Consider the following 57,671-nt stretch of genomic DNA (forward strand, 5'->3'; position numbering starts at 1 on the left):
CGTATCAGCGAGGCCGCCACCGGGATCTTCAAGCTGGTCGATCGCATCGACGAGCTGATGGACCTGTGACCCGGCCTCGCCGGGAGCGGTAAGCTATAAGCCGTAAGCTGTAAGTGAAACCTCCAATGCCTTGAGCCTTGGGGGTTTCTTATGGCTTACAGCTTAAAGCTTATGGCTTACACGTCGTCTTCCGCCTCGCGCCGCTGTTTCTTGCGCCTCGCCAGGCGGCCGAACAGCAGGCCCACCTCATAGAGCAGGTACATGGGGACGGCGAGCAGGCTTTGGGAGATCACGTCCGGCGGGGTCAGCAGCATGCCCACCACGAAGCAGCCGAGGATGATGTAGGGACGCTTCTTCGCCAGACTCTCCACCGTGGTCGCGCCGGAGGCGATCAGCAGGAAGGTGGCGATGGGAATCTCGAAGGCCACGCCGAAGGCGAAGAACAGTTTGAGAACGAAGTTGAGGTAGGCGTTGATGTCGGTCATCACCGCCACGTCCTCCGGCCCGGTCTGGGTGAAGAAGAGAACAGCAGCGGGAAGACCGCGTAGTAGGCGAAGGCCGCGCCGGCGTAGAACAGTGCCACGCTGGAGGCGAGGATCGGCATCGCCAGCGCCTTCTCGTTGTCGTAGAGTCCTGGCGCCACAAAGGCCCAGGCCTGGTGCAGCACATAGGGGATGGCCACGAACAGCGCCACCACCAGGGTCAGCTTGAAGGGCGCCAGGAACGGCGAGGCCACCTCGGTGGCGATCATCTGCGCCCCCTCGGGCAGCAGCGCCATCAGCGGCTGGGCCACGAAGGTGTAGATGTCATTGGCGAAGGGATAGAGCGCGAGGAAGATCACCAGGATCGCCACGACGCTTCGCAGCAGGCGCGAGCGCAGTTCGATGAGGTGTTCGATCAGCGGCGCCTGCTCCATTTCCTGCTTGTCACCGGAGTCGCTCATCGGGACGCGGCATCCTTGTTGTCATCGTCGGAAGAGGCCTCTTCGGCCGCGCGGTCGGGCACCTCAGGAGGCGTTTCGGGGATACGGGCGCTGCTCAGGGCGTCGTCCAGCCGCTCGGCCGCCGGCTTGGAGGGCGGCGGGGGCTCGGACGCCGTCGCTGGCTCGCGTTTCCTCCTGGCGGGGCTCACGCCGGGGCGATGCCGGGGGCTCGGCGATGCTCTCCACGTCGCGCTTGGCCTTGTTGAGGCTCTCGTCGAGCTTCTCCTGCTGCTCCTTGAGCTTCTGACGCAGCTCCTCCGCCTCCAGCTGGGCGTTGATCTCCCGCTGCATCCCCGAGACGGTGCGCTTGATCTTGCCGACCCACAGGCCCAGGGTGCGCGCCGCCTTGGGCAGGCGCTCCGGGCCGAGCACCAGCAGCCCCACGATCCCGAGGATCAGCAGTTCGAGAAAGCCGATATCGAACATGGCGGCTTACTTGCGCTCTTCTCGATCCTCGACGTTTTCCTCGGCCTTCTTCTCCTCGGCCCGGACGTCATAGGTATTGGCCGGCTCTTCGTGAGAGACCTTGGCCTGGGGCTTGTCCTTGTCGTCCTTGTCGTCTTCGTTCACGGCCTGCTTGAAGCCCTTGACCGCGCCGCCTAGGTCGCTACCCACGTTGCGCAGCTTCTTGGTGCCGAAGATCAGGATGATGATGCCGAGCACGATCAGCAGTTGCCAGATACTGATACCACCTAACATGAAGGATTCCTCTGATTCGATGTTCCGGAGTTTCCGGAGGTCGGGTTCACTTGGACCTTGCGGCCTTCTCTTCGTGCCCGGAAATGCCGAAGCGGCGGGCCAGTTCGTCGAGCACGTCGCGGTGGTCGAGCCCCAGGTGCGAGAGCATTACCAGACTATGAAACCACAGGTCGGCGGTTTCGGCGACCACTGCCCGGCGCTGGCTATCGTCGCCGTTCTCGGCGTCCTTGGCCGCTAGCAGGGTCTCGGTGGCTTCCTCGCCGACTTTCTCGAGGATCTTGTTCAGCCCCCGGTGATGCAAGGCGGCCACGTAGGAGTCCTCGGGATCGGCGCTGCGGCGCTGCTCCAGTACCTTGAAGAGTTCGTCGAGAGTATCACGCATGACAGGCCTTCCAGTTGCGATGGATCAAGATCATTGCCAGGCCAGCAGCGCCAGGCCGATGGCGGCCGCCGCGAGCACCGGCCAGGGCTGGTCGCCGGCCCACTGGGTCAGCGGCTGCCAGGCCAGCGCCAGGGCCACCAGCAGCAGGCCCAGGCGCAGGCGCCGCCCGCTGCGCCGGGTCTGGGCCAGCTGATGGCGGATGCCGGCCACGGCAACTGCCTGGCGGCTGCGCTGGCGATGCTCGTGCTCGACCCGGCTGAGCGCCTGGTGGGCCAGGGTCGGCAGCTCCGGCAGCTGGCGCGACAGCTCGGGCGCCTGGCGCTTGAGGGATTCCCATAGCCCGCTGGCCCCGGCGCGCTCCTTCATCCAGCGCTCCAGATAGGGCTTGGCGGTGGTCCACAGGTCCAGGTCGGGGTAGAGCTGGCGGCCCAGCCCCTCGATATTGAGCAGGGTCTTCTGCAGCAGCACCAGCTGCGGCTGCACTTCCATGTTGAAGCGCCGAGCGGTCTGGAACAGCCCCAGCAGCACCTGGCCGAAGGAGATGTCCTTGAGGGGCTTCTCGAGGATCGGCTCGCAGACGGTGCGGATCGCTGCGGCGAACTCGTTGGCGCGGGTATCCTCGCCCACCCAGCCCGACTCGATGTGCAGGGCGGCTACCTCATAGTAGTCCTGATGGAAGAAGGCCAGCAGGTTGCGCGCCAGGTAGTCCTGGTCCTCGCGGGTCAGGCTGCCGACGATGCCGCAGTCGATGGCGATGTACTGAGGGTCGTGGGGGTGCTCGCGGGTGACGAAGATATTGCCCGGGTGCATGTCGGCGTGGAAGAAGTTGTCGCGAAACACCTGGGTGAAGAAGATTTCCACGCCGCGCTCGGCGAGCTTCTTGAGGTCGGTGCCCTGGGCGACCAGGGCTGCGGTGTCGGCCACGGGAATGCCGTAGATGCGCTCCTGGACCATCACTCGGCGACGGGTGTGGGACCAGTGGATGGCCGGCACGAAGAGCAGCGGCGAGTCCTTGAAGTTGCGCTTGAGCTGGGAGGTGTTGGCGGCCTCCTTGTGCAGGTCGAGCTCATCGAACAGGGTCGCCTCATAGTCGCGTACCACCTCGACGGGGCGCAGTCGCCGCGCCTCGGGAATCCGTGCCAGCACCCCGGCGACCCGATACATCAGCGCCATGTCCTGGCGCATCACCCGCTCGATGCCGGGGCGAGTGATCTTTGCCACCACCTCCTCGCCGCTGTGCAGGCGGGCGGCGTGCACCTGGGCGATGGAGGCAGAGGCCAGCGGTTCGGGGTCGAAGTGGGCGAAGGCCGTCGCCAGGGGCATCCCCAGCTCCTCTTTCACCAGGGCGCTGGCCTCTTGGCCGGGGAAGGGGGGCACCTGGTCCTGCAGGCGCCGGAGTTCGTCGGCGATGTCCTCGGGCAGCAGGTCGCGGCGGGTGGAGAGCAGCTGGCCGAACTTGACGAAGATCGGGCCGAGGGCCTCCAGGGCGAGGCGCAGGCGCTCGCCGCGGCTGCGTTCGCCGACCGGTATCATGCGCAGCGGCGAGAGGGTGAACATCAGGCGCAGCGGCCAGGGCAACCGCTCCAGGGGCAGCAGGGTGTCGAGGCGAAAGCGGGTGATCACCCACAGGATGCGCAGCAGTCGCAGGTTCATCTCGTTGAGGCCTCGCCTTCCAGTCGACGCCGCAGGCGCGCGAGGCGCGCCTCGAGGCGGTCGGTGGCCACCTCCAGCTCGGTGAGATGGTCGCGCAGGTCTTCGAGCTGATGGCGGCCGGGCAGCCAGCGCGCCTCCTCGAAGACGTACTCGGCCACGTCGGCGGTCAGCTCGTCGTGGGCACGCAGCCCCCAGCGGGCGATCCGGCGCAGGCCCTCGGCCAGCGAGTGGGCCGGGACGTCGCCAAGCCAGCGGGCCAGTTCGGCCTCCCAGTCGAGTTCGAGGTCGAACAGCAGGTCGCGCACCTCCTCCAGCAGGTGCGTGCGTCCGCGTACCGCCAGCCGGCCCCGGAACATCAGCCGCTCCATGGACTGGCCGCCGAGCAGCTCGCCGAGGGTCTCGGCGTCGAGCTCGACCACGGCGTCGGCGGCGGTTTCGTCGGCGTGGTCCTGGCGCAGCAGGTCGAGACCGTGAGCGTGGAAGCTGACCAGCAGTGTCAGGGCAGGCTGTTCCAGGCGCAGCAGCAGGCGGCTGCCCGCAAGGCGCGCCAGCCGGCCGGGGGCCGCCGGGTCGCGGGCAAGCAGGGCGTTGAGCGTACGCTCGATGCCGGCCAGCAGCAGGGTCGGTGTCAACGTCATGACGGTCTCAGAGCTTGATGCCGCGGTGCAGGGCGACGATGCCCCCGGTGAGGTTGGTGTATTCGACCCGCTCCAGTCCTGCGGCTTCCATCATCGCCTTGAGCCGCTCCTGATCGGGGTGGACGCGGATCGACTCGGCCAGGTAGCGATAGCTCTCGGCGTCGCCGGCCACCATCTCGCCCATGCGCGGCAGCAGGCGGAAGGAGTATTCGTCGTAGGCCTTGGAGAGCAGCGGGTTGGTGGGGTGGGAGAACTCCAGGACCAGCAGGCGGCCGCCGGGCTTGAGCACCCGGGCCATCGAGCGCAGGGCAGCGTCCTTGTCGGTGACGTTGCGCAGGCCGAAGGCGATGGTGATGCAGTCGAAGCTGTTGTCCGGAAAGGGCAGACATTCGGCGTTGGCCTGGACGTATTCGACGTTGCCGCCCACGCCGTTGTCGAGCAGCTTGTCGCGGCCGACCCGCAGCATCGACTCGTTGATGTCCGCCAGCACCACCCGGCCGCGGAGGCCCACCAGGCGCGAGAACTTGAGCGTCAGGTCGCCGGTGCCACCGGCGATATCGAGCACGCTGTGGCCGGGTCGCACCCCGGCGCGCTCCAGGGTCAGGCGCTTCCACAGGCGATGGATGCCGAACGACATCAGGTCGTTCATGACGTCATAGCGAGCCGCAACGGAGTGGAAGACGTCGGCCACGCGCGAGGCCTTCTCCTCGACGGGGACTTCCTGATAGCCGAAGTGGGTGGTGCGCTTGTCCATGGGCGGTGGGACTCCCGAGTCGCTGCAGGGGGAGAGGCGGGCGGCCTCGAATTGCGCGCCATCGTAGCCTTCCCCGGCGGCGATTGTCTTGACGAAGGCCCTTTGCAAAGAACTCTTGCGACCGGCAGGGCGAGGGGCGCCGGGGACAGGCCGAAGAGGAGGTCCGATTCCAGGGAAGGAATCGGTAGCGCCCAGGGAGGGGTTTACAGCGCCTCCTCGCAGGCCTGTTGCCGGATCAGCCCCGAGCAGCCGAGTTGGTTCTGGGCCGGGGTATTCGTATTACAGCTGCTTGATCTCGATGCCCAGGGGCTCGCGGCTGGCGCCGGCTTCCTCCAGGCGCTTGAGGTAGTCCGCCCAGTTGGCCTCGCGATGCTCGATCAGCCACCACAGGTAGTCCCAGCTGTAGAGACCGCTGTCGTGGCCGTCGTCGAAGTGCAGCTTGAGCGCGTAGCGCCCGGCCGGGGTGATGTCCTTGAGGCCGACGAACTTCTTGCCCACCTGCAGGGTTTCCTGGCCGCGGCCGTGGCCGCGCACCTCGGCGGAGGGGAGAAGACCCGCAGGTACTCGATGGCGAGCCGGTGGCTCTCGCCATCGCCGTAGCCAAGCTCCAGCTCCTGGGCCTTGCGGTGGTAGTGCACTCGGGTTGGGGTGGGGGCTGTCATGGGCACCTCCGGTGAGCCGTAAGCTGTAAGCCTGAAGCCGTAAGCCCGCTACCGTCTGGCATGGCGGGCCATGGCCGGGACGGCTAAGGGTTAGGCTTGCAAGAATCGGCGAGCCAGACGCAGGTTCGCTGCTCAAGGTCTGCGAACACTGCGCCTGTGGGGTTCACTTACAGCTTATAGCTTACGGCTTAAAGCTGGGGGTTAGAGGATATACCGCGAGAGATCCTCGTCCATGGCCAGCTCGCCGAGCTGAGAGTCCACGTAGGCGGCGTCGATGGCCAGCGGCGAGCCGATGTCGGCGCCCTTGAACGAGGCCTCCTCGAGTAGGCGCTCCATCACCGTGTGGAGGCGCCGCGCGCCGATGTTCTCGGTGCCCTCGTTGACCTTCCAGGCGATCTCGGCGATGCGCGCGATGCCGTCGGCGGTGAACTCCACGTCGAGCCCCTCAGTGGCCAGCAGCGCCTTGTACTGCTTGGTCAGCGATGCCGAGGGCTCGGTAAGGATGCGCTTGAAGTCGTCCGGGGTCAGCGCATTGAGCTCGACGCGGATCGGCAGGCGGCCCTGCAGCTCGGGGATCAGGTCCGAGGGGCGCGACAGGTGGAAGGCGCCGGAGGCGATGAACAGGATATGGTCGGTCTTGACCATGCCGTACTTGGTGGAGACCGTGGAGCCCTCGATCAGGGGCAGCAGGTCGCGCTGGACGCCCTCCCGGGAGACTTCGCCACCGCTGGACTGGCCGCTGCCCTTGGCCACCTTGTCGATCTCGTCGAGAAAGACGATGCCGTGCTGCTCCACCGCCTCGATGGCGCGGTGCTTGATCTCCTCCTCGTTGACCAGCTTGGCGGCCTCCTCGTCGCGCAGCAGGGCAAAGGCGTCCTTCACTGCCACCCGGCGGGTCTCCGTCTTCTGTTTGCCCATGCCGGCGAACAGGCTCTGCAGCTGGTTGGTCATCTCCTCCATGCCCGGCGGGGTCATGATATCGATGCCCGGCGCCTGCTGGGAGACCTCGATGTCGATCTCCTTGTCGTCGAGCTGACCCTCGCGCAGCTTCTTGCGAAAGATCTGGCGCGTGGAGCTGTCGGCGCGGGCGCTCTCCTCCTGGCCCCGGGGCGGGGCAGCAGGGCGTCGAGGATACGGTCCTCGGCGGCGTCCTCGGCGCGGTGGCTCACCTCCTCCTTGGCCTGCTCGCGCACCAGCTTGATGGCCGCCTCGGTCAGGTCGCGGATGATCGAGTCCACGTCGCGACCCACATAGCCCACTTCGGTGAACTTGGTGGCCTCGACCTTGATGAAGGGCGCGCGGGCCAGCTTGGCCAGGCGACGGGCGATCTCGGTCTTGCCCACCCCGGTGGGGCCGATCATCAGGATGTTCTTGGGGGTGACCTCGGGGCGCAGGCTGTCGTCGAGCTGCATGCGCCGCCAGCGGTTGCGCAGGGCGATGGCCACGGCGCGCTTGGCGTCCTGCTGGCCGATGATGAACTGGTCCAGGGCGTGGACGATTTCGCGGGGAGTCATCTGGGTCATGGTGGTCGCCTTAGCGCTGCGCGGAGGGCAGCTCCTCGAGGGTGACGTGGTGGTTGGTGAACACGCAGATATCGCCAGCGATGGCCAACGACTTCTCGGTGATCTCGCGGGCCGAGAGCTCGGTGTTCTCGAGCAGCGCCCGGGCCGCGGCCAGGGCGTAGTTGCCGCCGGAGCCGATGGCGATGATGCCGCGCTCGGGCTCCACCACGTCGCCGTTGCCGGTGATGATCAGCGAGGCGTCCTTGTTGGCCACGGCGAGCAGCGCCTCGAGCCGGCGCAGGGCGCGGTCGGTGCGCCAGTCCTTGGCCAGCTCCACGGCGGCCTTGACCAGGTTGCCCTGATACTTCTCCAGCTGCGCCTCGAAGCGCTCGAACAGGGTGAAGGCGTCGGCGGTGCCGCCGGCGAAGCCCGCCAGCACCTCGCCGCGATAGAGGCGGCGTACCTTGCTGGCGTTGCCCTTCATCACGGTGTTGCCCAGGGACACCTGGCCGTCGCCGGCCAGTGCGACCTGGTCACCGCGGCGCACGGAAACGATCGTGGTCATGGAGAAAGACTCCGTAACGGGGAGCCGGGGCTCCCGATGACTTTCGGCGCCGCGGATCGCCGGGCGCCGTGACTGAGCTTTCAGGGGAGGTGTGGGCGCAGCGCCCGGAATTCAAGCGCGGCCAGGCAGTGGGTCAGTTTTGCAGGCGAATCAACAGCGGCTCAATCCCCTGGGTGATCATCAGGTCCTGGGCGCGGTTGAGCTCCCGGGTGTCGTCGTAGGGGCCCACCTGGACGCGATGCCAGGTCTCGCCGCCGGACGCCTGGACCTGGCTGACCTGGGCCACCAGGCTGAGATTGCGCAGCCGCTGCTTGAGCTGCTCGGCGTCCCCGGATTCGCGGAAGGAGGCGGCTTGCAGCATGTAGCGCGACGCGGCGCCGGTGGGTGCCGGCCTGGTCCCGTCGCCGCCGTTGGCAGTTTCGCTGGCGTCGTCCTGGAGGTTGGCGGCGATCACCTGGGCAATGGGGTCGTCGTCCGGTGTCTCCGGGGCGGCAGCCGTTGGTGGTGGCGGTGGCGGCGCCGCGGCGACCTCACCACGCGGAGCGACCACCTCGGACTCCGGCAACAGGGTGTAGAACTCGAAGGTGGGCATGCGCGGCTCGCTGGCAGCCGGCGGCGCCTCGTCCTGGGGAGTGTCGGCGGGCGGTTTGGGCAGCACCGTGGCCAGGGGCGAGTCATGGCCTTCCTGCCAGGGGCGGTCCCGTGCTGATGCTGAGCCAGCAGGAAGCCGGCGGCGAGGCCCGCCAGCCCCCACAGCCAGCCGGGCAGCCGGAAGCCCTCGCGACGACGGGCGGGTCGACGGCGGCTGGTGGTTGCGCCACGCTTCTTCGGGGCGGGTCGGCGGGCCATGGGTTACATCTCCTCGGGTGCGCTCACACCCATGAGGTCGAGACCGTTGCGCAGTACCTGGCGGGTGGCCAGGCCCAGCGCCAGGCGGGCGTTGCGCAGCTCGTCGTCCTCGACCATGACTTTTACCGCGTTGTAGCAGGAGTGGAAGTCGGCGGCCAGGTCGAGCAGGTACTGGGCGACCTGCTGCGGCTCGCGGGCGGCGGCGGCATGCTCGACCACCTCGGGGAAGCGGGCCAGGCGGTTCATCAGCGCCTTTTCCTGGTCGGCGTCGAGGCGTGCCAGGCTGACCATGGCCAGGTCGTGGTCGAAGGGCAGGCCGTCGGCCTCGGCGCGACGCAGCATGCTGCAGACCCGGGCGTGGCCGTACTGGACGTAGTAGACCGGGTTGTCGTTCGACTGGGAGCGGGCCAGGTCGATGTCGAAGGTGAGCTGGGAGTCCGCCCGGCGTGCGGCGAGGAAGAAGCGAGTGGCGTCGCGGCCCACCTCGTCGATCAGGTCGCGAACGGTGACGTAGCTGCCGGCGCGCTTGGAGAGCTTCACCTCCACGCCGGAGCGGGTCACCATCACCATCTGGTGCAGCACATAGTCCGGCCAGCCCTGGGGATGCCGGCCTCCAGCGCCTGCAGGCCGGCGCGAACCCGGGTCACGGTGGAGTGGTGGTCGGCGCCCTGCTCGTTGATCACGGTGGTAAAGCCGCGCTGCCACTTGTCCAGGTGGTAGGCCACGTCGGGCAGGAAGTAGGTGTAGCCGCCGTCGGACTTGCGCATCACTCGGTCCTTGTCGTCGCCGAATCGGGTGGTGCGCAGCCACAGGGCGCCTTCGCGCTCGTAGGTGTGGCCGTTGGCCATGAGCCGGTCCACCACCGCCTCGACCTTGCCCTGCTCGTAGAGCGACGACTCCAGGAAGTAGACGTCGAACTCGACGCCGAAGGCCTTGAGGTCCAGGTCCTGCTCCCGGCGCAGCCAGGCCACCGCGAACTCGCGGATGGCGTCGAGGTCCTCGGGGTCGCCCTTGGCGGTGACGTGGCGGTCGTCGGCGCGTACCGTTTCGCCGGCCAGGTAGTCCTTGGCCACCTCGATGATGTAGTCGCCGCGATAGCCGTCGGCGGGCCAGGCGCTGCTGCTCGGCTCGATGCCCTTGGCCCGGGCCTGAACGGAGAGTGCCAGGTTGCTGATCTGGGCGCCGGCATCGTTGTAGTAGAACTCGCGAGTGACATCGAAGCCGGTGGCCTCGAGCAGGCGGCAGAGGCAGTCGCCGATGGCCGCGCCGCGGCCGTGGCCGACGTGCAGCGGGCCGGTGGGGTTGGCGGAGACGAACTCTACCTGCACCTTCTGCCCCTTGCCCTTGAGGCTGCGGCCGAAGGTGTCGCCGGCATCGAGCACCTGGCGCACGACCTGGGCGGCGGCGTCGGTGGCGGCGAAGAAATTGATGAACCCGGGGCCGGCGATCTCCACCTTCTCCACGGCATCGCTCTCGGGAAGGGCGGCCACCAGGGCCTCGGCCAGTTCGCGGGGCTTCTTGCCCGCCGGCTTGGCCAGTGCGAGCGCCAAGTTGGTGGCGTAGTCGCCGTGGGCCTTGTCCTTGGTGGGATCGATCTTCAGGGGCGGCGCGGCCTCGGCGGGCAGCACGCCCTGCTGCCGGAGCGTGTCGAGGGCGGCCTCGAGCAGGGAAGCGATGGTGTCTTTCATGAAACGATAATGTCCTGTTGCGGCGGGCGCACGAGATAGTGACGGTGACAAGGCACTCGCGAAGGGCGCGGCCACGAAAGTTGGGCTGGTCGGCCATTATCGGCAATTGTGGCGCGGCTTTAAAGCCCAGCCCCGTCTCGGCTTCGCCGAGACGGGGAGTTGTAAGCTTTAAGCTATAAGACAAAAACATTGCCATCAGAAGCGCTGGTAGCAGCCTCTGGGCTTACGGCTTACGGCTTACGGCTTTCAGCTCAGCGTCTGGGGGTCGATATCCAGCGACCAGCGTACCCGTCGCGCCTCGGGCGTGGCCTCCAGCCAGGCGCTCAGCCGGGCGCAGGCTTCGTGCAGCCCGCTGCGTCGGTCGGCGGCCAACATCAGCTGCAGGTGATAGCGGCCCTGGCGGCGCTCCATGGGGGCCGGCACCGGGCCCAGACAGTCCACCGCCAGCTGCCGCTCGGCGAGCCAGCGGCGTAGCGCGGCGGCGGCCTCGCGCCCCAGTTCCGTGGCGGCGGCTTCCCGGGGCTCTCCAGGCGCAGCAGGGCGAGGAAGCGAAACGGCGGTAGCCGAGCCGCCCGGCGCTCTTCCAGCAGGCGCTCGGCCAGGGCATCGTAGCCCCGCTCGGCCAGCAGTCGCAGGTGCGGGTCGTCGTCGTGGAGTGTCTGCACCAGTACCCGCCCCGGGTGGGCGGCGCGACCCGCGCGGCCGGCCACCTGCTCCAGCAGCTGGGCACTGTGCTCCAGGGCGCGAAAATCGCTGGCGTACAGGCCGGCATCGGCGTTGACCACCACCACCAGGGTGACATGGGGCAGGCGGTGCCCCTTGGCCAGCATCTGGGTGCCCACCAGCAGGCAGGGCTCGCCGCGTCGTACCTCGGTCAGCACCGCCTCGAGGGCGTCGCGGCGCCGCGTGCTGTCGCGGTCGATGCGGTGCACGGCCACCTCGGGGAACAGCGCCGCCAGGGTCTCCTCGGTGCGTTCGGTGCCGCTGCCCAGCGGGCGCAGGTCGGCGCTGCCGCACTCGGGGCAGGCGTCGGGAATCGGACGCCGCTTGTCGCAGTGGTGGCAGGCCAGCATGGGCGGCTGGCGGTGCAGGGTCATGCGTGCGTCGCAGGCCTCGCACTCGGCGAGCCAGCCGCAGGTGTGGCAGGCCAGCGTCGGCGCGAAGCCGCGGCGGTTGATGAACACCAGTACCTGGTGGCCGGCGGTCAGCGTCTCGCGAATCGCCTCGATGGCAGGCGGTATCAGGCCGCCCTGGCGGGGGCGGCCGCGCAGGTCGAGGAGCTCCAGTCGGGCCGGGGCGTGGCGGCTGGCGCGCTGGGTCAGGCGCAGGTGGCGGTAGTCGCCCAGTCGGGCGCGCTGCAGGCTCTCCAGCGACGGCGTGGCGCTGCCTAGCACCAGCGGAATGGCGTGGCGGTGGGCGCGGGCCACGGCCAGGTCGCGGGCGTGGTAGCGCAGCCCCTCCTGCTGCTTGAAGGAGCCGTCGTGCTCTTCATCGACGATGATCACCCGGGGCGCGCCAGGGGGTGAAGATCGCCGAGCGGGTGCCGATGACGATGGGCGCGCGGCCGCTGGCAGCGGCTTCCCAGGCATCCAGGCGCTCATGGTCGGTGAGCCCCGAGTGCAGGGCCACCACCGGGACCTGGAAACGGTGGCGAAAGCGCGCCAGGGTCTGGGGCGTCAGGCCGATCTCCGGCACCAGCAGCAGCGCCTGTCGGCCGCGTTCCACCACCGCCTCGATCAGCTGCAGATAGACCTCGGTCTTGCCGCTGCCGGTGACGCCGTGGAGCAGACAGGGGTGATAGGCTTCCAGCCGCTCATGAATGGCCGCCAGCGCCGCCGCCTGCTCGCGGTTCAGGGACAGGGGCGGCTGCGCCAGCAGGTGGCCGGAGCGGGGGCTCTCAGCGGCGGTTCGCGGGATCTCGTGGCGCTCCACCAGGCCCTTGGCCGCGAGCGCCTTGAGCTGATTGCGGGAAAACCCCTGGGCGAGAATCGCCTGACTGGCGAGCCCGCGCGGGTGCTGGGCGAGCATCGCCAGTAGCTCGGCCTGACGCGGCGCTCGTTTGAGCGGCTCGCCATCCGCCGCGCGCCCCGCCGCGGTCGCCTGCCACTGCTCGCGCATGCGACTCGCCAGCGCCCGTCCCTGGCGCAGCAGCACGGGCATGGCCTGGTGCAGGGTATCGCCCAGCGGGTGCTGGTAGTAGCGGGCGGTAAAGCGACACAGCCACAGCCAGTCGTCGGGCAGCGGGTCGGCATCCAGCCAGCCGTCGACGCGCTTCAGCTGGGCCAGCGGCAGGTCGCTGTCATGACCGCAGCCGACCACTACCCCTACCACCTGGCGCCGGCCGAAAGGCACCTGCACGCGCAGCCCGGGCCGCCAGCCTCGAGGGGCGGCTCGCTACACGGGCGATAGTCGAACAGCCGGCGCAGCGGTGTGGGCACGGCCACGCGCAGTACGCGGGGCTGGAGTGGGCGGGGAGAATCGGGCAATCGGCCTCCGGCGTTGGCTCTGCTAGAATGCGCGGCCGCCGTGGCGCCTGGCGTCCGCCGGCGGCAACCGGTTAGTATGTATCGACAGACAACCCGTATGCGGTGCCTGGCAATGGATCAGGTGGCGGCATACCGCTTCATGAGGCTCAAGATGAAACAAGGTATCCACCCGGATTACAAGACGGTCACCGCCACCTGCTCCTGTGGCGCGACCTTCGAGGTCGGCTCCACGGCCGGCCATGACCTGTCGCTGGACGTGTGCTCCCAGTGCCATCCCTTCTATACCGGCAAGCAGAAGCAGGCGACCACCGGCGGTCGCGTCGAACGCTTCAACAAGCGCTTCGGTGCCGCCATCAAGCGCGGCTGAGCCTTCGCTTCCGGCCGAGCATCCGGACAGAAAGAAACCCGCCCATCGGCGGGTTTCTTTTGTCGCGACGATGGTTTTCCCGTCAGCGATAAGTAATGGCTTATGGCTGGGTGTTGTTGCATAAGTTTCAGTAAATGGCCGTCATCATCCCTGAACAAGCGATCAAAATCCGCGAAACGGTCCGGCGTTGAGGTGTGGAAAGTTTTTCTATATTCTGTATACACTTGTTATCACATTGACATCGGACGACCGCATGACAGACGCCAAGAAGCAGGCCGCGCTGGACTATCACGCCAAGCCCATTCCCGGAAAGCTCTCGGTGGAGCTGACCAAGCCCACCGCCACCGCTCGCGACCTTTCCCTGGCTTATAGCCCGGGCGTTGCCGAGCCGGTCCGCGAGATCGCCCGCGACCCGGAAAACGCCTACCGCTACACCGGCAAGGGCAATCTGGTAGCGGTGGTGTCCGATGGCAGCGCCATTCTGGGGCTCGGCAACCTGGGGCCGCTGGCCAGTAAGCCGGTCATGGAAGGCAAGGGCGTGCTGTTCAAGTGCTTCGCCGGCATCAACTCGGTGGATCTCGAGGTCAACGCCGAGAGCCCTCAGGCCTTCATCGATACCGTGGCACGCATCGCCGACAGCTGGGGCGGCATCAACCTCGAGGATATCAAGGCGCCGGAGTGCTTCGAGATCGAAGAGGCGCTGATCGAACAGTGCAGCATCCCGGTCTTCCATGACGACCAGCACGGTACCGCCATCGTCACCGCGGCCGGCATGCTCAACGCTCTGGAGATTGCCGGCAAGCGCCTCGAGGATGCCAAGATCGTCTGTCTGGGCGCCGGCGCGGCGGCGATTGCCTGCATGAAACTGCTGGTCTCCTGCGGTGCGCGCTCCGAGAACCTGGTGATGCTCGACCGTCGTGGTGTGATTCATGCCGGGCGCGAAGGCCTCAACCCTTACAAGGCGATGTTTGCCGTGGAGACCGACAAGCGCACCCTGGACGATGCCATCGACGGGGCCGATGTTTTCATCGGGCTCTCCGGGCCGAACCTGATGACCGCCGATCACATTCGCAAGATGGCGTCCAATCCGGTGGTCTTCGCCTGCACCAATCCAGACCCGGAGATCCACCCCGACGTGGCCCGCGATGCCCGGCCTGACGTGATCATGGCCACCGGTCGCTCGGACTTTCCCAATCAGGTCAACAACGTGCTGGGCTTCCCCTTCATCTTCCGCGGGGCGCTGGACGTGCGCGCCACGCGCATCAACGAGGAGATGAAGGTCGCTGCGGTGCATGCCCTCAAGGACCTGGCCCGCGAGCCGGTGCCCCAGCATGTACTCGATGCCTATGAGCGCGAGCGCATGGAGTTCGGCCCCGACTATATCATTCCCACGCCGGTGGACGTGCGGCTGCTCGACCGCGTCACCTCGGCAGTGGCGCAGGCGGCCGTAGATTCCGGGGTGGCTCGGCGTCCCTATCCGGCCCACTATCCGCTCAAGACCATCGAGGATGTCTACGGCGGCTGATTCGACGCTGCCGTCCCGTGACTGTGCGACGCCGGCCCCCTGTGGGGTCGGCGTCGTGCGTTATGGGGCTACCAGCTGAAGAGTAGTGCGGCGCTGACGGTGCGGTCGGTGCGCGACTCGGCGCCCTGCGGCGGCTGGGAGTTGCGCTTGACCTCGTGGGAGAGGCGCAGGGAGAGGCGCGAGTTGAGCTGGGCAGTGAGCGCGGTCAGCGAGCGGGAGGTGGTGTTGTCGCTGGTGCCCTCCACCGAGACTTCCTGGCGCAGGCTGGCGTTGCCAGAGAAGCTCCAGCGGTAGTCCAGGGCGCTGTAGGCCACGCTGAGCCCCTCGCTCTCCTCTTCCTCGATGCGGTCGTGACGATGCCCGGGGCCGGCTTCCAGGGAGAGGCGGTGGCGTGGCGTATCGAGGACCTGGCGTCCATAGCCGGCGATCACGGTAGTCTGCTGATCGTAGCCGCTGAAGCGGTCCTTTTCCCAGCGAGCGAAACCGAACAGGTAGTGGGGACCCTCGATATCGTAGCGCTCGCGGCCAGCCAGCTGGTACTGTTCGGCGCTGGTGTTACCGTTGCGGGTAACGTTGCGCACCTCCCCGCGCAGGCTGTGGGTCCAGTCGCCGGTCAGCCAGGTCAGGCGGCTCTTGCCGATCAGCGTCTGGCTGTCGGTGTTGCCCGAGAGATGGGTGTAGCCCAGCTCGGCTTCACCGCTGAAGGTGGGCGCATCCTCGGCCGGCGGCGGGGGCGCGTAGAAGGGGCCGGCCAGGGCGCTGGCCGGCAGCGCCAGCAGGGCAATGGCGAACCATGGCGATGCAGGGCGGCGGGGCATAGACAGACACCGGGATGTTGTCGGTGGAGGGCGCCGCGAGTGCGACGCTGACGACGGTCCAGCGGGTTGGGGCGGCGTCCGTGCCGCCCTCGCTACGGCTAGAAGATCGCTTCGTAGGAGCCGGTGCCCTGGGCGCCGCTGCGCCGCTCGACCTCTTCCTCGATGCGCCGCGACTCCTGGTCCGGCAGGAAGTCGGGGTGGAACAGCTCGCTGATCCCGCCGGACTGGCCATCGGCCAGGCGTCGGCCGGTTCGGCTGTCGACTCGGGCGCGGACCAGCAGGTTCGGCTCCTCGAGCTTGGCTTCCGGGCGCCCCTCCAGGGCGTGCTGCATGAAATCGATCCAGATCGGCAGGGCGGCGTTGCCGCCATACTCGGCAATGGTCGTGTTGTCGTCCTTGCCTACCCAGACCGTGGTTACCAGCTCGCTGTTATAGCCGGCGAACCAGCCGTCACGCTGGTTGTTGGTGGTGCCTGTCTTGCCGACCACGTCGCTGCGGTTCAGCGCCAGGGCGGCTCGGCCGGTACCGCTTTCGATCACGTCGCGCAGCATGTCGGAAAGGATGTAGGTGGCGGTGGGGTCGGCGACGCGAGGGGCGACGCCGTAGCGCTTGCCGTCGATCTCCACCTCGGTCTGACCGTCGCTGCACTCCCGGCACACGATGGTAGGACGAGCCTCCTCGATGACCTGGTCGTCGCTGCCGCGGGTGACGCGCTCGATGAACCAGGGGGTGACCTGGTAGCCGCCGTTGGCCAACACCGCGTAGGCGTTGGTCATCTCCAGCGGGGTCAGGTCGGCGCTGCCCAGGGCCAGCGACAGCCCGCGGGGCAGGCGGCCGGGGGCGAAGCCGAAGCCCTCGAGATAGTCGAGGGTGGCATCGAGCCCCAGGGTCTGCAGCACGCGAATCGTCACCAGGTTGCGTGAGCGGGCCAGCGCCACGCGCAGCCGGGTCGGGCCCAGGAAGTCGCGGCTGGCGTTGACCGGACGCCACAGCTCGTTGCTGCCGTCCTGGACCACCACCGGCGCATCGTTGACCACGCTGGAGGCGGTCATCATGCCGCTGTCCAGGGCGGCCAGGAAGATGAAGGGCTTGAAGATGGAGCCCGACTGGCGCTGCGCCTGGACGGCGCGGTTGAACTTGCTGGCGTTGAAGCTGAAGCCGCCCTGCAGGGCGAGGATGGCGCCGGTGTCGGGCTCCATCACCACCACCGAGCCCTCGGCGTCGGGGCGCTGAGAGAGCCGCCAGCTGCCGTCCTCGCGCTGCAGGATGCGCACCAGGTCGCCGGCGCTGGCGATCTCCGCGGCGGAGCCGGGCTCGGGTCCGCGGGCGCGCGGGCTGCGGTACTCGCGGGCCCAGGAAAGGCCGTCCCAGGCCAGCGTATGCAGCTCGCCACCGCGGGTCATCACGCGCATCTCGCGGCCTTCGCTCTCGACCACGATGGCCGGCTGCAGCGGGCCGAACCCGGGGGTGCGCTCCAGCACCCCCAGCCAGTTGCTGACGTCGCCCTCGATGCCCTCGACCTCGGTCTGGCTGCGCTCTGCCGCCTGCTGGGCGGTCTGCAGGATCTCGGGGGATTCGTCGAGCTCCTCCTCCAGGCCGCGACGCTCGGTGCGCGCCTGGGCCTCGGCGAGGCCGGAGGGGATGTCGCGCTGCTCCGGGCCGCGCCAGCCGTGGCGAGTGTCGTAGTCGATCAGCCCGTTGGCCAGGGCGTTGCGGGCATGGGGCTGCAGTTCGCTATCCAGGGTGGTGTGGATCCGGTAGCCGCCGGTGTAGGCGTCATCGCCAAAGCGCTCCACCGCGTACTGGCGCGCCATCTCGGCCACATAGTCGGCATCGACTTCCGCCTGGGTGATGTGGCGACGGGCGGTGATCGGCTCCTGTACCGCCGCTTCGTAGGTGGCCTGGTCGATGTTGCCCAGCTGACGCATGCGATAGAGGATCCAGTTGCGGCGGATCAGCGAGCGCTCGGGGTTGGCCAGCGGGTTGAACGACGAGGGCGCCTTGGGCAGGCCGGCGATCATGGCCGTCTGGGCCAGGCTCAGTTCGTTCAGCGGCTTGTCGTAGTAGACCTCCGCCGCGGCCGCAATGCCGTAGGCGCGGTGCCCGAGGAAGATCTTGTTGACGTAGAGCTCGAAGATCTCCTCCTTGGTGAGAATGCGCTCCATCTGCAGCGCCAGCAGGATCTCGCGGATTTTGCGAGTGAAGGTGCGATCCAGGGTCAGTAGATAGTTGCGCGCCACCTGCATGGTGATGGTGGAGCCCCCGGACTGGATGTCACCGCCGCTGGAGACCAGTTCCAGGCCGGCGCGCGCCAGGCCGCGGGGGTCGACGCCGCGGTGGTCGAAGAAGGCGGCATCCTCGGCGGCCAGCAGGGCCTGGATGAACTCCTCGGGAATCTCGTCGAAGTCCACGGCCATCCGCCGTTCCTCACCGAATTCGCCGATCAGCTTGCCGTCGCGGGTAAAGATGCGCAGCGGGGTGTGCAGCTCGAAGTCCTGAAGCTGGCGGACATCGGGCAGCCCCGGCGTGAAGTAGAGCGCGGCACCGGCCACGCCCAGCAGCGATACGGTGAACAGCGATACCAGCAGCCAGAAGACCGAAAAAATCAGGGTTTTGATCCACTTCATGTAATGTCGGTGTCCGTCGTGAAAACAGGGAGGGCGGTGGCGATGGAGGAGCCTTCACTGGCGCTGGCTATTATAGGAAGCCGGGCGATGGGTCACCAGCGTTGAGGAGGCGTACTGTCCAACTTTATGTGCTTGGCGGCAATATCATGTAACCTCGACCTTACAAAGCAGGGTATGATTTCGCTGAGACATTTGACTGAGTTGGATGTACGGCGCAACCACAACAAGCGGGTTACCGCAGTGAATCAAGGCAGGGGCATGGATAGATGCGACTCAGGGCCTCCGGCAAGGGACTGATCGGCGTCGATATCACATCGGCAACCGTGAAATTGATCGAGCTCCGGCGGGCGGGCTCCCACCATCAGATCGAAAGCTATGCGGTCAGGCCGCTGCGCGAAGGCGCCGTGGTTGAGCGGCGCATTCGCGACATGGGCGAAGTCGCCGACGCCCTCCAGCGCGCGGTGGAGAGCGCTCGGCCCTCTTCGCGGCAGGCGGTGGCCGCGGTGCCGGCCAGCGCGGCCATCACCAAGACCCTGACCCTGCCCGCCTCGCTCAACGATGATGAGATCGAGGCACGCATTCAACTCGAGTCGGACAAGCATATCCCTTTTCCGTTCAGTGAGGTCGCCTTCGATTTTCAGCGCCTGGGGCTCAACGCCCGCTACGGCGACCAGCAGGACGTGCTGCTGGTCGCCTGCCGCCAGCAGGATGTCAACCAGCTTACCGATGCGCTGCTGCAGGCCGGCCTGACCCCGGCGGCGGTGGATGTGGAGACCTTCGCCATGGAGCGTGCCTTCGGCGAGCTGCGTCATCAGCTGCCGCCGGGCGGGGGCGAAGAGGAGTGCGTGGCGCTGGTGGACATCGGTGCCACCATGAACGCCTTTCATGTGATACGTGGCGGTCGCATCACCTACAGCCGCGACACGGTGTTCGGTGGGCGCCAGCTGACCGAGGAGATCCGGGCCCGCTATGGCCTGACGCTGGAAGAGGCGGGCCTGGCCAAGAAGCGGGGTGGCCTACCCGAAGACTACCAAACCAGCGTGCTGGCCCCCTTCCTGGACACCCTGGTGCAGCAGATTGGCCGCTCCCTGCAGCTTTACTACACCGCCGGGCGCAAGCACGAGGTGCGGCGCATGATCCTGGCCGGCGGGTCTAGCGTGATTCCCGGTCTGGGCGACCGGCTGGCCCAGGAGACCGGCATGGAAGTGGCGATTGCCAATCCGTTCCTGCGCATGAAGATCAATACCCGCATCGATGTCCAGACCCTGGCCGGCGATGCGCCGGCCATGCTCACGGCATGCGGCCTGGCCATGAGGGCGGGAAAATGAGTATTGAAATCAATCTCCTGCCCTGGCGGGAGCAGCAGCGAGCGCGCCGCAGCCGCCGCTTCCAGCTCGCCATCGGGCTCATGGCGGTACTGGGGATCGCGGCCGGGATGGGCGCGACCTATCACTATCAGGACGGGCGCGATGCACAGCAGCAGCGTAACGCGCATATTCGCGAGCAGATGCAGCGGCTCGATCGGGATATCCAGTCGATCGGCGAGTACGAGGCGATCCGCGAGCGGATGATTGGCCAGGTCGAGGTCTTCAGCGAGCTGCAGCAGGGGCGCTCCCAAACCGTTCAGGTGCTGCGCGATCTGACCACCAGCCTGGTGGATGGCGTGCACTATACGCAGCTGAGCCGTCAGGACGACCGCCTGCGGCTCAGCGGCCTGGCCCAGAGCAATCGTCGGGTCTCCGATCAGCTGCGTGCCCTGGCGGCAGCGCCGTCGCTGGCCGAGCCGGTGCTCTCGGAGGTCGAAACGGACGAGGGCGCGCGGCGGCGCTTCAGCCTCAGCGTCATGCAGCTGTCGCCCGACATCGCGGGCGATGCGGTAGAGGGTGACCCGCCCCCCGGGGATACGGCACAGGAGGGGCCATGAGTCTCAGCGCCGAAATGCGCCGCCTACGTGAACTAGACTGGCGGGAGCTGGATATCAAGGAGTCGGGCGGCTGGCCCTGGTCGCTGCAGGTCTTCTGCTGCGTACTGGTGTTCGGCCTGACCTTCGCCGGCATTCACTGGTACTTCGCCACGCCTCAGCAGGCCGAGCTGGAGCAGGCCCGCAGCGAGGAGCGGCAGCTGCTACGCGACTACCGCCTGCGGGCGGCCCAGGCGGCCAGGCTGCCCGAGATGGTCGAGCAGATGGAGGTGCTGGAGGCGCGGATGGAGGCACTCATGGCGATGCTGCCCTCCGGCGCTGAGATCCCTTCGCTGCTCGACAGCGTCAGCGACCTGGCCCTAGACAGCCAGCTCTCCATCGACTTCATTCGCCTGCGCACGCCGGTCGAGCGCGACTTCTACGTTGAGCGCCCCTTCGACATCCAGGTGCGCGGCGACTATCACCGCATTGCTACCTTCCTGGCCGGCATTGCCGCCCTGCCGCGTATTATCACCCAGCACGACCTGACCCTGTCGCCCGTGGAAGGCGGCGAGGAGCTCAGGCTGTCGATGCTGGCCCGCACCTACAGCTATCGAGATAATGACGCGGAGGTGGCGCCATGATCACCACGCATCGCCCCTGGTCAGGCCTCGTCGTCGCCGGCCTGTTGGCCCTGGCGGGCTGTGCCGACCCGCAGCTGGACGAACTGGATCGGGAGCTGGCGGCGATTCGCGCCGACCCCGGCACGGCCCCCCGTCTGGAGCTGCCCGAGGTGCCTGACTACCGGGCCACGCCGTACCGCGAGGCCGACAGTCGCAGCCCCTTCGAGCCTCGTCAGCAGTCCGATGAGCAGCGCCCTCAGGCGTTCAGCCGTGAGCTGGCCCCCGATCCGGATCGCCCCCGGGAGCCGCTGGAGCGTTTCGCGCTCGGTGAGCTGGAGCTTGTCGGTATCCTCACCGTGGGGGGCAGCCCTCGGCGCTGGTGCGGGCGCCGGACGGGCAGGTACACCGGCTGCAGGTCGGCAACCATCTGGGCGAGAATCACGGGCGCATCGTCGGCATCTCTCAGTCAGCCGTGGAGCTGATCGAAACGGTCATGCAGCGTGAGGGGTGGGTCGAGCAGCGCCGACGCCTGACACTCAGCGAGTAAATAACGGATGCCGGCTACCCTCAGGGGAGCATCGGTGCAGGGCAGGGGATGGATATCATGAGACAGATGATTCGCGCAGCGCTGGTGCTTGGCCTGCTGGTGGCGTCCACAGCCGCGCTGGCGGCTTCGACGCTGACCGACCTGGACTTCCGCCAGGGGCCTGGGGGAGAGGTGCAGGTCGACCTGACCTTCCGCGGCGGCGTGCCCGAGGTGCGGGGCTATCGCCTCGATGACCCGGCGCGCCTGACCATTGACCTGATGGAGACCGGTAACCGGCTGGATCAGCGGCGCATCGACCTGGGGGTCGGAGGCGTGGAGCAGGTAACTGCCCTGGAGGCGGGAACGCGTACCCGCCTGGTCTTCAACCTCGAGGAGCCCCTGCCCTACAGCACCACCGAACAGGGCGACCGCCTGCGCCTGGCCATCGGTGGCAGCGTAGCGGCCCAGCCGGCCGCGGCACGGCCGGCCACCGCGACCGAGCCCGAATCCCGCCCGGCGGCTGCAAGCCGCCTGCCGACCCTCGAGGATATCGATTTTCGCCGCGGCGAGGGGGGCGCCGGGCGGCTGATCGTCGCCTTCGACCGTGCCGGCGTGGATGCCCGGGTCCGCGAGGCGAGCGGCAACCGCATCATTGCCGAGCTGCGCGACGTCGAGCTGCCCGAGGCCTTCAACCAGGTCCTCGATGTCAGCGACTTTGGCACGCCGCTGCGACGCATCACGCCGCGCCCAGGCCGCGACGGCCTCACCCTCGAGATCGAAGGCAGCGGCGACTACGCCATGGTCTCCACCCAGAGCGGCCGTCAGCTGACCATCGAGGCGCAGCCGGTGACCCAGGCGGAGCGCGAGCGGCGGGTGCGCGAGCAGTTTCCCTATACCGGCGATCGCATCACCCTCAACTTCCAGGATATCGAAGTGCGCTCTGTGCTGGCGATCATCGCCGACTTCACCGGTCTCAATCTGGTGGCCAGCGACAGCGTCACCGGCCGGGTGACGCTCAACCTCCAGGACGTGCCCTGGGACCAGGCGCTGGATCTGGTGCTCAAGAGCCACGGCCTGGCCAGCCGCCAGGAGGGCAATGTCATCGTGGTGGCCCCGGCCAGCGAGCTGGCCCGCATCGAGCAGCAGGAGCTCGAGGCGCGCACCCAGATGGAGACCCTGGCGCCGCTGACCTCTGAGTATCTCCAGGTGCGCTACGCTCGCGCCGAGGACCTGGCCCGGCTGCTGCGCGGCGAGGACGGCTTCGGGCTGCTCACCGAACGCGGTCGGGTGGCCGTGGACCAGCGCACCAATACCCTGCTGATCCAGGACACCGCCGATCAGATCCAGGAGATTCTGGCCACCGTCGACCGGCTCGACGTGGCGGTGCGTCAGGTGCAGATCGAGGCGCGGATCGTCATCGCCCGGGACGGCGTGACCCAGGAGCTGGGGGTCAACTGGGGAGCCTCGACGAATCGCGGTACGCGCGAGGATGGCAGTCCGCGCCGCGGCTTCAACCTCGGTGGCGCGGCCAGGGGGGGGCCCAAGCCAAATCTGGTTTGATCCCGTCGAGGACGAGCTTGTTCGACGAGATAGGGGAGGCCTGGCAGTGGATCTGGGGGGCGATGGTCGCGACCCCCTCACGTCTCTCGCCTTCGGCTACCTCTCCGGCGATATCCTGCTCGATTTGGAGCTGCGCGCGCTGGAGAGCGAGAATAAGAGCCAGACGATCTCCCAGCCGCGGGTGATTACCGCCAACCAGCGCACCGCGGTGATCAAGCAGGGCCAGGAGATTCCCTTCCAGGAGGCCACCGCCAGCGGGGCCACCAACGTGGAGTTCAAGGAGGCGGTGCTGTCGCTGGAGGTAACGCCGCAGATCACCCCCGACAACCGCATCATCATGGACTTGGCGATTAACAACGACACCATTGCGGATCAGGTTTTCGGCGGGGTGCCGGCCATCGACACCAACCAGATCGAGACTCAGGTGCTGGTCGACAATGGTGAAACTGTCGTGCTGGGTGGTATCCTGACCACCGAGGAGCTCAGCCGCATGGCCAAGACGCCCTTTCTCGGCGATCTGCCGGTGCTCGGCCGGCTCTTCCGATACAATGAGCAGAGCAACCAGAAAGTGGAGCTGCTGGTGTTCATCACTCCGCGGATACTCGACGACGGCATGGCGATTCGCTGATGCAGGACCTGCCCAATCTGATACTGGTCGGCCCCATGGGGCCGGCAAGAGCACCATCGGCCGCCTCTTGGCGGCCGAGCTGTCACGCGACTTCTATGACAGCGACCACGAGATCCAGGCGCGCTGCGGCGCGGATATTCCCTGGATCTTCGACGTCGAGGGGGAAGCCGGCTTTCGCCAGCGCGAAGAGCAGATGATCGAGGAGCTGACCCGGCTCGACCATGTGGTGCTGGCCACCGGCGGCGGCTCGGTCCTGCGCGAGGCGAATCGCCGCCGGCTGCGCGAACGCGGCACCGTCATCTACCTGTTCACCACCGTGGAGCAGCAGCTCAAGCGCGTGGCCAAGGACCGCAACCGGCCGCTGTTGCAGCGCGGCGACCGCGAGTCGCTGCTGCGCGAGATGTTCGCCCTGCGCGATCCCCTCTATCGCGCCACCGCCGATATCGTGGTGCGCACCGACCGCCGCGGACCGCGGGCCGTGGTCAATGACATCGTGCGGCGCGTGCAGCGGCTGGTCGATCCCCTTCAAGCCAAGGCCTGATGCCATGACCCTCAATGATTCCCGCAACGCCCCGCGCTGCCTGCAGGTGGAGCTGGGCGAGCGACGCTATCCCATTCATATCGGCCCGGGCTGCTTGGCGACCCCCAGTGGCTGCGTCCCTACCTGGCCGGGCGCCAGGTGATGATCGTCACCAACGAGGTGGTGGCGCCCCGCTATCTCGAGCGGTGCCGCCGCGGCCTGCCGGCCGACGCCGAGGTGCATGAGCTGGTGCTGCCCGACGGCGAGGCCACCAAGACCCTGGCGAGCGTCTCGCGCATCTGGGATGCCCTGCTCGAGGCCGGCTTCAATCGTCGCTGTACTCTGATCGCCCTGGGCGGGGGGTGATCGGCGACATGGTGGGGTTCGCCGCGGCCTGCTACCAGCGCGGCGTGGCCTTCATTCAGGTGCCCACCACGCTGCTCGCGCAGGTCGACTCTTCGGTGGGCGGCAAGACCGGCGTCAATCATCCGCGGGGCAAGAACATGATCGGCGCTTTCTGGCAGCCTCGGGCGGTGCTGATCGACACCGATACCCTGGCCAGCCTGCCGCCCCGCGAACTCTCCGCGGGGCTCGCCGAGGTGATCAAATACGGCCTGATCCGCGATGCCGAGTTCCTCGCCTGGCTCGAAGCCGAGATGGCGGCGCTGCGCAATCTGGATACCGCGGCCTTGACCCGGGCCATCGAGCGTAGCTGCGCCCTCAAAGCGGAGATCGTCGCCGCCGACGAGACCGAGCAGGGGGTGCGGGCGCTGCTCAACCTCGGGCATACCTTTGGACACGCCATCGAGGCGCATCAGGGCTACGGCGTCTGGCTGCACGGCGAGGCGGTGGGCGCCGGGATGCTGATGGCCGCTGAGCTGTCGCATCGTCTGGGCTGGCTCGGTGAGGCCGAGGTGGGGCGCAGCCGCGATCTCATCGAGGCTGCGGGTCTGCCGCGGGTCGCGCCCGCCGAGATGGGCGAAGAGGACTTCCTGGCGCTAATGCGCCTGGACAAGAAGAACCTCGACGATCGCCTGCGGCTGATCCTGCTGCGCGCCCTGGGCGATGCCTGCGTGCATGACGAAACCCCCGCCGAGACGCTCTCCGCGCTGCTCAGAGACTTTCCGCGCCGCTGAGCGCTTTTTTCCGCTCTTCGACTCCAGCGACCCCTCGTTATCGACGCCCGCCACCGTGCGGGCGTCGTCGTGCCGGACGGGTTGCCCGATGAAATCTGTATGCCGTATGCCGTATCGGTATGGGGAAAATGTGCCGTTTACGACTAAAGTCTAATCTCTCTCTCTTTTCGTGTGAATAGCGTTTATGTGCCCTGCAAGTTGTTGACTTGGGGGTGTTTTTTATTCGTGCTGATTCGGCAAGTGGCGGATTTGGCAAGATTTTTTGAGGTGGGGAGGGGGCTGTCGATTGCGTCGAGCGCCCCAGGGTGACTATGCTGTGCCTCCTTTGTCCGCCACAGCGGCCGGTCTGATTCGGCAAGCATGAATTTTAAAAAACCTATTACAATATCAATGCATCGCTGTGATGTCTATCGTCTTTCTAGAGGCACGCCCATGATTAGAGGCCTTCATCACCCCGGCGAATTCCGTGACAACTGCGGGTTTGGTCTGATTGCCCACATGGAGGGGCAGGCCAGCCACGACCTGCTGCGCACGGCCATCGAGTCCCTCACCTGCATGACCCATCGTGGCGGCATCGCCGCCGACGGCAAGACTGGCGACGGCTGCGGGCTGTTGCTCAAGCTGCCCGACGCCTTCATGCGCGAGGTGGCGGCCGAAGCGCTGGATGTCCAGCTGGGTGAGCGTTTCGCGGTGGGGGCGGTCTTCCTGCCCGATGACGATGCCCGCGAGGCTCGGGCGCGCAGCGTGCTGGAGGGCGAACTGCGCGCCTGCGGGCTGGTGATTCGCGGCTGGCGCGACGTGCCGGTGGATCCCGCCTGCTGCGGCCCCATGGCGCTGGCCTGCCTGCCGCGCATCCGCCACCTGTTCGTCGAGCCCGGCAAGGGCAGCGACGCCGAGCGTTTCGACGTGGACCTCTTCATGGCGCGCCGTCGCGCCGAGCAGATGCTGCGTGACGAGGCGGACTTCTACGTCAGCTCGCTCTCCTCCCGGGTCATCTCCTACAAGGGGCTGGTGATGCCGGTGGATCTGCCGGCGTTTTACCAAGACCTCGGCGACGAGCGTCTGGAGACCGCCATCTGCGTCTTCCACCAGCGCTTCTCCACCAACACCGCCCCGCGCTGGCCGCTGGCCCAGCCGTTCCGGCTGCTGGCCCATAACGGCGAGATCAACACCATCGAGGCCAACCGCGGCTGGGCCAATTCGCGCAAGGAAAACTTCGTCAACGAGCGCCTGCCCGAGATCGCCGAGCTCGACGAGATCGTCAACACCAGCGGCTCCGACTCCTCCAGCATGGACAACATGCTCGAGGTGCTGCTGATGGGCGGCATGGAGCTGCATCGGGCGGTGCGCATGATGGTGCCGCCGGCCTGGCAGAACGTCGAAACCATGGACGGCGAGCTGCGCGCCTTCTACGAGTACAACTCCATGCACATGGAGCCCTGGGACGGCCCCGCCGGGGTGGTGATGACCGACGGCCGCCAGGCGCTGTGCATGCTCGACCGCAACGGCCTGCGCCCGGCGCGCTGGGTGATCACCAAGAACGGCTATATCACCCTGGCCTCGGAGATCGGCACCTACGACTACGCCCCCGAGGATGTGGTGGCCAAGGGGCGCGTGGGGCCCGGCCAGGTGCTCGCCGTGGATACCCAGACCGGCGAAGTGCTGCATACCGACGACATCGACAGCCGCCTCAAGTCCGCCTACCCCTACAAGCGCTGGCTGAAGGAGGAGGCGCACTACCTGGAGTCGGCGCTCACCGAGCTTGCCAGTTTCCAGAACATGGACGCCGAGGCGGTGAAGACCTGGCAGAAGATGTTCCAGGTCAGCTTCGAGGAGCGCGACCAGGTGCTACGGCCGCTGGCCGAGAGCGGCCAGGAGGCGGTGGGCTCCATGGGCGACGACACCCCCATGGCGGTGCTCTCCGGCAAGCAACGCCTGCTCACCGACTACTTCCGCCAGAAGTTCGCCCAGGTCACCAACCCCGCCATCGACCCGCTGCGCGAAGCGATCGTGATGTCGCTGGAGACCTGCATCGGCGCCGAGCGCAACGTCTTCAAGGCGACGCCCGAGCACGCCCACCGGATCATCCTGACCACGCCGGTGCTGTCGCCGCGCAAGTTCGCCGCGCTGCTCGATCAGGACGACCCGGCCTTCGCCAGCCATACCCTGACCCTGGGCTATGATCCGCAGCAGATGGGCCTCAAGGGGGCGATTGCCGAGCTCTGTCGCCAGGCGGAGGCGGCGGTGCGCGACGGCAAGGTGATCCTGGTGCTCTCCGATGCCCAGCTCGACAAGGACCAGCTGCCGATTCATGCCGCGCTGGCGGTGGGCGCCGTGCACCATCACCTGGGCAAGCTGGCGCTGCGCCCCCATGCCAACCTGGTGGTGGAGACCGGCTATGCCCGCGATGCCCACCAGATGGCGGTACTCTTCGGCGTGGGGGCCACCGCGGTCTTCCCGTGGCTGGCCTATCAGGTGATGGCCGACATGCACCGCACCGGCGAACTCACCGGCAACCCGGCGGATGCCCGCGAGAACTACCGCAAGGGCCTGCAGAAGGGGCTGTTCAAGATCCTCTCCAAGATGGGGATCTCGACGCTCGCCTCCTACCGCGGCTCCCAGCTGTTCGAGGCGGTGGGTCTTTCCAGCGAGGTGGTCGGGCTGTGCTTCACCGGGATGGCCTCGCGCATTGAGGGCACCGGCTTCAGTGAGCTGCAGCTGCAGCAGGAGCTGCTGGCCCGTGACGCCTGGATTCCGCGCAAGGGCATCAGTCAGGGCGGCCTGATGAAGTATGTCCATGATCACGAGTACCACGCCTACAACCCCGACGTGATCAAGGCGCTGCAGGAGGCGGTGCAGGAGGGCGATTACGCCAAGTGGAAGAAATTCGCGGCGCTGGTCAACGAGCGCCCGGTGGCGACCCTGCGCGACCTGCTGGCCCTCAAGCCTGCCGAGACACCGCTGGCTCTGGAGGAGGTGGAGTCGGTCGAGTCGCTGATTCCGCGCTTCGATAGCGCCGGCATGTCGCTGGGCGCGCTCTCGCCCGAGGCCCACGAGGCGCTGGCCCAGGCCATGAACGAGGCGGGCGGGCGCTCCAACTCCGGCGAAGGCGGCGAGGACCCGGCCCGCTACGGCACCATCCGCAGCTCCAAGATCAAGCAGATCGCCTCGGGACGCTTCGGCGTCACCCCGGCCTACCTGGTCAACGCCGAGGTGCTGCAGATCAAGGTGGCCCAGGGCGCCAAGCCCGGCGAGGGTGGCCAGCTGCCCGGCGGCAAGGTCAACGAGCTGATCGCCCGGCTGCGCTACTCGGTGCCCGGCGTGACGCTGATCTCGCCGCCGCCGCACCACGACATCTACTCCATCGAGGACCTGGCGCAGCTGATCTTCGACTTGAAGCAGGTCAACCCCGACGCCCAGGTGTCGGTGAAGCTGGTCTCCGAGCCCGGGATCGGCACCATCGCCACCGGGGTGGCCAAGGCCTATGCCGACCTGATCACCGTCTCCGGCTATGACGGCGGCACCGCGGCCAGCCCGTTGACCTCCATCAAGCATGCCGGCAGCCCCTGGGAGCTGGGCCTGCCCGAGGTGCACCAGGCGCTGCGCATCAACGGGCTGCGCGACAAGATTCGCCTGCAGACCGACGGCGGCCTGAAGACCGGCCTCGACGTGGTCAAGGCGGCGATACTGGGGGCCGAGAGCTTCGGCTTTGGCACCGCGCCGATGGTGGCGCTGGGCTGCAAGTACCTGCGCATCTGTCACCTCAACAACTGCGCCACCGGCGTGGCCACTCAGCACCAGTACCTGCGCGACGAGCACTTCCGCGGCACCGTGGACATGGTCAAGCACTACTTCCGCTTTATCGCCGAGGAGGTGCGCGAACTGATGGCCATGCTGGGCGTGCGCCAGCTCACCGACCTGATTGGCCGCACCGACCTGCTCGAGGTGCTGGAGGGCCAGACCCCCGCCCAGCGCAAGCTCGACCTCTCGGGGCTGCTCGGCAACGACTTCGTCCCGGCGGATGCGCCGCAGTTCTGCCAGGTCAGCCGTAACGTGCCCCACGATCCGGGCGCCAAGAATCAGGAGGTGCTGGCGGCGCTGGACGAGGCCATCGAGGCCAAGTCGGGCGGCGAGTTCGCCTTCACCATCACCAACTGCGACCGCTCGGTGCCGGCGCTCTCCTCCGGCGCGGTGGCCAAGCGCTACGGCGAGTCGGGCCTCGAGGACGCCCCGATCACACTGCGCTTCACCGGCGTGGCCGGGCAGAGCTTCGGGGTGTGGAACGCCCGCGGGCTCAACCTCTACCTGGAAGGGGATGCCAACGACTACGTGGGCAAGGGCATGAACGGCGGCAAGGTGGTGATCACCCCGCCCAAGGGCAGTCGCTTCGAGAGCCACAAGACGGCGATCGTCGGCAATACCTGCCTGTATGGCGCCACCGGCGGCCAACTGTTCGCCGCCGGCACCGCCGGGGAGCGCTTCGGGTCCGCAACTCCGGGGCGCACGCGGTGATCGAGGGCGCTGGCGACCACTGCTGCGAGTACATGACCGGCGGCCTGGTCTGTGTGCTGGGCAGAACCGGCGTCAACTTCGGTGCCGGCATGACCGGGGGCTTCGCCTATGTGCTCGACGAGGATCGCTCCTTCGTCGACCGCTACAACCATGAGCTGGTGGAAATCCATCGGGTCAACACCGAGGCCATGGAGGCCTACCGGCGCTATCTGCGGGAAATCATCGAGGAGTTCGTGGCCGAGACCGGCTCGCGCCGGGGGCTCGACATCCTCGACGACTTCAGTGAATTCGTTCGCCACTTCTGGCTGGTCAAGCCCAAGGCGGCAAGCCTCAACAGCCTGCTGGCCCAATCCCGGCGTCAGCCGGAGTGAATTGAGGCGGCGCCAGCCGGAATGAATGAGGCAGCTTCCGCCCGTGTGAGGCGGCGTCAGCCGGAATGAATGAAGCGGTATCGGCCGGAACCCCTGGAGTGTCGGCGTTCCGAGCCCGCCCGCAGAGAGGAGCAACAGACATGGCCAACCGTTTGAACAACGATTTCCAGTTTATCGACGTGGGTCGCCAGGACCCGCAGAAGAAGGACGCCCGCACCCGTTCGCGGGAGTTCGCCGAGATCTACGAGCCGTACAAGCCTCAGGATGCGGCCAGCCAGGCGCACCGCTGCCTGCACTGCGGCAACCCCTACTGCGAGTGGAAGTGCCCGGTCCACAATTATATCCCCAACTGGCTACAGCTGGTCGCCGAGGGCAATATCCTCGAGGCGGCCGAGCTGTCGCACCGCACCAACACCCTGCCCGAGGTGTGCGGCCGGGTCTGCCCCCAGGATCGCCTCTGCGAGGGGACTGCACCCTCAACGATGGCTTCGGGGCCGTCACCATCGGCTCGGTGGAGAAGTACATCACCGATACGGCCTTCGCCATGGGCTGGCGCCCGGACATGTCCCAGGTGACCTGGACCGACAAGAAGGTGGCCATCATCGGGGCCGGCCCGGCGGGGCTGGGCTGCGCCGATATCCTGGTGCGTAACGGCGTCAAGCCCGTGGTGTATGACAAGTACCCCGAGATCGGCGGCCTGCTGACCTTCGGCATTCCCGAGTTCAAGCTCGAGAAGACGGTGATGGAGCGCCGTCGGGCGGTGTTCGAGGAGATGGGCGTGGAGTTCCGCCTGGGCGTCGAGGTGGGCAAGGAGGTCGAGTTCGACAAGCTTCTGAGCCAGTACGACGCCGTCTTCCTGGGCATGGGCACCTACAAGTACATGGAGGGGGCTTCCCCGGGAGGATCTGCCCGGGGTGCACAAGGCCCTCGACTACCTGATCGCCAACGTCAACCACTGTCTGGGCTTCGAGAAGGACCCGGCCGACTATGTCTCCCTGGAGGGGCAGCGGGTGGTGGTGCTCGGCGGTGGCGATACCGCCATGGACTGCAACCGCACCGCCATTCGCCAGGCGGCCTCCAGCGTCACCTGCGCCTACCGCCGCGACGAGGAGAATATGCCGGGCTCCAAGCGCGAAGTGGCCAACGCCCGGGAGGAGGGCGTGGAGTTCCTCTTCAACCGCCAGCCGGTGGCGGTGGTCGGCGACGAGCGCGTCGAGGGCGTCAAGGTGGTGAGGACGCGGCTCGGCGAGCCCGACGAGAACGGTCGCCAGCGTCCCGAGGTGGTACCGGGCTCCGAGGAGATCCTGCCGGCGGATGCGGTGGTCATTGCCTTTGGCTTCCAGCCCAGCCCCGCGCCCTGGTTCGAGCACGTGGGCATCGACATGGACGAGCGTGGCCGGGTGCTGGCGCCGGAGCAGGGCGCCTACCCCTTCCAGACCACCCATGAGAAGATCTTCGCCGGCGGCGATATGGTGCGCGGCTCCGATCTGGTGGTCACCGCTATCTATGAGGGCCGCCAGGCCGGCGAGGGGATTCTGGATTACCTGAAGGTCTGAGGCCCCTGCGGGTTGAAGCAGCTGGTTCCGGTGGCTTTAACCCGCGGCTTTCCCGGCGACAGGTCTAGGCGGGGGCGCTGTGAATACGTCCCTGTACGCTACCGATTCCTTCCCTGGAATCGGACCCCCGCTGCGACCTGTCCCCGGCGCCGCTTGCGATGGCCGTAAAGCCGCTATCATTTTGCTCGATCCTCGATCCTCGATCCTCGATCCTCGGTCCTGAAATTGAGCCAAAGGTCGTATTCTGCTAGTCTGTCGTCCCATCCTGGCGCGGCTTTCTGCCAAGCCTCATGATCACGTTTCGACAGGTTCTCCATGACACGATATATCTTCGTGACCGGCGGCGTTGTGTCCTCTCTCGGCAAGGGCATCGCGTCGGCCTCGCTGGCGGCGATTCTCGAGGCGCGCGGCCTCAAGGTCACCATGCTCAAGCTCGACCCGTACATCAACGTGGATCCGGGCACCATGAGCCCCTTCCAGCACGGCGAGGTGTTCGTCACCGAAGATGGCGCCGAAACCGACCTCGACCTGGGCCACTATGAGCGTTTCATTCGCACCAAGATGACCCAGGGCAACAACTTCACCACCGGCCGGGTCTACGAGCACGTGCTGCGCCGCGAGCGCCGCGGCGACTACCTGGGTGGCACCGTGCAGGTGATCCCGCACATCACCGACGAGATCAAGCGCCGGGTCTATGCCGGCGGCGAGGGCTTCGACGTGGCCCTGGTGGAGATCGGCGGCACCGTGGGCGACATCGAGTCGCTGCCCTTCCTGGAGTCGATCCGCCAGATCCGAAGCGAGCTGGGCGCCAATCGGGCGATCTTTATGCACCTGACCCTGGTGCCCTATATCAAGACCGCCGGGGAGACCAAGACCAAGCCGACCCAGCACAGCGTCAAGGAGCTGCGCTCCATCGGTATCCAGCCCGATATCCTGATCTGTCGCAGCGAGGTGGAGCTCGAAGAGAGCGAGCGGCGCAAGATCGCGCTGTTCACCAACGTCGAGGAGCGCGCCGTGGTGCCGCTTCAGGACGCCGACACCATCTATCGTATCCCGCTGATGCTCCACGAGCACGGCCTCGACGAGATCGTCTGCGACAAGCTGCGCTTGGAGGCCAGCGAGGCCGACCTGGCCGAGTGGATCCATGTGCTCGACGCCAAGCTCAACCCGCTGAAGTCGATCAACATCGCCATGGTCGGCAAGTACATGGAGCTGCTCGACGCCTATAAGTCGCTCAACGAAGCGCTGATTCACGCCGGCATCCAGACCCGGGTCAAGGTCAACGTCGACTACATCGACTCCGAGGACATCGAGCGCCACGGCACCGAGCGCCTGGCCGGCAAGGACGCCATCCTGGTGCCCGGCGGCTTCGGCGAGCGCGGCGTGGAGGGCAAGATCGCCACGGCCCGCTTCGCCCGCGAGAACGGCATCCCCTACCTGGGCATCTGCCTGGGCATGCAGGTGGCGGTGATCGAGTTCGCCCGCAACGTGGCCGGCTGGGAAGACGCCGACTCCACCGAGTTCACCCACGAGACCCAGCACCCGGTGGTGGGCCTGATCACCGAATGGCTCACCCCCGAGGGCAAGATCGAGCTGCGCGACGAGGCCTCGGACCTCGGCGGCACCATGCGCCTGGGCGGCCAGGTGTGCCAGCTCAAGGCCGGCAGCAAGGCCCGCGAGGCCTACGGCAGCGACGAGATCGTCGAGCGCCACCGCCACCGCTATGAAGTCAACAACCAGTTCGTGGAGGCGCTGGAGCAGGCCGGCCTGGTGGTTTCCGGCAAGAGCATCGATAACTCCCTGGTGGAGATGGTCGAGCTGCCCGACCATCCCTGGTACCTGGCCTGCCAGTTCCACCCGGAGTTCACCTCCACGCCCCGGGACGGCCACCCGCTGTTCACCGGCTTCGTCAACGCGGCGCTCGATCACAAGAACCTGCGCGCCCGTCAGCAGGCCCAGGCCCAGCCCCAGGGGTGAGGGGCCCAGGCCGCCCCATCACAGCCCGACCCCAGGGCAAAGGAGCGTAAACATGGCAGACCCCCAGCGCAGCGAGCCGGAGCGTCATGTGCGCATTGCCGGCCTCACCGCCGGCAATGCGCTGCCGCTGATGCTGTTCGGCGGCATGAATGTCCTTGAGTCCCGGGAGCTGGCCCTTGAGGTCGCCGAGACCTACGTGGACGTCACCGGGCGGCTCGGCATGCCCTACGTCTTCAAGGCCAGCTTCGACAAGGCCAACCGCAGCTCCATCCACTCCTTCCGCGGCCCTGGCCTCGAGAAGGGGCTGGCGATACTGGCCGAGGTGAAGGAGCGCTTTGGCGTGCCGATCATCACCGACGTGCACGAGCCCTGGCAGGCCGCGCCGGTGGCCGAGGTGGCCGACATCATCCAGCTGCCCGCCTTCCTGGCGCGCCAGACCGACCTGGTGGTGGCCATGGCCGAGACCGGGGCGGTCATCAATATCAAGAAACCGCAGTTCCTGGCGCCCCAGGAGATGCGGCACATCATCCGCAAGTGCGAGGAGGCCGGCAACGACCGGCTGATCCTCTGCGAGCGCGGCTCCAGCTTCGGCTACAACAACCTGGTGGTCGATATGCTCGGCTTCGGTGAGATGAAGCAGACCGGCTGTCCGGTCTTCTTCGATGTCACCCATGCCCTGCAGCGCCCCGGCGGGCGGGCCGACAGCGCCGACGGCCGGCGTGCCCAGGTGGCCGAGCTGGCCCGGGCCGGGGTCGCCGTGGGCCTCGCCGGGCTCTTCCTGGAGGCCCATCCGGACCCCGATAATGCCAAGTGCGACGGTCCCTGCGCGCTGCCGCTGGCCCAGCTCGAGCCCTTCCTGGCCCAGCTCAAGGCGATCGATGAGCTGGTCAAGGGCTTCCCGCCCCTGACCGTCGCCTGAGCCCCCCCACCGACTCACTCAACGCTGACCCATAAAAAAGGACGACACACCATGACCAAGATTGTCGAAATCCACGCCCTCGAGGTGCTCGACTCCCGCGGTAACCCCACCGTTCAGGCCGAGGTACGCCTGGAGAGCGGGGCCGTGGGCGTGGCCTGCGCCCCCAGCGGCGCCTCCACCGGCTCTCGCGAGGCCCTGGAGCTGCGCGACGGCGACAAGGCCCGCTATCTCGGCAAGGGCGTGCTGAAGGCGGTGGAGGCCGTTAACGGGGCGATCCGCGAGCGCCTGGTGGGCATGGATGCGAGGGATCAGCGTGGCCTGGATGCGGCCATGCTCGAGCTCGACGGCACCGACAACAAGGCCAAGCTCGGCGCCAACGCCATCCTCGCCGTGTCGCTGGCCGCCGCCAAGGCCGCCGCCAATGCCAAGGGCATGCCGCTCTACGCCCATATCGCCGAGCTTTACGGCCAGCCGGGCCAGTACCGTATGCCGGTGCCGATGATGAACATCCTCAACGGCGGCGAGCATGCCGACAACAACGTCGACATCCAGGAGTTCATGATCCAGCCGGTAGGCGCGGAAAACTTCCGCGAGGCGCTGCGCGTCGGGGCCGAGATATTCCACGCCCTGAAGAAGGTGCTGTCGGCCAAGGGGTTGTCCACGGCGGTGGGTGATGAGGGCGGCTTCGCCCCAACCTGGCGTCCAACGCCGAGGCGCTCGCCGTGATCCAGCAGGCGGTGGAAGACGCCGGCTATCAGCTGGGCAAGGACATCACCCTGGCGTTGGACTGCGCCGCCTCTGAGTTCTACCAGGACGGCCAGTACTCCCTGTCGGGGGAGAACAAGACCTTCGATGCGGCCGGCTTCGTGGACTACCTGGCCGAGCTGTGCGATCAGTACCCCATCGTCTCCATCGAGGATGGCCTGGACGAGTCCGACTGGGCCGGCTGGAAGGCGTTGACCGACAAGCTCGGCGACAAGGTGCAGCTGGTCGGCGATGACCTGTTCGTCACCAATACCAAGATCCTCAAGCGCGGCATCGACGAGCAGATCGGCAACTCCATCCTGATCAAGTTCAACCAGATCGGGTCGCTCTCCGAGACCCTGGACGCCATCAAGATGGCGCAGGACGCCGGTTTCACCGCGGTGATCTCCCACCGCAGCGGCGAGACCGAGGACACCACCATCGCCGATCTTGCGGTGGGCACCTCCGCGGGTCAGATCAAGACCGGTTCGCTGTGCCGCTCCGACCGTGTGGCCAAGTACAACCGCCTGCTGGTGATCGAGCAGCAGCTGGGCGAGGTGGCCGCCTACCCCGGCCGCGCGGCGATCAAGGGGCAGTGAAGTGAGGCGACGATATCGCCGATTCGGTTTGTAGGAAATTGCCTACAAAGCGGCGACGTTAGCCGCTTGAATTCGGGCAGGATAGCCGGCGCCAGGGGCGTCGGCTTTTTTCAGCCTATTGTTTTATATGGTTTTTTAGCGTGGGGTGCGTGCCGGTGCCGGGCGCTGGCGCGACTCGAGGTCGACTTGCGTTGCAGTGCAGAAATGCCACAATGACTTCGGGACAAGGGAGAGCGGTAACGCTTTCCGGCAGGATGCAAAAAAGCAACGGGATGCTTTTGCGTGGTGCGCTCGGTGTGACAGGACGTCGCCTCCGGGCAGGGATGTCACCACAGGAGTTCGGACGGAGGGAACCGTCCATGGAACGGCTGGGAGCGGGCGACCTTAGGGTCGCCTTTTTGTGCCGCCCTATCGAAAGAGCCTATCGAAAGCGCGCCGATGCTTCGTGGAGCATCGGCGCTCTTGCCTGTCCGGGAACTGGGCGCGAGAGCTCAGCGCTCCAGATGTTCGAGCTTGCCGGGCTTGCCGTCCCACTCTTCGGCGTCGGGCAGCGGGTCTTTCTTCTCGGCGATATTGGGCCACACCTCGGCCAGCTCGGCGTTGATGGCGATGAACTCCTCCTGCCCTTCCGGTAGCTCGTCTTCCGAGAATATCGCCTCGGCCGGGCATTCCGGCTCGCACAGCGCGCAGTCGATGCACTCGTCCGGGTGAATCACCAGAAAGTTGGGGCCCTCGTAGAAGCAGTCCACCGGGCAGACCTCGACACAGTCGGTGTACTTGCACTTGATGCAGTTCTCGGTGACGACGAATGTCATGCCGCTCTCCCTTCCTCTGGCCGGGGTCGTTCGGCCACTGTGGATAGTTGATAAAAAAGTTATAAGAGCCGGTGTTTTTATGCTGGGACGGCCGGGAATCTGACCATTCTCAGTCGTGCCCCCATAGCGTCGCAAGCGGTGCTCGGACTGCTCGGCTTCGGCGCTGATCCGTCGGCAGGCCTTCGAGGAGGCGCTGTGAACCCATTCCTGGGCGCTACCGATGCCATCCCTGGCATAGGACTTCCTCTTCGGCCTGCCCCGGCGCGCCTCGCTTCGCCGTTGTTATAGAGATTCCCGCCAGCGGTAGAGCAGCTCCAGCGCCTGGCGCGGCGTCAGCTCGTCCAGGGCGAGGCCGCCGAGCTCCTCCACCAGCGGATGGGGAGCGCTGGCGAAGAGGTCGCTCTGCAGTGGCGCCGAGGGTGCGCTATTCAGGCTCCCCGCCGGGCGGCTGCCCTGGTCGATCTCCTGCTGTTCGAGCTGGGTCAATTTATCGCGGGCCCGGGCGATGACGCCCTGGGGCACGCCGGCCAGCTGCGCCACCTGCAGCCCGTAGCTCTGGCTCGCCGGGCCGTCCTCCACCCGGTGCATGAAGACGATACCCTCCTTGTGCTCGGCCGCGGTGAGGTGCACGTTGGCCACCGCCTCGACCTGATCGGCCAGGGCGGTCATCTCGAAGTAGTGGGTAGCGAACAGCGTGAAGGCGCGGGAGCGGGTCAGGTGTTCGGCGCTGGCCCAGGCCAGCGACAGGCCGTCGAAGGTGCTGGTGCCGCGGCCGATCTCGTCCATCAGCACTAGGCTCTGGTCGGTGGCGTTGTGCAGGATGCTGGCGGTCTCGGTCATCTCCACCATGAAGGTGGAGCGCCCGCCGGCCAGGTCATCCGAGGAGCCGATACGGGTGAAGATGCGGTCCACCGGGCCGATCTCGGCGCTGTCGGCGGGCACGAAGCTGCCGGTGTGGGCGAGCAGCACGATCAGTGCCGCCTGGCGCATGTAGGTGGACTTGCCGCCCATGTTGGGGCCGGTGATCACCAGCATGCGGCGCTCATCGCCCATCATCAGGTCGTTGGGGACGAAGGGCGTGTCGCTGACCTGCTCCACGACGGGGTGACGCCCGCCGCGGATCTCGATGCCGGGGTGCTCGGCGAGTCTCGGGGGGTGAGCTGAAGGGCCTGGGCGCGCTCGGCGAAGGCGCACAGCACGTCCAGCGCGGCCAGCGCACGCCCGGTGGCCTGGAGGGCATCGAGCTCGGCATTCAAGGTGTCGAGCAGGCTGTCGTAGAGCAGCTTCTCCCGGGCGAGCGCCCGGGACTTGGCGGACAGCGCCTTGTCCTCGAATGCCTTGAGCTCGGGAATGATGAAGCGCTCGGCGTTCTTCAGGGTCTGGCGGCGCACGTAGTCTGCCGGGGCGTCGCGCGCCTGGGCCCGGGGAATCTCGATATAGTAGCCGTGGACCCGATTGTAGCCCACCTTGAGGCCGGGCAGGCCGGTGCGCTCCCGCTCCCGGGTCTCCAACTGTACCAGATAGTCGCCGGCGTGCTCGGCCAGGCCGCGGTGCTCGTCGAGCTCGGCGTCGAAGCCCTCGGCGATCACCCCGCCGTCGCGGATCACCACCGGCGGGTTCTCCACTAGGGCGCGGGTCAGGGTGTCGGCCAGCTCGGGAAAGGGGCGGATATGGCGGGCCAGCTCGTCCAGGGCGGTGCCCTCGCTGAAGCCGGTCAGCTCGGCCTGCAGGGTGGGGAGGGCGTTCAGCGCGTCGCGCAATCGGGCGAGATCCCGGGGCCGTGCGCTGTAGAGCGCCACCCGGGCCAGGATGCGCTCGACATCGCCGATCGCCTTGAGCGACTCGCGCAGGGGACGAAGCCCTCCTGGTCGAGCAGCAGTGCCACCGCGCCCTGGCGTCGTGTTACCTGTTCGCGGTCCCGCAGCGGGCGGTTGAGCCAGCGCTTGAGCAGCCGCGAGCCCATGGCCGTGGTGGTGGTGTCGAGCACGCTGGCCAGGGTGTTGTCGCCGCTGCCGCTCAGGTTGGTGTCGATCTCCAGGTTGCGGCGGCTGGCGGCATCTATCACCACGGCATCGTCGCGGCTCTCCACGCCGATGGCGGTAACATGGGGCAGACGCGAGCGCTGGGTGTCCCGAGCGTACTCGATCAGTACGCCGGCGGCGGTGATCGCGGCTTCGAGGTGGGCGCAGCCGAAGCCGCGCAGGTCGGCGACGCCAAACTGGTCGCAGAGGATGCGCTGGGCGCTCTCGGCATCGAACAGCCAGTCGCTCTGGCGGCGCAGGCCGCGCCGGCCATCCAGGGCTGGGGGCAGCGAGAGACTCTCGGCCACCAGCAGCTCGGCGGGGTCGAGGCGTGTCAGCTCGGCCAGCAGCTCGCCTTCCCCCTCCACCTCCAGCACGCCGAAGCGCCCGCTGGAGAGCTCCAGCCAGGCCAGGCCGAAGCGCTCGCCGGCGGTGTGCACGGCCACCAGCAGGTTGTCGCGGCGGGCGTCGAGCAGCGCCTCGTCGTAGAGGGTACCGGGGGTGACGATGCGCACCACGCGGCGCTCCACCGGCCCCTTGCTGGTGGCCGGATCGCCGATCTGCTCGCAGATCGCCACCGACTCGCCGGCGGCCACCAGGCGCGCCAGATACCCCTCGGCGCTATGGTAGGGCACCCCGGCCATGGGGATCGGCTTGCCCGCCGACTGACCGCGCTGGGTCAGGGTAATATCGAGCAGCGCCGCGGCGCGCTTGGCGTCATCGAAGAACAGCTCATAGAAGTCGCCCATGCGGTAGAAGAGCAGCACGTCCGGGTGTTCGCGCTTGATCTTCAGGAACTGGGCCATCATCGGGGTGTGCGGGGTGCTGGCCTGGGACATGGGGTACCTGTCTCACTGGTGTCGAATCGGGCTGGCTTTGCGCCATGCATGTCGCTGGCAAAGGCGGTATTGTACGGAAAAGTCATCGCACATGCGTGGTCGTCGTCGGCGAAGGACGGCGGCGGCCGCCCCAGGGAGAGACACCATGCCGCCCAGCGCCGCCCGCCTGGCCAACCTCGATCTGACTACCCTCGCCGAGCGCCTGGGGCGGGCCTGCCGCGCTCGCAGCGTGAGCGTGACGGCCGCCGAATCCTGCACCGGCGGCGGGGTGGCCAGCGCCATCACCGCCGTGGCCGGCAGCTCCGACTACTTCGAGGTCGGCTACGTGACCTACTCCAACGCCGCCAAGACGCGTCTGCTCGGTGTGCCCGAGGCGCTGCTCGAGGCCGAGGGTGCGGTGAGCCGCGAGGTGGTGGAGGCCATGGTCGCCGGCGCCTGTCGTGACAGCGGGGCGGGACTCGGCGTGGCCATCAGCGGCGTGGCCGGCCCCGGCGGCGGCTCGCCGAACAAGCCGGTGGGTACCGTATGGCTCGCTTGGGGCGATGCCGAGCACCAGCAGGCCGAGTGCCGGCACTTCCCCGGCGACCGCCGCGCGGTGCGCGAGCAGGCGGTGCGCGAGGCCCTGGTGGGCCTGCTGCAACGGCTGGAGCGCCGGGAGTAGGCGAGCCGGCTTTTTTGCGCCATAATACTGGCCAATCATACAGTGTTTGTCGGGCGGCCTGTCGCCGCCCGCGTCAGATTCTTCTGCGAGGAGAGCCCTCATGGCACAGGACGACAACCGTTCCAAGGCGCTGAATGCCGCACTCAGCCAGATCGAACGCCAGTTCGGCAAGGGCACCGTGATGCGCCTGGGCGATGCCCCGCGGGTGGCGATGCCGGCGGTCTCCACCGGCTCGCTGGGCCTGGACATCGCGCTGGGCATCGGCGGCCTGCCCTATGGGCGGGTGGTGGAGATCTTCGGCCCGGAGTCCTCGGGCAAGACCACCCTGACCCTGTCGGTGATCGCCCAGGCCCAGAAGCAGGGCAAGACCTGCGCCTTCATCGACGCCGAGCACGCCCTGGACCCGAGCTACGCCGAGAAGCTTGGCGTCAATCTCGATGACCTGCTGGTTTCCCAGCCCGACACCGGCGAGCAGGCGCTGGAGATCTGCGACATGCTGGTGCGCTCCGGCGGGGTCGACGTGATCATCATCGACTCGGTGGCCGCGCTCACCCCGCGCGCGGAGATCGAGGGGGAGATGGGCGACTCCCACGTGGGCCTGCAGGCGCGCCTGATGTCCCAGGCGCTGCGCAAGATCACCGGCAATATCAAGAACGCCAACTGCATGGTGGTGTTCATCAACCAGATCCGCATGAAGATCGGGGTGATGTTCGGCTCACCCGAGACCACCACCGGTGGCAACGCCCTGAAGTTCTACTCCAGCGTGCGCCTGGACATCCGCCGTACCGGCTCGGTCAAGCAGGGCGACGAGGTGGTCGGCAACGAGACCCGGGTAAAGGTGGTCAAGAACAAGGTCTCGCCGCCGTTTCGCCAGGCCGAGTTCCAGATTCTCTATGGCAAGGGCATCTATCATGCCGGCGAGGTGGTCGACCTGGGCGTGCAGTGCAAGCTGGTCGACAAGGCCGGCGCCTGGTACAGCTATCAGGGCAACAAGATCGGCCAGGGCAAGGCCAACGCCGCCCAGTTCCTCGAGGACAACCCGGCGGTGATGGAGGAGATCGAGAGTCAGATCCGCGCCCAGCTGCTGACCTCGGCGGAACCCAAGGAGCCGAAGAGTGCCGAGCCCGTGGCCAGCGAGGAGAGCGGCGAGAACGACCTGCTCTAATTCTTCATGCCGCGCATGTCCGATACCGCCCAGGCGAAGGAGAAGGAGAAGGCCCAGACGCCCCGCGACGCTGCCCTGCGCCTGCTGGCCCGGCGCGAGTATTCCCGCGCCGAGCTGGTCGAGCGGCTGAATGCCAAGGGGCATGAGGCGGCCGAGGTCGCCGCCTGCCTCGACGCTCTGGCCGAGCAGGGCCTGCAGTCGGATGCCCGCTTCGCCGAGTCCTTCCTGCGTTCGCGGGTGGCGCGTGGCCAGGGGCCGCTGAAGATCCGCGGCGAGCTGGCCCGGCGCGGGGTCGATCGCGATACGGTGGCGGCGGCCTTCGCCGAGCTTGAGCAGCGCGGCGAGGTGGACTGGTTCGCCCTGGCCGCCGATACCCTGGCGCGGCGCTTCCCCGGCCCCGGCGATACCCCCGCGAGCGCGCACGGCGCGAACGCTTCCTGGCCGGGCGCGGCTTCGATTTCGACCAGCTGCGCCATGCGCTCGAGCACGCGTGGGGCTAAACATCAGACCTGGACTAGCTGGTGAGGGGCGCCAGGGACAGGTCGAAGAGGAGGTCCTACGCCAGGGATGGCGTCGGTAGCGCCCAGGGAGGGGTTCACAGCGCCTCCTCGCAGACCTGTCGCTGGATCAGCCCCGCGTCTTGCTGGTGCTGCCCCTTCAGTCCCTTGACAACTGCGCTATAATGCTCCCCTTTGCCAACGCCCCGGGTCGCGCCCCTGATGCGCGCCGGCGTGCCGTTTCCGGCCCGCTCTGCCGGGTACGCGGAGCCTCGCCCGCCCGCCGGGACACCACGCTCATCGTCACGGATATCCCATGAAAAGCGCAGACATCAGACAGGCCTTTCTGACTTACTTCGAGCAGCACGGGCATACCGTTGTGCCCTCCAGCTCCCTGGTGCCGGGCAACGACCCGACGCTGCTGTTCACCAATGCCGGCATGGTGCCGTTCAAGGATGTCTTCCTGGGCCGCGAGTCGCGTCCCTACGTGCGGGCGGTCTCCTCCCAGCGCTGCGTGCGTGCCGGCGGCAAGCACAACGACCTGGACAACGTCGGCTACACCGCCCGCCACCACACCTTCTTCGAGATGCTGGGCAACTTCAGCTTCGGCGACTACTTCAAGCGTGACGCCATCCGCTTCGCCTGGACCTTCCTCACCGAGACCCTGGGGCTGCCCAAGGAGAAGCTGTGGGTCACGGTGCATATCAGCGACGACGAGGCCGAGAAGATCTGGAAGGAGGAGATCGGCGTCGACCCGTCGCGCTTCTCCAAGCTCGACGAGGACAACTTCTGGCAGATGGGCGATACCGGCCCCTGCGGCCCCAGCTCCGAGATCTTCTTCGATCACGGCCCCGAGGTGTGGGGAGGGCCGCCCGGCAGCCCCGAGGAGGACGGCGACCGCTACATCGAGATCTGGAACCTGGTGTTCATGCAGTTCGACCGCGACGCTGCGGGCACCCTCAACCCGCTGCCCAAGCCCTCCATCGACACCGGCATGGGGCTCGAACGGGTGGCCGCTGTCATGCAGGGGGTGCACTCCAACTACGAGATCGACCTCTTCCAGAACCTGCTGGCGGCAGCGGCGCAGCGCACCGGCCATGCCGATACCCGCCACCCCTCGCTGCGGGTGATCGCCGACCATATCCGCTCCTGCGCTTTTCTGATCACCGACGGCGTGCTGCCCTCCAATGAGGGGCGCGGCTACGTGCTGCGCCGGATCATTCGCCGGGCCATCCGCCACGGCCACAAGCTGGGCGCCCAGGGCAACTTCTTCCACCGGCTGGTGGGGGCGCTGGACGCCGAGATGGGCGATGCCTATCCGGAGCTGCGCCAGGCGCGCCACCAGATCGAACGCGTGCTGCTCAAGGAGGAGGAGCAGTTCGCCCGCACCCTGGAGCACGGCATGGGCCTGCTCGAGGAGGCCCTGGCGGGCCTCGACGGCGAGGTGCTGCCCGGCGAGACCGTCTTCAAGCTCTACGACACCTACGGCTTCCCCTACGACCTCACCGCCGATGTCTGTCGCGAGCGCGACGTGGTCCTGGACGAGATCGGCTTCGAGCGGGCGCTGGAGGCCCAGCGCGAGCGCGCCCGGGCCGCCAGCCAGTTCGGCGCCGACTACGGCGCCGCCCTGGAGCTCGAGGGCGAGACCACCTTCACCGGCTACGACCGGCTCGATGATCGCGCCACGGTAACCGCCCTGATCGATCGTGAGGGCAATGCCCTGGCTCGCCTCGCCACCGAGCAGCGCGGCCTGGTGGTGCTCGACCGCACGCCTTTCTACGCCGAGTCCGGCGGTCAGGTGGGCGATACCGGCTACCTGCACCTGGACGACGGCAGCCGCTTCCTGGTCACCGACACTCAGAAACAGGGAGACCATCATCTGCATCACGGCGTGCTGCTGGAGGGGGAGCTGGCCGTGGGGGCCGCGGTGCGCCCGGAGGTCAACGGCGAGCTGCGCGGCGCCACCGTGCGCAACCACTCCGCCACCCACCTGATGCACAAGGCGCTGCGCCTGGTGCTGGGCGAGCACGTGCAGCAGAAAGGCTCGCTGGTGACCCCCGAGCGGCTGCGCTTCGACTTCAGCCACTTCGAGGCGATGACCCCCGAACAGCTCGCCGAGGTGGAGCGCCTGGTCAACGAGCAGATCCTTGCCAACGCGCCCACCCTGATCGAGACCATGACTCTCGACCAGGCCAAAGCCAAGGGAGCGGCGGCGCTGTTTGAGGCCAAGTACGCCGACAGCGTGCGGGTGCTGACCATCGGCGCCGACGACTTCTCCATCGAGCTGTGTGGGGGCACCCACGTGGCCCGCAGCGGCGACATCGGCTGCTTCCATATCGTCAGCGAGCAGGGCATCGCCTCGGGCGTGCGCCGGATCGAGGCGATCACCGGCGAGGGCGCACTGACCTACTTCCGCGAGCAGGAAGCGCGGCTCAGCCGCATCGGCGAGCGCCTCAAGGCCAAGCCCGAGCAGGTCGAGGAGCGCGTCGACTCGCTGGTCGAGCGCAACCGCAGCCTGGAGAAGGAGCTCGAGCGTCTCAAGGCCAAGCTGGCCAGCGCCGCCGGCAGCGACATGCTTGCCGAGGCCCGCGAGATCGCCGGGGTCAAGGTGCTGGCGACCCGCCTGGAGGGCGTCTCCGGCAAGGAGCTGCGCGGTGTGCTCGACCAGCTCAAGAACAAGCTCGGCTCCGGGATCGTGGTGCTCGGCGTGGCCGACGCCGAGGCCGGCAAGGTCAGCCTGATCGCCGGCGTCACCCAGGACCTCACCGGCCGCGTCAAGGCCGGTGAGCTGGTCAATCACGTGGCCTCCCAGGTGGGCGGCAAAGGGGGCGGCCGTCCCGACATGGCCCAGGCCGGCGGCAGCGACGTCGCGGCCTTGCCGGGGGCGCTGGAGAGCGTCCCCGCCTGGGTGGAGGCGCGCCTCCAGTAACTCACGATCGGCAGGGCCGGTGACCGCAGGGTCCCGGCCCTGTCAGCATGGATCCACCTTTCACTCATCCGAGCGCCTCAGGCTCTCGACACACGAGGGAAACACCGCATATGGCACTATACGTACAGAAGTTCGGCGGCACCTCGGTGGGCTCCGTGGAGCGCATCAAGGCCGTGGCCGAGAAGGTCAAGGGCTTTCGCGAACAGGGCCACCAGGTCGTCGTGGTGGTCTCCGCCATGAGCGGCGAGACCAACCGCCTGATCGGCATGGCCAACGAGATCAACGACGAGCCGACGCCGCGGGAGCTGGACATGCTGGTCTCCACCGGCGAGCAGGTGACCATCTCGCTGCTGGCCATGGCGCTGCACAAGCTGGGCGTGGCCGCCACCTCCTACACCGGCTCCCAGGTGGGCATTCAGACCGACAGCGCCCACACCAAGGCGCGTATCCAGCGCATCGAGACCGATGACCTGCAGGCCGACCTGGATGACGGTCAGGTGGTCGTGGTGGCCGGCTTCCAGGGCGTGGACGAAGAGGGCAATATCACCACCCTCGGTCGCGGCGGCTCCGACACTACCGGGGTGGCCCTGGCGGCCGCGCTGGGCGCCGACGAATGCCAGATCTATACCGATGTCGACGGTGTCTACACCACCGACCCCCGCGTCTGCTCCAAGGCCCAGCGCCTCGACAGCATCACCGTCGAAGAGATGCTCGAGCTGGCCAGCCTCGGCTCCAAGGTCCTGCAGATCCGCGCCGTCGAATTCGCCGGCAAATACAATGTTCCGCTGCGCGTGCTGTCCAGTTTCCAGGGCGGCCCCGGCACCCTTATCGTTGCAGACTCCGACAAAGACGAGGACTCCATGGAAGAACCGCTGATCTCCGGTATCGCCTTCACCGCCAACGAGGCCAAGCTGACCCTGCTCAACACCCCGGACGTGCCGGGCGTGGCCTCGCGTATCCTCGGGCCCATCGCCGACGCCAACATCGAAGTCGACATGATCGTGCAGAACGTGGCGCCGGCCGGCGACTACACCGACTTCACCTTCACCGTGGCCAAGGGCGACTACAAGAAGACCCTCAAGATTCTCCAGGAGCAGGTGCTGCCCGACCTGGGCGAGGGCGAAGTGAAGGGTGACGACAACATTGCCAAGGTGTCGCTGGTGGGCGTGGGCATGCGCTCCCATGCCGGCGTGGCCTCCAAGATGTTCCGCGTGCTGGCCGACGAGAACGTCAACATTCGCATGGTGTCCACCTCGGAGATCAAGATCTCGGTGGTGGTCGACGAGAAGCATATGGAACTCGCCGTACGCGCCCTGCACAAGGCCTTCGGTCTGGACAAGAGCGATATCGAGAGCGAATAAGGGCGAGCGCTACGGCCTGTAGCTTCTACGCTTGTGGGGAGAGCCTTCTTGGTCGGCTACCAGAGGCGAGAAGGCTTCCCTTCAAAGCCGCCATGGGGTGTCATGGCGGCGCCGTTGGTGCACAGTGGTGTCGTGACACATAATAAGCAAGCGTCGTTGAGCTCGGCGCCATCCCGTTGCCAGTCGTCTGAGAAGGAGATCAGTCATGCTCATCCTGACCCGCCGTGTCGGAGAAACCCTGATGATCGGTGATGACATCACCGTGACCGTCCTTGGCGTCAAGGGCAATCAGGTGCGTATCGGCGTCAATGCGCCCAAGGATGTCGCCGTACATCGCGAGGAAATCTACCAGCGCATTCAGCGCGAGAAGTCCGACGAAGAGGGGGGCGGTTCCTCCACGCCCTGAGCGCCGGGGCTGGCGTCGCGGATCGCGCGCGGGAAACAAATTCCTGAATACGCTGGACAAAAGATCGCGCAGACGATAGGATATGCGCCGTGTCGATGAGGGAGAGGTGGCCGAGTGGCTGAAGGCGCTCCCCTGCTAAGGGAGTATGGGGTTTATAGCCCCATCGAGGGTTCGAATCCCTCCCTCTCCGCCATATCGACGCCCGTGAAGCAGGTCGTGCGGTGGCCGTAAAGGCGCATTCACGACGCGAAGTGCAAGCGCCCGTAGCTCAGCTGGATAGAGTACCTGACTACGAATCAGGTGGTCGGAGGTTCGAATCCTCCCGGGCGCGCCATCTTCGACAGGCAGTGATGCCTGACCGGCTTCATGAAGCAAGTCGTTTACGGCCATGCCGTCAGCGCCCGTAGCTCAGCTGGATAGAGTACCTGACTACGAATCAGGTGGTCGGAGGTTCGAATCCTCCCGGGCGCGCCAGATTTCGACCCGTCCTCCTCCGGAGGGCGGGTTTTCTCTTTGTGGCCTCGTCGCCGCAGCCGCAGTGCTAGCCCTGCCGTCGGTCCTTGGGGCTGTCGGCCGCGCGATCGTTTGGGGTGCCGTCGCCTGGCGACGCGCACCCCTTTTTTGGTTCATCGCACTTTAGCATGAACATGTTTGGCAAGCTTCAAGGTGGGAGGCCGGCTCTGCCGGGCGAAGGCGCCGCAGGCGCCCCTTGGGTAGCGCTGCGCGCTACTTCGTCGAAGCGTCGAACCGGAGCTGAAGTCGAGGCGTCGAACCGTCCCTCCCACAAAGCCAGTTCACGCCAGTCTGCTATGAATCTTTTTTGTTCGAAGCACGTGGATGGCGTAGGGAGGGGCGATCAGGCCGGCTGGCGATGCGCTCGGTCTGCCGCCGCGGCTTCGTGCTCGGTGGCCCGGCGCTCGTCGTGAAGGCCGGCGAGCAGGCGGTCGAGGTCGGTGATCCGCTTGAGTCGCTCGAAGCGTCGCTGCGCCTCGGCGTCGCGGCTGCGCATCTGATTAAGCCACTGCTTGATCAGCGAGACCACGACTCTATCTTGCAGTTTTTCTCGCTGCAATGCAGCATAGGCGGTGAGCGTCGCGGCCCGGTGCTGCCAGCTGGTGGCGGGTAAGCGCTCCCCGGTGGTCAGCCAGTGGCGGATGCGCGGCGCCAGCCAGGGATCGGCCAGGGCGCCGCGGCCGAGCATCACGTCCCGGCAGCCGGAAAGGGTTCTCGCTTTCCAGTAATCTTCCAGGGTCCAGATGTCGCCGTTGGCGACCACGGGGATGCGCAGGTGTTGACGCACCCGGCCGATCCACTCCCAGTGAGCGGGAGGGCGGTAGCCTTCATTGCGGGTGCGGCCGTGTATGACCAGCTGGGCGGCGCCGCCCGCTTCGGCGGCACGAGCGCAGGCGACCGCCTGGCGGCGGTCGGCGAAGCCCAGGCGAACCTTGGCGGTCACCGGAATCTCACCGCCCACGGCGGTATGTACCGCGGCAACGGCGGCTTCGACCCGGTGCGGGGTGCGCAACAGCGAAGCGCCGCCGTCGTGGCGGTTGACCAGCTTGGCCGGGCAGCCGAAATTCAGGTCGATACCGATGGCGCCGAGCGACATCGCCTGGCGGGCGTTGGCTGCCAGGCTCGCCGGGTCGCTGCCCAGCAGTTGGAGCTGCACCGGCACCCCGGAGGGGGTCGCGACCGGTCGTCCGAGTAGTTCGGGACAGTGCTTGTAGTAGACGCGCGGGGGCAGTCTGGCGTCGACCACGCGGACGAATTCCGTGACCGTCCAGTCGAAGCCGGGCGTGCGCGTCAGCAGATCGCGGGTGACCGCATCGATGACGCCCTCCATGGGCGCCAGGCCAATTCGGCCGTTTTGTAGTAAACCAACAACGGGAGCTTCCACCATAGGGCGCTTGCAATCTTTCGTCAGTGTGGCAGTTTAGATGGTCGAATTTTCGAGCTACCCGTCCTAATCGCGCGAAATCGCGACCAGGTCGGCTGGCTATACGGGAGAAACCGCATGCAGGATATGCAGCTTTTGCACGATGGCTTGACCCTGATGGGGGTCGGCATGGGGTTTGTTTTTGTTTTTCTTACCGTTCTGGTAGCCGGCACGACCCTGATGTCGCTGCTGGTGCGCCGCCTCTCGCCGGCGCCTGCCGCCACCGCCACCGCCACGCCTGCCGCCGGCCGCCGCGTCGAGCCGGCCCGCGATGACGCCGCGGATGCCGAGCTGATGGCCGTGCTCAGCGCCGCCGTGCATCGCTATCGCCGTCGTCATCGCCGCTGAGCGATCGGCCGACGCCCGAACGCCTAATACTACTACACAATACGCCATCTCAACGGGGTCATCGTCATGAGTGATACCAACCGCCCGCTGGGCATCACCGATGTGGTGCTGCGCGACGCCCACCAGTCGCTGTTCGCCACCCGCCTGCGCCTGGACGACATGCTGCCGATCGCCGAGAAGCTCGACCGCGTCGGCTTCTGGTCGCTGGAATCCTGGGGCGGCGCCACCTTCGACGCCTGTATCCGCTACCTCGGCGAAGACCCGTGGGAGCGGATACGGGCGTTGAAGGCGGCCATGCCCAACACCCCCAGCAGATGCTGCTGCGGGGTCAGAACCTGCTCGGCTACCGCCACTACGCCGATGACGTGGTGGACAAGTTCGTCGAGCGCGCCAAGACCAACGGCGTCGATGTCTTCCGCGTTTTCGATGCCATGAACGACCCGCGCAACCTGGAGCGCGCCATCCAGGCGGTGCGCAACGTCGAGGGCCATGCCCAGGGTACACTTTCCTACACGGTGAGCCCGGTGCACACCCTGGACGGCTGGGTGGAGCTCGGCCGCACCATCGCCGCCATGGGCGCTGACTCCTTGGCGATCAAGGACATGGCCGGCCTGCTTACGCCCTATACCGCCTTTGAACTGGTCTCGCGGCTCAAGCAGGCCGTGGACATCCCCATCCACATGCAGTGTCACGCCACCACCGGCATGTCCACCGCTACCGCCCTCAAGGCCGCCGAGGCGGGCATCGACAACGTCGACACCGCCATCTCCTCGATGTCCATGACCTACGGTCACAGCCCCACCGAGTCGGTGGTGGCGATCCTCAAGGGCACCGAGCGGGACACCAACCTCGACCTGGAGCTGCTCGAGGAGATCGCCGCCTACTTCCGCGAAGTGCGCAAGAAGTACGCCGCCTTCGAGGGCTCGCTGAAGGGCATCGACTCGCGCATCCTGGTGGCCCAGGTGCCCGGCGGCATGCTCACCAACATGGAGAACCAGCTCAAGGAGCAGGGCGCCGGCGACAAGCTCGACGACGTGCTCCAGGAGATTCCCAAGGTGCGCGAGGATCTGGGCTTCATCCCGCTGGTCACGCCCACCTCGCAGATCGTCGGCACCCAGGCGGTGATGAACGTGATGATGGGGGAGCGCTACAAGTCGATCTCCAAGGAGGTCCAGGCGCTGCTCAAGGGCGAATACGGCGCCGCCCCGGCCCCCTTCAACAAGGAGCTGCAGAACCGCGTGCTGGAGGGCGGCGAGCCGATCACCTGCCGTCCCGCCGACCTGCTCGAGGCCGAGATGGACAGGCTCGCCGCCGAGCTCAAGGAGAAGGCCAAGTCCGACGGCATCCGCCTGGCCGAGGGCGAGCGCGAGATCGACGACGTGCTGACCTATGCGCTCTTCCCGCAGATCGGTCTGAAGTTCCTCAAGAACCGCGACAATCCCGATGCCTTCGAGCCGGCCCCCCAGGCGCCGGGCCAGGAGGAGGCCGGCGCCAAGCTGCCGGTCGCGTCACAGAAGGGCGGGGCCCAGGCCAAGCCCCCGGCCACTCAGGGCGCCGCCGCCGGCCCCGAGACCTACACCGTCAAGGTCAACGGCAAGGCCTATGTGGTGGAGGTCGCTGAAGGCGGCGAGATCGCCGACGTCCAGGCCCAAGGCGGCGCGGCACCTGCTACCCCGGCGGCCGAGTCGGCACCGGCGCCAAGCGGTGCCACCATCGACGCACCCCTGGCCGGCAACATCTTCAAGGTCAACGTGCGTCCGGGCGATGCGGTCAAGGAGGGCGACGTGGTGATCATCCTCGAGGCCATGAAGATGGAAACCGAGGTGCGTGCGTCCAGCGCCGGCACCGTCTCCGCGGTCAAGGTCAGCGAAGGCGACAGCGTCTCCGTCGGCGATGTGCTGATCAAGCTTTAAAGGGCCCTCCGTCATGGAACAGCTACTGACCCTGTGGGAGGGCTCGGGCCTCTACAACCTGACCCTCGGCCAGGCGGTGATGATCGCGGTGGGGCTGATCCTCCTCTACCTGGCCATCGCCAAGAAGTTCGAGCCGCTGCTGCTGGTGCCGATCGGCTTCGGCGGCATTCTCGCCAACATTCCCGAGGCGGGCCTGGCCATCTCGGCGCTGGATCAGGCCGTCGAGGTGGCGCGCCCCGCGGTGCTGCACCAGATCGCCTCGGCGCTGGGCGCCACCCTGGATCCGCTGGCCGGTGAGCAGGCCTGGCGGGCCACCCTCAAGGCGCTGCTCGACAACGGTGCCTCGCCGGACCAGCTGCGTGCCGCCAAGGACGTGGCGGTCAACGTCGGCTACGGCGACGGCCTGCTCTTCACCTTCTACGAGGTGGCCGTGGCCTCGGGGATCGCGCCGCTGCTGATCTTCATGGGCGTGGGGGCGATGACCGACTTCGGCCCGCTGCTGGCCAACCCGCGTACCCTCTTTCTGGGCGCCGCGGCGCAGTTCGGCATTTTCGCCACGGTATTCGGCGCGGTGGGCATGTCGGCCATGGGCTGGATGGACTTCTCGCTGGAGCAGGCTGCCGCCATCGGTATCATCGGCGGCGCCGACGGCCCCACCTCGATCTATGTCTCCAGCGTGCTGGCCCCGGAGCTGCTCGGCGCCATCGCCGTGGCCGCCTACGCCTACATGGCCCTGGTGCCGATGATCCAGCCGCCGATCATGAAGCTGCTGACCTCGAAGCGCGAGCGGGAAATCACCATGACCCAGCTGCGGCCGGTGTCGAAGCTGGAGAAGATCGTCTTCCCGCTGCTGCTGCTGATGCTGGTGGCGGTGTTCCTGCCGGATGCTGCGCCGCTGCTGGGCATGTTCTGCTTCGGCAACCTGATGCGCGAGTGTGGCGTGGTGGAGCGACTCACCGACACCGCCCAGAATGCCCTGATCAACATCGTCACCATCGTGCTGGGGCTTGCCGTGGGCTCGCGGCTGATGGCCGAGAGCTTCCTGGCGCTGGAGACCCTGGGGATCATGGGGCTGGGCATGGTGGCCTTCGCCATTGGCACGGCGGCGGGGGTGATCATGGCCAAGCTGATGAACGTGATGAGCAAGATGCCCATCAACCCGCTGATCGGGGCCGCCGGAGTCTCGGCAGTGCCCATGGCCGCCCGGGTGGCCAACAAGGTGGGGCTGGAGTCCAACCCCCACAACTTCCTGCTGATGCACGCCATGGGCCCCAACGTGGCCGGGGTGATCGGCTCGGCGGTGGCCGCCGGGGTGATGATCAAGTACCTGACCTGATCCGGCGTCCTTGCCATGATCACGCCAGCGGCGCCCCTTGGGGCGCCGCTGGCGTTTACGGCAATGGCCGGGACCTACCAGGGCAGGGCGGCGCCGTCGGTGCGCGGTTCGGTGCCGGCGTAAAGCCCCCCGCTCTCGGGGTCGCGCAGGATAATTCGCCCCGGCCGAAGGTCAGGCCGTCGCGGCACTTGACGATGTGGTGGCCGCGGCGGGCCAGCGCCTGGGCCAGATGGTCGGGAAACTCGGGCTCGACCTCCACGGTGCGGCCCTCGGTCCACTTCCAGCGCGGCAGGTCCAGCACCGCCTGGGGGTTGAGCCTATCCTCGAGCATGGCGGTGACCACCTGGACGTGCCCCTGGGGCTGCATGTAGCCGCCCATCACGCCGAAGGGCCCCACGGCCTGGCCGTCCCGGGTGATGAAGCCCGGGATGATGGTGTGGTAGCTGCGCTTGCCCGGTGCCAGGACGTTGGCATGCTCCAGTTCGAGGGAGAAGGACCAGCCGCGGTTCTGCAGGCTGATGCCGGTGCCGGGGACGACTATTCCCGAGCCGAAGCCCTCGAAGTTGCTCTGGATGAAGGAGACCATGTTGCCCTCGCCATCGGCGGCGGCCAGGTAGACGGTGCCCCCCTTGAGGGGATCGCCGGGTACCGGGTCCAGGGCCTGGGTGCCGATCTGGTCTGCGCGCTGTGCCAGATAGTCGGCGGCGAGCAGCTGTTCCACGCTGGCATGCATCGCCTCTGGTTCGGCGACGTAGTGCAGGCCGTCCACATAGGCCAGCTTGGTGGCCTCGATACGCCGGTGCAGGCTCTCCACGGGATCGCAGGGTTCATCGCCGAGGGCTTCCAGCATGCCCAGCGCCTGCAGTGCGATCAGGCCGCTGCCGTTGGGGGGTATCTCCCAGATATCGTGGCCACGATAGCGGGTGCTGATGGGAGTGACCCACTCGGGGGCGTAGGCGGCGAGATCCTCGCGGCGCAGGAAGCCCCGTGCCGGCGAGAAAAGGCGTCGAGGCGATCCGCCAGCTCCCCCTCGTAGAAGGCGCGCCCCCGGGTCTCGGCGATTGCCTGGAGGGTGGCGGCCATCTCCGGTGAGCGCCAGACCTCGCCGGCCGCCGGCGCCCGGCCGCCGGGGGCGAAGTGCTCGAACCAGGGGGCGAACTCTGCCCCGCTGTACTGACCGTAGCGCTTCACGGCGGCCTGCCACAGCTGGCTGGCGACGGGCGTTACGGCATAGCCCTGGGTGGCGAACTCGATGGCCGGGGCCAGCAGGTCGGCGAACGGCAGCTTGCCGAAGCGCTCCGAGAGTGCGGCCCAGGCGCTCGGGGCGCCGGGAACGGTGACCGGGATCAGGCCGTGGGCCGGCATCTCGTCGTGGCCAAGGGCCTTGACGGCCTCCGCCGAGATACCACGCGGGGCGGGGCCGCTGGCATTGAGGCCGTGAAGCTCGCCGTTGACCCAGACGATGGCGAAGGCGTCGCCCCCGATACCGTTAGAGGTTGGCTCGACCACGGTCAGCGCCGCCGCGGTGGCGATGGCCGCATCCACGGCGTTGCCGCCGCGCTTGAGCATATCGACGCCGACCTGAGCGGCAAGCGGCTGGGAGGTGGCGACCATGCCGCGCTGGCCGACGCTCATCATGCGCCGCGAGGCGGCTGGGTAGTAGTGGGGATCGAAGTTCATGGCGTGTCCTATTCGAGCGAGGCGTTGGTTCGTTGGGAAAAGGCCTTGCGCCGTCTCATGTAGCTAATGACGCTGTACAGAATCGAGACCACCGCCAAGGTCAATAGGAGGGCGGATATCGGTCGGGTAAAGAACAGTGTCCACTCATCGCTGGTTTGAAAGGCCCGCCTGAGGTTGGTTTCGGCGATCGGGCCCAGCACAACCCCAAGCACCAGCGGCGCCAGCGGGTAGTCGAGCTTTCTCAGGACATAGCCAGCCACACCGACACAGGCGAGCAGGTAGAGATCGGAAATGCGATTGTTCAGGGTATAGGTCCCGATGGCGCAGCAGGCCAGAACCACCGGCACCACGATGTACTTGGGCACGTTGAGCAGGCGCAGGAAGGCGCGCATCAGGATCAGGCCGATAAACAGCATGAACACCGAGGCCACGGCCATAGAGATGAACATGCCATAGACCAGGTCCGGGTTGTCGAGGATGAGCCGCGGCCCGACGCTGATGCCATGCACCATGATGGCGGCCATCAGCACCGCATCGGCAGGGGAGCCGGGAATCCCCAGGGCAATGAGTGGAATCAGGCTGCCGCCCACCGTGGAGGAGTTACCGGACTCCGACGCCACGACACCTTCAGGTTCACCGTTGCCGAACGACTCCGGGTGCTTCGAGGCACGCTTGGCCTGATCGTAGGCGAGCAGGTTGGAAATCGAGCTGCCTGCCCCGGGCACTGCGCCGATGAAGACGCCGATCAACGAAGAGCGCACCACATTGACGGGTTTGAGAATCACCTGTTTTACGGTCTCGAGCAGGTGGGGCGCATGTCGCCACTGATCAACGACCCGGGCTGCGGCTTGCCCCCTCGAGCGGGCTCCAGCTCCGAGAGCAGCTGGCTCATGGCGTACATGCCAATCAGAACGACCAGGAAAGGAATGCCGGCCGCCACTAATTCATAACCAAAAGTGAAGCGCTCTCGCCCCATGATCGGGTCGGGCCGACGGTGGCCAGTCCAATGCCGATCAGCCCGGCAATCAGCCCCCTGAGCAGCGAGTCGCCGACCAGGCTCGCGATGATGGTCAAGGCGAACACGATCAAGGCGAAGTACTCCCAAGGCCCCAGCTTGACGGCCATCAGCGCCAACGGTGGAGCCGCCATGATCAGCACGACGATGGAGATCAAGGACCCCACGAAAGAGGCGAGCAGGCCGATGGAAAGCGCCCTGCCGGGATGCCCTTTGCGCGCCATGGGAAAGGCATCGAAGGTGGTCGCTACGGCCGAAGGCGTTCCCGGGATACCGAGCAGCGCGGCGCTGAACAGCCCGCCGCTCAGCCCGCCGACGTATACCGAGAGCATGACCGCGACCCCTTGCAGCGGCGGCATCGCGAAGGTCAGGGGCAGGGTGAGCACGATGGCCATGGTGATCGTGAAGCCGGGGATGGCGGCGGACACGATGCCGGCAAGGGTGGCGATTGCCATCAGCGCCAGGGTGTAGGGTGTCATGATGCCACCCAGCGCCAACAGGAAAGCGTCTGTCATGATTTCACCTGATTACCATCTTGCTCTGGGGAGGTAGATGCTGAATACCTCGGAAAAGAGGTAGTAGGGGCCGGCGGAAAAGACGACGGCGACTAGCAATGCGATAGCAATGGCAGTCAGCCGTTTCGGGGCCATCAGAATCTGGGCAGTCGAAAGGTACAGGAAGGTGCTGATCATGAACCCGAGCCAAGGCAGCGTGGCCATATAGGCGATGAACAGCACCAGATTGATGATCACCGTCTTCAGGTTGGCCACGCGTTCCAGGCAGACTGACCAGGAGGTCCTGGGCAGGCCGTGCTTGAAGAGCTCCGTGACGAAGGCGATGGTGCAGAGCCCGGCAATCGACAGGAAAATGATGCGAGGAAAAGCGCCGGCACTCATTGGCTCCCAGCGAGAGGCCGGCAGCGAGCCGGCCTTGAGTGACATGAACAGCGCAAGAGAGGCAATGATGGCATAGGAGAGAAGCTGCAGTGTGGGCAGCAAGCTCTCCTCTTGGGTTTTTCTTTCCATGCGGGCCTCCTGTAGACACCCAGCCTCAGTCGAGGAGGTGGGCGTTGGCCTCAATGGCCTGGTTCATGGTGTGCAGGTAGTCGGCATAGTCGGCTCGCCCCATGTAGCGAACGGTGCCACCGACATTGGCGACCTGGGTACGGAAGGACTCACTCTCGGCAATCGTGGCCAGTGCGCTTTCGAGCGTATCGAGAATTGCGTCAGGAGTGCCTTTGGGCGCTACCAGGCCGCGCGTCACCAGGAACTCCAGGTCGTAGCCTAGCTCTTGCAGTGTCGGCGTGTCCGGCAGTTCGTCGATGCGCTCGGTGGTGGCCACTGCGAGAATGTTCATGTCGCCGTTTTCCACGAAGGCGCTGGTGGACGAGTAATCCTCGATGGCGACGGTAATATGGCCACCTGCCAGGGCGCGCAGCCGCTCACCGGTCCCCTCGTAGCCGACGTAGCCGAACTCGGTACCGGTGGCCTCCTCGAACTGCACCGCCCATAGGTGGGGATGCCGCCCATGGTGACGCCCATTCGGTACTCTCCCGGGCTGGCGCTGACATCCTCGAGCAGGTCGTCGAGGGTTTCCCAGCCGGTGTCGGCGTTGACGGCAATGACGGAGTTGATGCTGGTCATCATGGAGATAACCTCGAAATCATCCCAGTTCAGGTCGGTGACGCCGGAATGGTGCGCGATCAGCAGGCCTTCGTGGATCTGGGTGATGGTATAGCCGTCATTGTCGCGGCGTGTGGCTTCTCGTAGGCCGATCGTGCCGCTGGCACCGGGCATATTGATGATCGGCACGGCCTCATCCAGGGTTTCCTCAAGGTGCTGCCCGACGATGCGCATCAACAGGTCGCTGCCGCCTCCCGGCCCCCAGGGGACGATGAACTCGATGGGCTTTTCGGGATAGCTGTCGGCAGCCATGGTAAGAGGGGGCACGGCCAGAGCAGCGGCAGCGGTGGATGCGGCAATGAGGGTGTGGAGCTTCATGAAATACCTCGGTTTGTCTTTGTTGTGAAACAGGTGATGTTGCGTAGCGAAAGAGTGCTAGGTGATGAAAAGCCCTCCATAGATCAGTGCGGCCATGATCACCAGGGCCGGATGCGTCTTGAATCGCAGTAGGGCGATGGCGGAGACCGCAGCGATCAGTCCGGTGTGGAACATCCCGGCACTGCGCACCCCCTCGAGCAAGAAACCCACGGCCAGGGCGGCCATCATCAAGGCGATGACGGGACGGACCCACTGGCTCATGCGCTGCACGCGGGGGGAGTGGCGATGCCGATAGAGCAGACCCAGCGCGCCGAGCATCAGCAGCAGCGAGGGTGCCGCCGTGGCCAGCACTGCCACTGCGGCGCCACCGGTACCGGCAACCTCGTAGCCCACATGCCCGGCCATCTTGGTGGCGATGGGGCTGGGCAGGGCATTGCCCAGCGCCAGGGTCTCGGCGAATTGGTGGGCACTCATCCAGCCGTAGTGGCCGACCACTTCGGCCTCGATGAGCGGAATGATGGCCGGGCCACCCCCGTAGCCGATAATGTTCGGGATGAAGAAGGCAAGAAACAGCTCCCAGTAAATCATTGGGCGGCCCTGCTTGGTGGTGCCACCGGGCGCAGCAGCGCTGCGGCCAGCAAGCTGCCGATGAGCCAGCCGGGGTGCAGGCCTGCGGCGTAGATCAGCACCGCGGCCGCCGCCGACATGGCCAGGCTGACGCCCCAGCCCAGGGCCAGCCGCGACTTATTGAAAAAGTCCCAGGCTAGCTGCGCCATCATCACCATGACGACCGGCACCACCGCCTGGCTCATGCCCTGTATCCAGCCGACATGGCGGTACCGGGTAAAGAGACCGAGCAGCAGAATCATCGCCAGGATCATGGGCAGGATCACGGCACCGACGGCGACGATACAGCCGCGCACGCCCGCGACCCGGTAACCGATATAGCCGGGCATCTTGGTGGCAATGGGGCCGGGCAGA

At 67.0% G+C, this 57,671-nt stretch carries 32 protein-coding genes, 3 tRNA genes and 19 pseudogenes (2 of these 54 cut by a window edge); 28 read left to right on the forward strand and 26 right to left on the reverse strand.

Annotation, left to right across the window (positions count from 1 at the left end):
- Nucleotides 1–69, forward strand: a pseudogene (gene elbB, locus ACSJDS_RS04600) (isoprenoid biosynthesis glyoxalase ElbB); it begins 593 nt to the left of the window's first position.
- Between the two features lie 107 nt (nt 70–176).
- On the opposite strand, the pseudogene tatC reads toward elbB, so the two are convergent.
- The 13 genes and pseudogenes from tatC to ACSJDS_RS04665 form a co-directional block, all read right to left on the reverse strand.
- Nucleotides 177–943: pseudogene (gene tatC / locus ACSJDS_RS04605) on the reverse strand (twin-arginine translocase subunit TatC).
- A gap of 63 nt (nt 944–1,006) precedes the next feature.
- A complete protein-coding gene (tatB, locus tag ACSJDS_RS04610) occupies nt 1,007–1,408 on the reverse strand; it encodes a Sec-independent protein translocase protein TatB (RefSeq protein WP_473032272.1) in 402 nt (133 codons plus the stop codon).
- 6 nt (nt 1,409–1,414) lie between these two features.
- A complete protein-coding gene (gene tatA / locus ACSJDS_RS04615; protein ID WP_473032273.1) occupies nt 1,415–1,681 on the reverse strand; it encodes a Sec-independent protein translocase subunit TatA in 267 nt (88 codons plus the stop codon).
- Between the two features lie 46 nt (nt 1,682–1,727).
- A complete protein-coding gene (locus ACSJDS_RS04620) occupies nt 1,728–2,063 on the reverse strand; it encodes a phosphoribosyl-ATP diphosphatase (protein WP_473032274.1) in 336 nt (111 codons plus the stop codon).
- Between the two features lie 30 nt (nt 2,064–2,093).
- Entirely contained in the window at nt 2,094–3,716 is a 1,623-nt protein-coding gene (ubiB, locus tag ACSJDS_RS04625; protein ID WP_473032275.1) for a ubiquinone biosynthesis regulatory protein kinase UbiB, read from the reverse strand.
- Nucleotides 3,713–4,354 (reverse strand): ubiquinone biosynthesis accessory factor UbiJ, encoded by a 642-nt coding sequence (locus ACSJDS_RS04630; protein ID WP_473032276.1) that lies wholly within the window; start codon nt 4,352–4,354, stop codon nt 3,713–3,715. Before ACSJDS_RS04630 ends, ubiB begins: the two co-directional genes overlap by 4 nt.
- 7 nt (nt 4,355–4,361) lie before the next feature.
- Nucleotides 4,362–5,108 (reverse strand): bifunctional demethylmenaquinone methyltransferase/2-methoxy-6-polyprenyl-1,4-benzoquinol methylase UbiE, encoded by a 747-nt coding sequence (ubiE, locus tag ACSJDS_RS04635; RefSeq protein WP_473032277.1) that lies wholly within the window; start codon nt 5,106–5,108, stop codon nt 4,362–4,364.
- Nucleotides 5,109–5,387: 279 nt separating this feature from the next.
- Nucleotides 5,388–5,770, reverse strand: a pseudogene (locus ACSJDS_RS04640) (gamma-butyrobetaine hydroxylase family protein).
- A gap of 201 nt (nt 5,771–5,971) precedes the next feature.
- Nucleotides 5,972–7,293 (reverse strand): annotated as a pseudogene (gene hslU / locus ACSJDS_RS04645) (ATP-dependent protease ATPase subunit HslU).
- Nucleotides 7,294–7,303: 10 nt separating this feature from the next.
- Nucleotides 7,304–7,837, reverse strand: a complete 534-nt coding sequence (gene hslV / locus ACSJDS_RS04650) for an ATP-dependent protease subunit HslV (protein WP_473032278.1) — start codon at nt 7,835–7,837, stop codon at nt 7,304–7,306.
- Nucleotides 7,838–7,970: 133 nt separating this feature from the next.
- Nucleotides 7,971–8,495, reverse strand: coding sequence for an SPOR domain-containing protein (locus ACSJDS_RS04655; protein WP_473032279.1), 525 nt, complete (start codon nt 8,493–8,495; stop codon nt 7,971–7,973).
- 194 nt (nt 8,496–8,689) lie between these two features.
- A pseudogene (gene argS / locus ACSJDS_RS04660) lies at nt 8,690–10,374 on the reverse strand (arginine--tRNA ligase).
- Between the two features lie 246 nt (nt 10,375–10,620).
- Nucleotides 10,621–12,860 (reverse strand): annotated as a pseudogene (locus ACSJDS_RS04665) (primosomal protein N').
- Nucleotides 12,861–13,011: 151 nt separating this feature from the next.
- On the opposite strand from ACSJDS_RS04665, the gene rpmE reads away from it, so the two are divergent.
- Both rpmE and ACSJDS_RS04675 read left to right on the forward strand, forming a co-directional pair.
- Complete coding sequence (rpmE, locus tag ACSJDS_RS04670; RefSeq protein ID WP_149328657.1) at nt 13,012–13,227, forward strand: 50S ribosomal protein L31; 216 nt, start codon at nt 13,012–13,014, stop codon at nt 13,225–13,227.
- A gap of 253 nt (nt 13,228–13,480) precedes the next feature.
- Nucleotides 13,481–14,752, forward strand: a complete 1,272-nt coding sequence (locus ACSJDS_RS04675; RefSeq protein WP_473032280.1) for a malic enzyme-like NAD(P)-binding protein — start codon at nt 13,481–13,483, stop codon at nt 14,750–14,752.
- A gap of 68 nt (nt 14,753–14,820) precedes the next feature.
- Here the strand turns inward: ACSJDS_RS04675 and ACSJDS_RS04680 are convergent, their stop codons facing one another.
- Nucleotides 14,821–15,570: a DUF481 domain-containing protein gene (locus ACSJDS_RS04680; RefSeq protein WP_473032281.1), complete on the reverse strand. Its 750-nt coding sequence runs from the start codon at nt 15,568–15,570 to the stop codon at nt 14,821–14,823.
- Nucleotides 15,571–15,668: 98 nt separating this feature from the next.
- Nucleotides 15,669–18,197 carry a penicillin-binding protein 1A gene (locus ACSJDS_RS04685; RefSeq protein ID WP_473032282.1) on the reverse strand — a complete coding sequence of 843 codons (2,529 nt, stop codon included), beginning with the start codon at nt 18,195–18,197 and terminating at the stop codon, nt 15,669–15,671.
- Nucleotides 18,198–18,463: 266 nt separating this feature from the next.
- On the opposite strand from ACSJDS_RS04685, the gene pilM reads away from it, so the two are divergent.
- The 13 genes and pseudogenes from pilM to eno all read left to right on the forward strand — a co-directional run bounded on the left by pilM (nt 18,464) and on the right by eno (nt 35,768).
- Nucleotides 18,464–19,525 carry a type IV pilus assembly protein PilM gene (pilM, locus tag ACSJDS_RS04690; RefSeq protein ID WP_473032283.1) on the forward strand — a complete coding sequence of 354 codons (1,062 nt, stop codon included), beginning with the start codon at nt 18,464–18,466 and terminating at the stop codon, nt 19,523–19,525.
- The gene (locus ACSJDS_RS04695) at nt 19,522–20,121 is read left to right on the forward strand and encodes a PilN domain-containing protein (RefSeq protein WP_473032284.1); all 600 of its coding nucleotides are present in this window, start codon (nt 19,522–19,524) and stop codon (nt 20,119–20,121) included. The genes pilM and ACSJDS_RS04695 overlap by 4 nt, the downstream gene beginning before the upstream one ends.
- A complete protein-coding gene (locus tag ACSJDS_RS04700) occupies nt 20,118–20,741 on the forward strand; it encodes a type IV pilus inner membrane component PilO (protein ID WP_473032285.1) in 624 nt (207 codons plus the stop codon). The genes ACSJDS_RS04695 and ACSJDS_RS04700 overlap by 4 nt, the downstream gene beginning before the upstream one ends.
- Nucleotides 20,738–21,267: pseudogene (locus tag ACSJDS_RS04705) on the forward strand (pilus assembly protein PilP). The gene ACSJDS_RS04700 and the pseudogene ACSJDS_RS04705 overlap by 4 nt, the downstream one beginning before the upstream one ends.
- Before the next feature lie 57 nt (nt 21,268–21,324).
- Complete coding sequence (locus ACSJDS_RS04710; RefSeq protein ID WP_473032286.1) at nt 21,325–22,806, forward strand: type IV pilus secretin PilQ; 1,482 nt, start codon at nt 21,325–21,327, stop codon at nt 22,804–22,806.
- 46 nt (nt 22,807–22,852) lie between these two features.
- Complete coding sequence (locus tag ACSJDS_RS04715; protein WP_473032287.1) at nt 22,853–23,434, forward strand: hypothetical protein; 582 nt, start codon at nt 22,853–22,855, stop codon at nt 23,432–23,434.
- A pseudogene (aroK, locus tag ACSJDS_RS04720) lies at nt 23,434–23,975 on the forward strand (shikimate kinase AroK). The gene ACSJDS_RS04715 and the pseudogene aroK overlap by 1 nt, the downstream one beginning before the upstream one ends.
- 4 nt (nt 23,976–23,979) lie before the next feature.
- Nucleotides 23,980–25,090, forward strand: a pseudogene (gene aroB / locus ACSJDS_RS04725) (3-dehydroquinate synthase).
- A 432-nt stretch (nt 25,091–25,522) separates the two neighbouring features.
- A pseudogene (gltB, locus tag ACSJDS_RS04730) lies at nt 25,523–29,973 on the forward strand (glutamate synthase large subunit).
- A 140-nt stretch (nt 29,974–30,113) separates the two neighbouring features.
- Nucleotides 30,114–31,529, forward strand: a pseudogene (locus tag ACSJDS_RS04735) (FAD-dependent oxidoreductase).
- A gap of 315 nt (nt 31,530–31,844) precedes the next feature.
- Nucleotides 31,845–33,506: a CTP synthase gene (locus ACSJDS_RS04740; protein WP_473032288.1), complete on the forward strand. Its 1,662-nt coding sequence runs from the start codon at nt 31,845–31,847 to the stop codon at nt 33,504–33,506.
- A 52-nt stretch (nt 33,507–33,558) separates the two neighbouring features.
- A complete protein-coding gene (gene kdsA, locus ACSJDS_RS04745) occupies nt 33,559–34,425 on the forward strand; it encodes a 3-deoxy-8-phosphooctulonate synthase (protein WP_473032289.1) in 867 nt (288 codons plus the stop codon).
- Between the two features lie 51 nt (nt 34,426–34,476).
- Nucleotides 34,477–35,768 (forward strand): annotated as a pseudogene (gene eno, locus ACSJDS_RS04750) (phosphopyruvate hydratase).
- Nucleotides 35,769–36,259: 491 nt separating this feature from the next.
- On the opposite strand, the gene fdxA reads toward eno, so the two are convergent.
- Entirely contained in the window at nt 36,260–36,583 is a 324-nt protein-coding gene (gene fdxA, locus ACSJDS_RS04755) for a ferredoxin FdxA (protein WP_473032290.1), read from the reverse strand.
- Nucleotides 36,584–36,865: 282 nt separating this feature from the next.
- Nucleotides 36,866–39,443, reverse strand: a pseudogene (mutS, locus tag ACSJDS_RS04760) (DNA mismatch repair protein MutS).
- A 145-nt stretch (nt 39,444–39,588) separates the two neighbouring features.
- Here mutS and ACSJDS_RS04765 point away from each other — a divergent pair.
- The 9 genes and pseudogenes from ACSJDS_RS04765 (at nt 39,589) to ACSJDS_RS04805 (ending at nt 46,936) form a co-directional block, all read left to right on the forward strand.
- Nucleotides 39,589–40,104, forward strand: coding sequence for a CinA family protein (locus ACSJDS_RS04765; RefSeq protein WP_473032291.1), 516 nt, complete (start codon nt 39,589–39,591; stop codon nt 40,102–40,104).
- 100 nt (nt 40,105–40,204) lie between these two features.
- Nucleotides 40,205–41,269 carry a recombinase RecA gene (gene recA, locus ACSJDS_RS04770; RefSeq protein ID WP_473032292.1) on the forward strand — a complete coding sequence of 355 codons (1,065 nt, stop codon included), beginning with the start codon at nt 40,205–40,207 and terminating at the stop codon, nt 41,267–41,269.
- 15 nt (nt 41,270–41,284) lie between these two features.
- Nucleotides 41,285–41,769, forward strand: a pseudogene (locus ACSJDS_RS04775) (regulatory protein RecX).
- Between the two features lie 313 nt (nt 41,770–42,082).
- Entirely contained in the window at nt 42,083–44,695 is a 2,613-nt protein-coding gene (gene alaS / locus ACSJDS_RS04780; protein ID WP_473032293.1) for an alanine--tRNA ligase, read from the forward strand.
- Between the two features lie 110 nt (nt 44,696–44,805).
- Nucleotides 44,806–46,056 (forward strand): aspartate kinase, encoded by a 1,251-nt coding sequence (locus ACSJDS_RS04785; protein WP_473032294.1) that lies wholly within the window; start codon nt 44,806–44,808, stop codon nt 46,054–46,056.
- Nucleotides 46,057–46,261: 205 nt separating this feature from the next.
- On the forward strand, nt 46,262–46,462 hold the full coding sequence (gene csrA, locus ACSJDS_RS04790; RefSeq protein WP_238977541.1) for a carbon storage regulator CsrA: 201 nt from the start codon (nt 46,262–46,264) through the stop codon (nt 46,460–46,462).
- 100 nt (nt 46,463–46,562) lie between these two features.
- Nucleotides 46,563–46,655: transfer RNA gene (locus ACSJDS_RS04795), tRNA-Ser, on the forward strand.
- 64 nt (nt 46,656–46,719) lie between these two features.
- Nucleotides 46,720–46,796: transfer RNA gene (locus ACSJDS_RS04800), tRNA-Arg, on the forward strand.
- A gap of 63 nt (nt 46,797–46,859) precedes the next feature.
- Nucleotides 46,860–46,936, forward strand: a tRNA-Arg gene (locus ACSJDS_RS04805).
- A 382-nt stretch (nt 46,937–47,318) separates the two neighbouring features.
- On the opposite strand, the gene ACSJDS_RS04810 is transcribed toward ACSJDS_RS04805, so the two are convergent.
- Complete coding sequence (locus ACSJDS_RS04810) at nt 47,319–48,305, reverse strand: tRNA dihydrouridine synthase (RefSeq protein ID WP_473032295.1); 987 nt, start codon at nt 48,303–48,305, stop codon at nt 47,319–47,321.
- Nucleotides 48,306–48,476: 171 nt separating this feature from the next.
- Here ACSJDS_RS04810 and ACSJDS_RS04815 point away from each other — a divergent pair, with 171 nt between their 5' ends.
- The 3 genes and pseudogenes from ACSJDS_RS04815 (at nt 48,477) to ACSJDS_RS04825 (ending at nt 51,995) form a co-directional block, all read left to right on the forward strand.
- Nucleotides 48,477–48,746, forward strand: coding sequence for an OadG family protein (locus ACSJDS_RS04815; RefSeq protein ID WP_473032296.1), 270 nt, complete (start codon nt 48,477–48,479; stop codon nt 48,744–48,746).
- Between the two features lie 66 nt (nt 48,747–48,812).
- A pseudogene (oadA, locus tag ACSJDS_RS04820) lies at nt 48,813–50,659 on the forward strand (sodium-extruding oxaloacetate decarboxylase subunit alpha).
- A 13-nt stretch (nt 50,660–50,672) separates the two neighbouring features.
- Nucleotides 50,673–51,995 carry a sodium ion-translocating decarboxylase subunit beta gene (locus ACSJDS_RS04825; protein ID WP_473032297.1) on the forward strand — a complete coding sequence of 441 codons (1,323 nt, stop codon included), beginning with the start codon at nt 50,673–50,675 and terminating at the stop codon, nt 51,993–51,995.
- Between the two features lie 74 nt (nt 51,996–52,069).
- On the opposite strand, the pseudogene ACSJDS_RS04830 reads toward ACSJDS_RS04825, so the two are convergent.
- From ACSJDS_RS04830 to ACSJDS_RS04865, 8 genes and pseudogenes are all read right to left on the reverse strand, one after another.
- A pseudogene (locus ACSJDS_RS04830) lies at nt 52,070–53,675 on the reverse strand (gamma-glutamyltransferase family protein).
- 8 nt (nt 53,676–53,683) lie between these two features.
- On the reverse strand, nt 53,684–54,424 hold the full coding sequence (locus ACSJDS_RS04835) for a tripartite tricarboxylate transporter permease (protein ID WP_473032298.1): 741 nt from the start codon (nt 54,422–54,424) through the stop codon (nt 53,684–53,686).
- A gap of 41 nt (nt 54,425–54,465) precedes the next feature.
- Nucleotides 54,466–55,205 (reverse strand): annotated as a pseudogene (locus ACSJDS_RS04840) (tripartite tricarboxylate transporter permease).
- A 12-nt stretch (nt 55,206–55,217) separates the two neighbouring features.
- A complete protein-coding gene (locus ACSJDS_RS04845; RefSeq protein ID WP_473032299.1) occupies nt 55,218–55,715 on the reverse strand; it encodes a tripartite tricarboxylate transporter TctB family protein in 498 nt (165 codons plus the stop codon).
- 25 nt (nt 55,716–55,740) lie between these two features.
- Nucleotides 55,741–56,193 (reverse strand): tripartite tricarboxylate transporter substrate-binding protein, encoded by a 453-nt coding sequence (locus ACSJDS_RS04850; RefSeq protein ID WP_473032300.1) that lies wholly within the window; start codon nt 56,191–56,193, stop codon nt 55,741–55,743.
- Nucleotides 56,194–56,291: 98 nt separating this feature from the next.
- Nucleotides 56,292–56,690 (reverse strand): annotated as a pseudogene (locus ACSJDS_RS04855) (Bug family tripartite tricarboxylate transporter substrate binding protein); the annotation flags it as partial.
- Between the two features lie 57 nt (nt 56,691–56,747).
- On the reverse strand, nt 56,748–57,278 hold the full coding sequence (locus ACSJDS_RS04860) for a chromate transporter (protein WP_473032301.1): 531 nt from the start codon (nt 57,276–57,278) through the stop codon (nt 56,748–56,750).
- A pseudogene (locus ACSJDS_RS04865) lies at nt 57,275–57,671 on the reverse strand (chromate transporter) (it continues 175 nt past the right edge of the window). Before ACSJDS_RS04865 ends, ACSJDS_RS04860 begins: the two are co-directional and overlap by 4 nt.

The sequence above is a fragment of the Halomonas sp. SL18_1 genome, from assembly GCF_055755715.1.

What these genes read in the sequence shown, in the direction of transcription:
- ACSJDS_RS04700 (WP_473032285.1), top strand. Translation starts at nt 20,118, where the DNA reads ATGAGTCTCAGCGCCGAAATGCGCCGCCTACGTGAACTAGACTGGCGG.
- ACSJDS_RS04630 (WP_473032276.1), bottom strand. Translation starts at nt 4,354, where the DNA reads ATGACGTTGACACCGACCCTGCTGCTGGCCGGCATCGAGCGTACGCTC.
- ACSJDS_RS04675 (WP_473032280.1), top strand. Translation starts at nt 13,481, where the DNA reads ATGACAGACGCCAAGAAGCAGGCCGCGCTGGACTATCACGCCAAGCCC.
- kdsA (WP_473032289.1), top strand. Translation starts at nt 33,559, where the DNA reads ATGGCAGACCCCCAGCGCAGCGAGCCGGAGCGTCATGTGCGCATTGCC.
- ACSJDS_RS04845 (WP_473032299.1), bottom strand. Translation starts at nt 55,715, where the DNA reads ATGGAAAGAAAAACCCAAGAGGAGAGCTTGCTGCCCACACTGCAGCTT.
- rpmE (WP_149328657.1), top strand. Translation starts at nt 13,012, where the DNA reads ATGAAACAAGGTATCCACCCGGATTACAAGACGGTCACCGCCACCTGC.
- ACSJDS_RS04785 (WP_473032294.1), top strand. Translation starts at nt 44,806, where the DNA reads ATGGCACTATACGTACAGAAGTTCGGCGGCACCTCGGTGGGCTCCGTG.
- ACSJDS_RS04810 (WP_473032295.1), bottom strand. Translation starts at nt 48,305, where the DNA reads ATGGAGGGCGTCATCGATGCGGTCACCCGCGATCTGCTGACGCGCACG.
- ACSJDS_RS04860 (WP_473032301.1), bottom strand. Translation starts at nt 57,278, where the DNA reads ATGATTTACTGGGAGCTGTTTCTTGCCTTCTTCATCCCGAACATTATC.
- hslV (WP_473032278.1), bottom strand. Translation starts at nt 7,837, where the DNA reads ATGACCACGATCGTTTCCGTGCGCCGCGGTGACCAGGTCGCACTGGCC.
- tatA (WP_473032273.1), bottom strand. Translation starts at nt 1,681, where the DNA reads ATGTTAGGTGGTATCAGTATCTGGCAACTGCTGATCGTGCTCGGCATC.
- ACSJDS_RS04620 (WP_473032274.1), bottom strand. Translation starts at nt 2,063, where the DNA reads ATGCGTGATACTCTCGACGAACTCTTCAAGGTACTGGAGCAGCGCCGC.
- ACSJDS_RS04680 (WP_473032281.1), bottom strand. Translation starts at nt 15,570, where the DNA reads ATGCCCCGCCGCCCTGCATCGCCATGGTTCGCCATTGCCCTGCTGGCG.
- recA (WP_473032292.1), top strand. Translation starts at nt 40,205, where the DNA reads ATGGCACAGGACGACAACCGTTCCAAGGCGCTGAATGCCGCACTCAGC.
- fdxA (WP_473032290.1), bottom strand. Translation starts at nt 36,583, where the DNA reads ATGACATTCGTCGTCACCGAGAACTGCATCAAGTGCAAGTACACCGAC.
- tatB (WP_473032272.1), bottom strand. Translation starts at nt 1,408, where the DNA reads ATGTTCGATATCGGCTTTCTCGAACTGCTGATCCTCGGGATCGTGGGG.
- ACSJDS_RS04685 (WP_473032282.1), bottom strand. Translation starts at nt 18,197, where the DNA reads ATGAAGTGGATCAAAACCCTGATTTTTTCGGTCTTCTGGCTGCTGGTA.
- ubiB (WP_473032275.1), bottom strand. Translation starts at nt 3,716, where the DNA reads ATGAACCTGCGACTGCTGCGCATCCTGTGGGTGATCACCCGCTTTCGC.
- alaS (WP_473032293.1), top strand. Translation starts at nt 42,083, where the DNA reads ATGAAAAGCGCAGACATCAGACAGGCCTTTCTGACTTACTTCGAGCAG.
- ACSJDS_RS04710 (WP_473032286.1), top strand. Translation starts at nt 21,325, where the DNA reads ATGAGACAGATGATTCGCGCAGCGCTGGTGCTTGGCCTGCTGGTGGCG.
- ACSJDS_RS04695 (WP_473032284.1), top strand. Translation starts at nt 19,522, where the DNA reads ATGAGTATTGAAATCAATCTCCTGCCCTGGCGGGAGCAGCAGCGAGCG.
- ACSJDS_RS04765 (WP_473032291.1), top strand. Translation starts at nt 39,589, where the DNA reads ATGCCGCCCAGCGCCGCCCGCCTGGCCAACCTCGATCTGACTACCCTC.
- ubiE (WP_473032277.1), bottom strand. Translation starts at nt 5,108, where the DNA reads ATGGACAAGCGCACCACCCACTTCGGCTATCAGGAAGTCCCCGTCGAG.
- ACSJDS_RS04740 (WP_473032288.1), top strand. Translation starts at nt 31,845, where the DNA reads ATGACACGATATATCTTCGTGACCGGCGGCGTTGTGTCCTCTCTCGGC.
- pilM (WP_473032283.1), top strand. Translation starts at nt 18,464, where the DNA reads ATGCGACTCAGGGCCTCCGGCAAGGGACTGATCGGCGTCGATATCACA.
- ACSJDS_RS04815 (WP_473032296.1), top strand. Translation starts at nt 48,477, where the DNA reads ATGCAGGATATGCAGCTTTTGCACGATGGCTTGACCCTGATGGGGGTC.
- csrA (WP_238977541.1), top strand. Translation starts at nt 46,262, where the DNA reads ATGCTCATCCTGACCCGCCGTGTCGGAGAAACCCTGATGATCGGTGAT.
- ACSJDS_RS04825 (WP_473032297.1), top strand. Translation starts at nt 50,673, where the DNA reads ATGGAACAGCTACTGACCCTGTGGGAGGGCTCGGGCCTCTACAACCTG.